This is a genomic window from Flavobacterium sp. U410 (assembly GCF_053570605.1).
The window spans coordinates 1-57,671 of sequence record NZ_JBSEFI010000010.1 but is presented as its reverse complement, the minus strand read 5'-3'; the positions used below and the strand labels follow the sequence as shown (position 1 = coordinate 57,671).

The window sequence follows — 57,671 nt, the reverse complement described above, 5'->3', positions numbered from 1 at the left end:
CATGGTAGACAAATAGACCAAGCCAACATACGACCCAAAAAGAGCAGATGCATTTTCTCTTGTCCATTCCCAACCTCCATCGGTAAATGACGCTGTCAAAAACAATATTAATAAAGAACGCATTCCGTAAAACGAGAAACGCTCCCACATTTCGGTAAAAAACAATACAAATAATCCCGCAGGATGTCCTAAAACTGGATTTTTAAAAAATTGGTCTGTTGAATTTTGGCTCATATATATTTTATTTAATTCCGTGCATCATTTTCTTTAATGTTGGTGTCAACATAAATAATATAACTGAAGCAACACCACATAAGATTACAAACACCATAAAAAATTCGAATAGATTATGAATTTCAAAACCTGCAAATACAGGATTAGCTGCAACGATAGTCTTTTCAGATTCAATTTTTGTAAGAGTATCTACTGAAGGAAAAGTCAATTTTTCTCTATCAAGTTTGAAGTTTTCATTTTCTTTTTTAGAGGTCTCAATCATCTTATTGTTTTGTTCAATAATTGGTTTCAACTCTTTTTCCAAAGATTCATTTTTAATTTTAGCAATATTGAATTGAGCTAACAAGAATAAATCCTTTCCTGTAGGCTCTACTGTTTTATCTAACACTGCTTGCAAATCAATTCCTGCTTCTTCAGCTCTAGTAAATTGTTCACCCGTTGCCGGTAAAATAGAGCCTAAAGTTCCTGCTAGTGCGTATCCTGATGCATTTGACAAAAAGAAAACACCAAACAATAATGAAGCAAAACGCTTAGGAGCTAATTTACCTACTAACGACAACCCAATTGGTGATAAACAAAGCTCTCCAAAAGTTTGAATTAAGTATAATAACACAAGCCATTTAACAGCTAACAAGCCTGAATTACCTAAATCTTTTACATTGTGTGCAATAATAAAATAACTCACCGCAATTAATAATAAACCTATAGCTTGTTTAAAAGGAGATGTCGGTTCTTTTCCTGCTGCTCTTAGTTTATCCCACAACATTGAAAACGGAACAGCGAATGCCACAACAAAGATTCCATTGAAAATTTGTACCATTGAAGGTGGCATATTCCATCCGAAGAAATTCCTGTCTGTTTGATTGTCTGCGATAAAAGTCAAAGAAGATCCCGCTTGTTCGAACGCAGCCCAGAAAAATATTACGAAGAATGAAACAATATAAATCACTAAGATTCTATCTCTTTCTATCTTAGTCAATGAAGTGTCTGATAAAATTAAACCTGCTAATGTTAAACCACTACCATAAATAATAGAATATATCCAGTTTTGTCCAAACAATTGATTGAAAACTGCTGTCAAAACTACAAATGCAACTACTGCAATACCGATTGATTTTGTTGAAAATTTAGCCGATGTTGCTTCTCCTTCTTCAAAGTCGGAAGCATCGTTATTTTTCGGCAAGCCTCCAATCGGTTTCCCTTCCGGAGTAATTACGTATTTATCTTTCAAAAGATAGAAAGTGATTGTTCCAATCATCATTGCTATTGAAGCTGCTAAAAATCCCCATTTAAAAGCAAAAATATCACGTGTCCCATCTGCATTTACAACATCTCCTACCATTGGACATATAAACTGCCCTAAAAATGCACCTACGTTAATCCCCATATAGAATATCGTAAATGCGGTATCTAATTTACTTTTTTCTTCTTTTGGATATAAGCTACCAACCATTGAAGAAATATTTGGTTTAAAGAAACCATTTCCTAAAATGATGATTCCTAAAGCTACATACAATAGTGTTTTTGCCAACTCAAGATTAGAACTAAAGATACTGGCACTAAAAAACAGCAACATTTGACCGATGGCCATTAATAGACCACCCAGCATTATACAGTAACGGTTACCTAGAAATCTATCGGCTATAAAACCACCTAACATTGGTGTTAAGTAACATAATCCTAAGAAACCTCCATAGATTAAGGAGGAATCTTCTTTACTCATCATTAATGAATTAACAATAAATAAAGTTAATAGTGTTCGCATTCCATAGAAATTGAAACGCTCCCACATTTCCGTCCCGAATAGTACCCAAAGTCCTTTTGGATGCTTTTGACTTGCTGTTACTTCGCTCATATTTTGATTAGTTTGTTAGGTTTTATAGTTTTTCTTTTATGAAATTAGTCATTTTGGTATACAATTGAAGACGTGTTTTTCCTCCGTAAATACCATGATTCTTATCCGGATAAATAGCCCAATCAAATTGTTTGTTGGCTTGAACTAAAGCCTCTATTATCTTCATAGAATTTTGCACGTGAACATTATCATCTGCTGTTCCATGAACTAATAGAAAGTTTCCTTTTAATTTTGCAACGTGGGTAATTGGTGAATTAGCATCATAACCTTCTGCATTTTCCTGAGGTGTCTGCATATAACGTTCGGTATAGATGCTGTCGTAATATCTCCAACTTGTAACTGGCGCTACAGCAATGGCTGTTTTGAAAATATCAGCCCCTTGAAAAATACAATTTGAGGCCATAAATCCTCCAAAACTCCATCCGAAAATCCCGATTCTTGAAGCGTCAACATAATTGTATTTGCCTAAAACTTTTGCTGCATCAATTTGGTCTTCTACTTCATATTTTCCTAATTCTTTATACGTGCATTTTTTAAATTCTGCACCTTTGAAACCTGTTCCTCTTCCGTCGACACAAACTACCAAATAGCCCTGTTGTGCCAACATCATGAACCAGTAATCATTGATTCCATTCCATCTGTTAGCTACTTCCTGAGAACCTGGTCCGGAATATTGGTACATAAAAACCGGATATTTTTTAGACGAATCAAAATCTTTGGGTTTGATGATCCAAGCATTTAATTCGTGTCCTTTTTCTGTAGTAAGTGTAAAAAATTCTTTTGGTGCTACATTATACGTAGCCAATTTTTCTTGAACAGCTTTATTTTCAACAATAGTTTTAATCGTTTTACCGTCCTTAGAACTATTTAACGTATAAACCGGTGCGGTAGTTACATTAGAAAAACTATTGATATAATATTGAAAGTTTGGGCTAAAGGTAGCATCATTTGTACCCGTTTGATTTGATAGTCTCTTTTTATTTTTTCCATCGATTTTAACCGCATAAATATCGCGATTGATAGAACCGTTTTCTACCGATTGATAGTAAACTGTTTTATTTTTTTCGTCATAACCATAATAAGAAGTTACTTCCCATTTTCCTTTGGTTACTTGATTTTTTAATTTTCCGCTTTTGTCGTAGTGGTAAATATGATTGAATCCGTCTTTTTCTGAAGTCCAAATAAAACTATTATCACTCAAGAACGTTAAATTATCCGTAACATCGACATACGCTTTGTCTTTTTCGTTCAAAATTACTTTGGATGCAGCGGTTTTTCCATCGATAAACAACAAATCCAAATTGTTTTGGTGACGATTTAAAACCTGAGCGCTTAATGTATTTGTTTCATTTGTCCATTCTAAACGCGCGATGTAAAAATCGTTATATTTCGACAGATCTACTTGTTTTGTTTCTTTTGCATTTACATCGTAAATATGAAGTGAAACATCTGAATTTTTTTCTCCGGCTTTTGGATACTTAAATACTTCTTGTGTTGGGTACAAACCTTGGTTATATATATCCATTGAGAATTCCGGAACTTGGGTTTCATCAAAACGAATATAAGCTACTTTGTCTCCTGCTGCATTCCAATCAAATGCTCTCACAAAAGCAAATTCTTCTTCATAAACCCAATCGGTAATTCCGTTAATGATGTGATTTTTTTTACCATCAGTTGTAATTTGTTGTTCACTTTCTGATGCTAAATCTTTGATATATAAGTTATTTTGAAAAGCAAACGCTATTTTGGTTCCATCAGGTGAAAAAGTAGGTTCTTGAATTTCTTTATCTGTTAGTTTTTGTATTTTTTGACTCGCAATGTCTAAAATGAAGTATTCAGCAGTAAAAGAATGTCTGAAAATAGGCTTTGAGTTGGTAGCAATTAAAATTTTAGTTTCCTTTGCATCAAAAGAATACGAGTCTACAAATTGAATTTCAGAAAAATTCTTAGTATCGAAAAGTGTTTTTACTTTATCGAGCGTTGCAAAATCGTAAAGATCAATTTGCATGGTTCTATTAGCTCTGTCAAAATTCAATACCGTATATTGGTTCGTATTTTTCATGGCATACAATTCATCCATCCCTTGGGATCTAAATGCACCAGACCAGATTTCCTCTAAAGTTAATTTTTGTTGAGCAACAACTGAAAAAGAAAGGAATAAAAATAGTATTGACAGAAATTTAAAAGTCTTCATTTTGTAAAATATGTAAAAAACGTTCAATTTTAGTGAAAATTTATGAAACAGCCATAAATTTTAACCTATTTTAAGGAAACAAATATTTTTTTTTTAACTTTAAATCATCAATTTTTTCATATCAATGTCATATTTTCACCACTTTATTTTTCGTGGGTTTGCAAATTTAGAGACGCATCATAAAAATGTCTCTTATTTCTCTTTTATGTCCATTGATTTTGCCGTTTTTTATAAATACTTCTTAGTTTATTTCTGTTCGTTTATTGTTATTTCTGTTTTTTTTATCAGAATCAGAAATAAGTCTAAACAGTTCAACATAAAGAATAATTTACTCTTAGAAACACATGAAGATTCAGAATTTAATACTTACTTCTTATATTTAGGTTTAATCTTCCCCGTTGCAGAAGTTTTCAGACTTCTTTTTGAAATTTATGAAGGTGGAAAAATCTTTTATTATATTGTTTGTAGTCTTATTTGTTTTTCTTTTTTTTATTTAACCTCATTACCGAAGTATAAAAAATATGCTTCAACTCTTTTTACTATTTGTTTCATCGGCTACTATATTTCAATAGTCTATGATCTTTCTTTTGAAAAAATGAACTATATTGTTTTTTCAGAGTTTTTATTGGCTCTTTTTTTCTCTTTCAACATATTTAAACGATTTAAGGCCTACTTTTTATTCATTTCCATCTCTTTTTTAATTTTAATGGGACTTCTTTATTTCAAAAAAGAAGACACAGGAGCTCTCATCTCTCTTATTAATTCAGTCTTTGTGATTCTCATCATCAATTTTGCAAGACGATTAAACATTATCCATTCCAATGAAAACCTCTTCTTTACTAATGAGATCATTAACAATGCTAATTCTTTAATTATTGCAATGGATGCCAAAGGGAATCTTATATATTGCAATGACTCTATTACAAAAATTTTAGGTTTTACCCCAGAAGAAGTGAAAGGTAAAAACTTTTGGAGACTAACTCAGGATCGTGAATTTGAGGATATTGATTATAATTTAAAATTTAAGCCTAATACTATTTATGACCGAAAATTAAAATGCAAAAATGGCGATTTTAAGCATATTCAATGGTCTGATTTCAAATACAACGACGACCTTTTTGTTGCCAGCGGTCAAGATATTACTTCTAAAATACTTATAGAAAATAAATATCATGATCTGATCAAAAATGCAAGAGACATTATCTATGAAACAGATCAGTCCGGTTACATAACGTATTGCAACAATTTTACTTTAGAACTATTAGGATATGATGAAAATGATCTGGTGGGTAAACATTATAGTGACTTTATCAGATATGATTACAAAGAATCTCTTACAGATTATTACAAAAAGAATGCTTTAGAGAACAATGAAATTGTCGTTTTGGATTTACCTATAGTGGATAAGAACAAAAATACTATTTGGGTTTCCCAAAAAATATCCGTTCATAGAAATAACGAAGGTAAAATAACCGGTTATTCTGCTATAATGAGAGACATTACTTCTACAAAATCAGCAGAGCTAGAAGAAAAAAATAGAATTGAAAGAATATCTTATCTCAATCAGATTTCAAATAATCTCTCCATTCTGAACTTTTTAAGTTTTGATAGCTTAGAATCTCTTTTAAAACACATCACAAAAGAAGCTGCAATTGGTTTAGGAATAGAAAGGGTAAGCCTTTGGGAAAATTTTGAAACCTATATTTGCCTTGACAATTTATATATCCAAAGTCAAAATGCTCACTCTCAAAAAAATGACTTAAAACTTTATAAGGAATTGTTTCCCAATTATTTTAATACGATAGCAACAACCCCTATTGTTATTGCTTCTGATGCGGCAAACAATCTGCTCACTCGAGAGTTTTATCAATCCTATTTCATAAAATACCATATAACTTCCATCCTTGATATTCCTATTTATATTTCAGGTAACTTAACCGCTATCTTGTGTTTTGAAGCTACCCATGAAATCAAGAATTGGACGAATGAAGACATCAACTTCGCTAAAACCGTTTCAGAGATAATTGCACTAGCTATTCAGACATTCAAAAGAAAAGACGCTGAAAATCAAATCATATATAAAAACGAGATACTTTCGGCTATTGCAGAAGTAACCAGTAGATTACTCATAAAAAAAGAATACAATCAAATTTTAGATTCTTCTATTGAAGTCATTGCCAAAGCAATCAAAGTTAATCGCCTCTATTACTTTGAAAACGATTTAAACACAAACCTGCTAAGTCAAAAATTCGAATGGGTTTCTGAACCTGAATTGAGCGAAATCAAAAATCCTGATTTACAAAATATTGCTCACGAAACATTTCCTGTTTTAATGGAAAGATTGTCTAAGAACGAAATTTTTGAAGCTATTGTCAATAAAATCCAACCTTCCAATCTTAAAACAATTCTTTTAAAACAGCATGTAAAATCCATTCTTATCATCCCTCTTTTTTACAAAGGAACATTCTTTGGCTTTATCGGTTTTGACGACTGCTATATGGAAAGAAAATGGTCTTTGGAAGAAATGAGCATCCTAAGAACCTTAGCTAATAATATTTCCAACACAATAGCACGCATTAACAACGAACGCACTATTCAGGAAAATGAAGAGAAATTTAAATTGTTAGCCAATAATATTCCTGCCGGGGTTTATTTAGTAAAATTTGATGAAAACCGATCGAAGATTTATTTGAATGATGAAATCGAAAAATTAACGGGTTATACCAAAGAAGACTTCTTTTACAACCGAATTAAATTGTCAGACTTATACCATCCGGAAGATCGGATAAAAGCATTAGCAGACATTAAGAAAAGTGTTCAAAATAAAAAACCGTTTCACATTACTAGCCGAATTATCCGAAAAGACGGCAGTATTATTTGGATTGAGGAATTCGGAGAAGGCATTCTTATAGAAGGTAACGTAGAATATTTAGAAGGCGTAATCTTAGACATTACAGAACGTAAAAATATAGAAGACGCCATTCTGGCAAAAGAGATAGCTGAAAAATCAAACAAAGCTAAATCTGAATTTTTAGCCAATATGAGCCACGAAATCAGAACGCCTTTGAATGGAATTATCGGATTCAGCAAGCTTCTTCTTAACACAAATGTGAATGAAACACAAAAACAATATTTGGAAACGGTAAATCAATCCGCAGAAACATTGCTTGATGTGGTAAATGACATTTTGGATATTTCTAAAATTGAAGCCGGAAAATTATTACTGGATGACCGCAAAGTGAACATACACACTATTGTCAATGAATCTGTTGATATGCTGAAATTTAATGCGCATCAAAAAGGATTAGAACTTCTAATCAATATTCACGATGATGTCAAATGCAATATTTGGACTGATGAAATCAGACTAAAACAGATTCTTCAAAATTTAATCAGTAATGCAATCAAATTCACGTTAGAAGGTGAAATAGAAATAGAAATCTATAACCTAGACAATAAAACAGATGCCGCCGGAAATTCAAAAATAAAATTTAGCATTAAAGATACAGGAATAGGTATAAAACCCGAAAATAAAGAACGAATACTCGAAGCCTTTTCTCAGGAAGATACTTCTACCACACGAAATTTCGGAGGAACCGGACTTGGACTTACTATTACCAACAATCTTCTAAAATTGATGGATAGTGAACTCCTCATTGATAGCGATGTTGGTCATGGAAGTACTTTTAGCTTCGAACTTAATGTTAAAGCAAAAAAATGTGAGACTCATTTTACTTTGGTTAATAACCAATTCAAAAAAGTATTGATCGTTGAAGATAATCCAAAAGCAGCAGCTATTATTCAGCGCATGTTTAATGCCTTCGGAATAGAAAACAATGTAGAAACAGATAAATACACTGTCCCGGAAATAATTACAGATTCGGAATACGATTTAGTGCTTTTAGATTTTGAATATCTTTCTGAAAATCTGACCGAAAGAATCATAAAAGACAATCCAAATGTTAAGTGTATTGTCATGCATAATGCAACCACTAACTTTCCGGCAATAAAGAATTACAAAAATGGTTCTTCTATTATAAAACCAATCAAAATACACATTTTACAAAACTATTTAAATAAGATCAATAATGAGGATGAAACCTTAATGCAGGTTCAGCCTGAAGAAAAAAATATGGCAAACGAAACACTTGATCTTTTAATTGTGGAAGACAATAAAATCAATCTTTTGCTAACTAAAACCCTTATTGGAAAAAGTTTTCCCAACATACAAATACACGAAGCTTACAACGGATTAGAAGCTGTTGAAAAATACAGACAAATCAATCCTAGAATAACTCTAATGGACATTCAAATGCCTGTAATGAACGGATACGATGCTGCAACCGAAATCTTAAAAACAAATCCTAATGCGCTAATCATTGCACTAACCGCCGGAATTATTGCCGGAGAAAAAGAAAAATGTATGGACATTGGCATGAAAGATTTTGTGGTAAAACCTATTGACAAAAAGATTTTTGAAAACACACTTCTCAAGTGGCTTCAAACCTTAGAAAACTAATATTTCCTATCTTTGCCAGTCTAAATGAAATGAGAAAATCATGACAAGCAACATAAAAGGCTTTTCTAAACTTACAAAAGAAGAAAAAATCAATTGGATTACACAGACGTATTTCAGCAATCCTACTGAAGCACAAGAAATTGTAACACAATATTGGAATTCAAGCGAAACATTACAAAAATTGCACGACGAATTTATTGAAAATACGTTAACCAATTTTTATTTACCTTACGGAGTAGCTCCCAATTTCACCATCAACGGGAAAAGCTATACTATTCCGATGGCAATTGAAGAAAGTTCTGTAGTGGCAGCAGCTTCAAAAGCCGCTAAATTTTGGAGCGAAAGAGGCGGATTCAAAACCACGATCATCGACACCGAAAAAATAGGTCAAGTTCACTTTTTATTCGATGGGAAACCAAGCGAATTAGAAACGTTTTTCGAGTGCATCAAACCTAAATTTTGGATTGATACCGATAATTTCACCAAAAACATGCAAAAACGCGGCGGTGGAATAGTTAATATCGAATTGGTCAACAAAACCAACGAATTAGAAAACTACTGTCAGCTTCATGCCTCTTTCAACACAAAAGACAGCATGGGTGCAAATTTTATCAATACATGTTTAGAGCAATTTGCTAAAACCTTAGAAAACGAAGCGCAAGAATATCCCTTTTTCCAGCAAAATAAACGCTCAGTTCAAGTTATCATGAGCATTTTGAGTAACTACGTCCCTAATTGCTTAGTTCGTGTAGAAGTTTCGGCTCCAGTAGAAGAGATGAGCGACGATAAAACCATTGACGGAAAGGAATTTGCCGAAAAGTTCGTTACCGCTGTTAAAATAGCTGAAATCGAACCCTACAGAGCCGTTACACACAACAAAGGTATCATGAACGGAATCGATGCAGTAGTTATCGCTACAGGAAACGATTTTAGAGCCATCGAAGCCGGTGTTCACGCCTTTGCTTCTAAAAATGGACAATATTCCAGCTTATCGCATGCTAAAATTGAAAACGGAATTTTCACCTTTTGGATGGATATCCCATTGGCTTTAGGAACCATTGGCGGTTTAACTTCGTTACATCCTTTAGTTAAGTTTTCCCTAGAAATGTTGGGTAAACCATCAGCCGAAGAGTTGATGCAAATTGTAGCAGCGGCGGGCTTGGCTCAAAACTTTGCTGCGGTTCGTTCTTTAACCACGACAGGAATTCAGAAAGGGCACATGAAAATGCACATCATGAATATCCTAAACCAACATCACGCTACAAAAGAAGAAAAACAACAAGTTCTAGATTATTTTAAAGATACTACTATTTCACACAGTTTAGTCGTTGATTATCTAGAAAACTTACGAAAATAATGAGAAGCTATTTCCCGCTATTCGCTGTATTTCCGCAATTCTGCGGAAGATGCCGCTACTATCGGGGCTAGAACATAACCTATGGAAACACAAAAGTTTTACAGCAACGGAAAACTGCTAATTACTGGCGAATATTTAGTTTTAGATGGCGCCAAAGCTTTAGCCGTTCCTACAAAATATGGTCAAACACTCGAAATCAGTAAAGGTCCGGAAAAACAAATTAAATGGATCAGTTTTGATTCCGATAAAAGTATCTGGTTTGAAGACATTTTGCCTTTTGAAGAAATCATTTCGAAGACAAAATCCGATATCAATTCGGGAGTAAAAAACAAACTGATCGAAATTTTACATCAAGCCTATCAGCAAAACACTTCTTTCCTTGAACAAACAGAAGGTTACACAGTAGAAACTCATTTGACTTTTCCTAGACTTTGGGGTTTGGGAACCTCTTCTACTTTGTTGAACAATATTGCACAATGGTTACAAATTGATGCTTTTGAACTACTCCGAAAAAGTTTTGGAGGCAGTGGTTATGACGTTGCTTGTGCACAATCGGACAGCCCTATAGTATATCATTTAGAGAACAACGAACCTCATTTCAAAAAGGTAAATTTCAATCCGCCTTTTAAAGAAAATATACACTTTGTATATCTCAACCAAAAACAAAGTAGTACCGCTGCAATTGCCCATTATTTTGCTAAAGAACATAGCACTGATAAAACCATCGCTAAGATTAATAAAATAACTTTTGACGCTTTAGATTGTCAAGGCGGACGTGATTTTGCTCATTTGATGGAAAAACACCAAGTATTAATGAGTGACATTCTGGAAACTGAAACGGTTAGAGAAAAACTCTTTCCGGATTTTAAAGGAGTTATTAAAAGTTTAGGCGCTTGGGGTGGCGATTTTGTAATGGTTATCAGTAAAGAAAACCCAACGGATTATTTCAAGTCAAAAGGATTTGAAACTATTTTAACTTATTCAGATATGGTTTTATAAAAAATAAAAAAGGGAAGATTAATTAATCTTCCCTTTTTTATTTTAGAATCTGTCTTGTTATTATTTCTTGATTACTTTTTGAGTATAACTCAAGTTCTCACCTTGAACTTTTAACATATAAATTCCAGCTTGTAAGCTTTGAATATTCACAGAGCTTTCTAAACTAAAATTATCCATTTTTTGTTCAAAAACAACTCTTCCGTTAATGTCATATAATTGAACATTTAATTTACCGGAATAATTCAAAATCGAAATATTTAAGTTGTTATTAGCCGGATTCGGATATACCTTAAACATATCTGTATTATCAAAATAGCTAGCTGCTAAAGTACAATTTGGTCCCGGAGCTGGTTCAGTAAAATCTTCCGTTTGATCATTAATACCTGCCACATAAGCTGTAGTATCAGTATTACTAACAGGTGTCGCATTAGTTCCTGAAGAAGCATTTACTCCTAATCCACGTCTGGCAAAAACTTCCCAAATCATACAATAGTCTTGTCCTCCAGTTGTTGCTTGATCTGCGGCAATAATAGCATCTCTACCTGATACAAAAGAAGGATTACATGATTGTAATTTCATTGCATCTAAAATTAACTGCATCACTTTATTATTTCCCCCGGTTCCATTATATTTATCAGGATCAAAACCGTATTTATTAATATATGCCCAAGTCAAATCCCAAAGCATAGTTGCCCAAACAGAACCTACAGAGTGTACATCAACAACTTGAACTCCTGAAGCATTTGTATACCACATTCCATTAGTATCCGCAAAAGTAAAAGGGTTAACACTCATATCCGTAGTATATGGATATTGTCTAATACCTACTCCATCAGTTGGTTCATCATAGCCAAAGGTTCCTACACCTCTGACATCTGTTGATTGATCCCCAGCCTTGATCTGCATCATCAATCCTGCCCAGTCAGACCATCCTTCTCCCATTTGCTCAGAACTTTCTAAACAAGAGGCGTTATTTCTCCCACCTATCAGACGAGTTGAAATCCCATGCGTATATTCGTGTGCTATTACTACATTGTCAAAATCTCCATCTGCATTTACAAAATCAGTTTTCAAAGTCACATTAACCGCACCACTCGTCATTTGAGCTATCAATGCCTCTCCTATATTGTATGTTAAAAAAACTGCAGGAATAGTAATTCCAGCTTCTGCGCCTGACATATTTACATATTGATCAGGATTAGCTGTATCATTATTTACAACGATTACCGCAACAGCCCCCGCATTTTGGGCATTTAAAACTTTTATCGTAAAATTACAAGTCCCTCTTCTAAGAATTACAATTTTACCCGCTATTTGAGATGCATTTACAGCTGTCTCACAGGCATCGGTTACATCAGAGGTAGCATCTTGATATAAAACCAAATCTGTTGTAAGACCTGGTGATCCAGGTATAACAACATGCCCTGGATTAAAAGCATTATCTGCCGCATAATACTCACCAGCAATGGATGATGGTGAATTTACAGTCAGATAATAGGGTGCACTTTGTTGAACATCCCATAAATACATTTGCATTCTTGGGCTATTACCATCTGTAGTACGAGAGAAATTGGCATTATTTCTTTTAGTAGGATCATCAGTTATATCATAAGAATCTTGAGAATCTGCAATTACGTAATCTCCTGCTCCTCCGCCAAAAATATTTCCTCTTCCATAATTATGCGACTGAAAATTACCATTTAGCTCATTAAAACCATAATGATACCATACATCATGCATAATATTATTCATATAGAACAAATTAGTAGTTGCAGCATCTGTATAAGTTGTAGGAGCAACACTTACCCCTCCATAAGGGAAATCAAATGTTAAACCAGATCCACCATTTGGACTGGCTCCAAATGTACTATTCTCACCATCATGATCTTCTTGTGCGTATACGTTATTTCCTCTCGTGATAGTGTATTCTGCTCCTTCAGCTGCATTCGTATCATGCCATCCATAAGGAGATGCAGTTAAATTATAAGGACTTGACAAAAGCTGTCTAGATCCATGATTTGGACTTTCTATTTCAAAAGGAACTACATTATAAGCACTTGATTCCGCTAAAACACTTGATGTTGATGCATTAAACAGTTTTTTATATGCAAAAAAACTATTAGAACTAGAATCATGATTATGAGAATGAGAAAGATTTTCACATTTACTAAAATTACAAGATAGCACCATATCAAATTTTTCCAACAAATCCCCATTTACTGCATCAATTCTTAGACTCCATAAATGTTTATAATCTTGAGTATAATATGTTAAATCCCAAGCTAATCTTACTTCTGATTTCATAGAAGACAAGACCAATTTAGCAGTTACAGGATCTCCTGATAAATCTCCATTTGAAAGCACAATTTTACCTTCTTTATAATCAATAACTTGATGGTTAACTGATTGTTCATTCAATTTTTGATGTGCATAACTTAATGCTCCAAGCACATCAATTACCGGAGATACAGTGTTTACTTTAGAACTCAAATTTGGAACAAACTGTACATCTGCATTTATAACTTCATCATTTTTAATCCAGAAATTAGATACCGAATTAAAAACTTCAACCCCTTGATAACTCTGCTTCACATAATAATTTGTTATCCCTGTTGCATCACTATTTGCAGTACTTTCAACAACCCAATTTGAAACATCAGCTTGAGTTAATTCTAATTTTTGTCTGTTTTTATCCAAATAATTTTGAATCTTCGAATTATAGTCTTGAGCAAAGCCCATCAGACCAATCGAAAACAAAACAAAAAATTGTAATGTTTTTTTCATTATTAATCTATAGTTAAGTTAAGTTAAACAAAATTAAAACATTACAACAGAATTCCAAATATTTTTAGCAATTTTAAGAATTAATCACAAATTACCCTGTATAAGTTTGAAAGATTGTATTACCTTTCCATCCGTTAATAAAGACACAAAATGACAAATATGTAGTAATTGTTCATACAAAGTTCTTTTTTCTACTTGAAATTTTTCGGGCAAAAGCTTTAAAACCAGTTTATCGTAGTTGGATTCACAACCATTCATTTTGTTATAATAAGCTCCGCAAAAAGCGGCTAATAATCCATTAATTACATTATACCCTACAATTTCTTTTTCGATCACCTCTTTGCTTTGGTACACATTTTTCACACTAATGGCAATAATATCATCCATTTGTGCTTTGTATTTACTCTTATCCATCAGAGATGTTGAAAATTCTCCTTTTAGAATCTTTTCTTCATTCATTAAAAAGACCTGAACCGCATCATTAATTAAACTTCCTATAGCTAGCGCTCTTAAATAACTAATTCTGTCTTCTTTAGTGGTAAGTTCGTTATATTTTTTCTTATCAATAGAGTTTTGAACCAGTTTAATCAAGAATTCCAAAGCATAATCTTCGTCAATTAGCCCTAAATTAATTCCGTCTTCAAAATCAATAATTGTATAACAAATGTCATCGGCAGCTTCAACCAAAAAAGCTAACGGATGTCTTTCATAGCCAATATCATCTCCTTCTTTATTAGGAATCAATCCTAATTCTTCAGCTACTTCTTTGAAGAATAATTTATCTTGCTGAAAAAAACCATATTTTTTATCACAAATTTTTGAAGTTGGCTTTTTAGGCAAACTTTCCTTCGGATATTTCATAAAAGCGCCTAAAGTAGCGTACGTTAAACGAATGGAACCTTCCACACCTTCTCTGGACGTTGAAACCACCGAAAAACCATTAGCATTCCCTTCAAAATCAACCAAATCCTGCCATTCTTTCGGTGTCATTTCGTTTTGAAATTTCTTTCCGGCTCCGGTTTTAAAATATTCACCAATTGCTTTTTCACCGGAATGTCCAAACGGAGGATTTCCAATATCGTGCATTAAAGCAGCAGCAGCCACAATAGCGCCAAAATCATTCATTTGATAGCCATGAACAGATTGCAAATGCGGATACTTTTCTATAATTTTTTTCCCTACCAAACGACCAAGCGATCGCCCCACAACCGAAACCTCCAAACTATGCGTTAGTCGGTTATGCACAAAATCAGTTTTAGATAATGGAATTACTTGTGTTTTATCTTGCAAACTTCTAAAAGCAGTTGAAAAAATAATTCGATCATAATCTACTTCAAAACCTAAACGCGTATCATCTTGTTCCGAACGTAATCTTTTGGTTGTATCGCCTTGTCTTTTTAACGAAAGTAATTGTTCCCACTGCATCATAAAACAGAAGTTTTTTATTTATTATTAGTTATTCAAAGGTACTTAAATTGAACCTATAAAAAATGTCATTTCAAACAGAAGTAAATCTTAAAAGATTTCTCGACTCCGCTCGAAATGACATTAATCTATTCTCTTTGTTCTTTACTCTATTTTCTCAAAAGATTAAGACCCACACATTTCACAATCTTCCGGTCCAGAATTTTGCGAACGTTGCAACATAGCTCTAAACTCTTCTGTACTTATCGCTTCCGCTTCCACATTTACGGTTTTAGCTTCCACTTCTGGTTTTGGCTGTGTTTTTTTCTCGTTATCTAATGTGAATTTGATAGCATCTACTGCTGACTTTGTTCTCAAATAATACATACCTGTTTTCAAACCGCTTTTCCAAGCGTAAAAATGCATCGACGTTAATTTTGCATAAGTAGCCCCTTCCATAAACAAGTTCAGCGACTGCGATTGATCAATGAAATATCCTCTTTGGCGAGACATATCAATGATATCTTTCATACTCATTTCCCAAACCGTTTTGTATAGTTCTTTGATCTCTTGTGGAATTCCGTCGATATCTTGAATTGAACCATTGTTGCGCATCACTTCTTGTTTCAAGTTTTCATTCCATAAACCTAAATCTACTAAATCTTTCAACAAGTGTTTGTTTACCACAATAAACTCACCCGACAATACTCGGCGTGTATAAATATTAGAAGTATATGGTTCAAAAGCCTCGTTGTTTCCTAAAATTTGAGAAGTCGAAGCTGTTGGCATTGGCGCCAATAACAATGAGTTACGCACTCCGTTTTCTATTACTTCTTTTCGCAATGAAGTCCAATCCCAACGACCTGATAAATCTGAATCGTCTAATCCCCAAAGATTATATTGAAACTCTCCTTGTGAAATTGGCGAACCTTCAAATGTAGAATAAGCCCCTTCTTCTTTTGCCAATTCCATGGAAGCAGTTACCGCTGCAAAATAAATGGTTTCGAAAATTTCTTGGTTTAGTTTTTTAGCTTCATCACTTGTAAAGGGCATTCTCAACAAAATGAACGCATCGGCTAAACCTTGCACCCCTAAACCAACCGGACGGTGACGCATGTTAGAATTGCGTGCTTCTTCTACCGGATAGTAATTTCTGTCAATTACTTTATTTAAATTGCGTGTAATACGTTTGGTTACATCAAACAGATATTGGTGGTTGAATTGTCCGTCTTCCACAAACATTGGCAACGAAATAGAAGCTAAATTACAAACTGCAATTTCATCTTCTGATGTATATTCTAAAATTTCTGTACATAAGTTAGACGAACGAATCGTTCCCAAATTCTTTTGGTTCGATTTTCTATTCGCTGCATCTTTATACAACATATATGGCGTACCTGTTTCAATTTGAGATTCTAATATTTTTTCCCAAAGTTCACGAGCTTTGATTGTTTTTCTACCTTTTCCGGCTGATTCATACGCTAAGTACATTTCCTCAAATTCCTCGCTATGAACATCGTACATTCCCGGACATTCATTTGGACACATTAACGTCCAATTCGCATCAGCTTCTACACGTTTCATAAATAAATCCGGAATCCACATAGCATAGAACAAATCACGAGCTCGCATCTCTTCTTTTCCGTGGTTTTTCTTTAAATCCAAGAATTCGAAAATATCAGCATGCCAAGGTTCTACATAAATAGCAAAACTTCCTTTGCGTTTTCCACCGCCTTGATCTACATAACGAGCGGTATCATTGAATACGCGCAACATCGGCACGATTCCGTTTGAAGTTCCGTTTGTTCCACGAATGTAAGAACCTGTAGCTCTTACGTTGTGAATAGACAACCCGATTCCTCCGGCAGATTGTGAAATTTTTGCCGTTTGTTTTAATGTATCATAAATTCCGTCAATACTATCATCCTGCATGGTCAACAAGAAACAAGAAGACATCTGCGGTTTTGGCGTACCCGCGTTGAACAATGTCGGTGTGGCGTGCGTAAAATATTTTTTAGACATTAACTCGTAAGTCTCAATAGCCGATTCAATATCGTCTAAGTGAATCCCTACTGAAACACGCATTAACATGTGTTGCGGACGTTCCGCAATTTTACCGTTTATCTTTAATAAGTATGAACGCTCTAATGTTTTGAAACCAAAATAATCGTAGTTAAAATCTCGGTTATAGATAATTGTAGAATCTAAACGTTCTGCGTTTTCCATGATTACTTGATGTACCTCATCGGAAATCATAGGTGCCTCTTTACCAGTACGCGGATTTACATACGTATACAAATCGGTCATTGTTTCAGAGAATGACTTTTTTGAATTTTTATGTAGGTTAGAAACTGCAATACGAGCTGCCAACTGTGCATAATCAGGATGTGAAACTGTCATTGATGCAGCTGTTTCTGCAGCAAGGTTATCCAATTCAGAAGTGGTTACACCATCATACAAACCTTCAATTACACGCATAGCGACCTTTACAGGGTCTACTAAGTCGTTTAATTCATAACACATCATTCTAATTCGGTCGGTAATCTTGTCGAACATTACCGGCTCTCTGCGGCCATCTCTTTTTACTACGTACATACTTATTGAATTATGAAGTTTGAACAGGAATAAGAAATCTTACTCTAATCCAAATTGGTTAATCGTTACAAAAGTGCTTTTATTTTTCTTCCTAGCCCTGGTGGAAGTGGCATCCTTTAGAAAATTGCGATGAGACAAAAATTTCCTTTGCGAAACACCAAAATGGGTATCGCATTTTCTAAAGATATAACGGACAACAGGAAAATAGATTGCCAGAATTCCTGAAGTTTCGCTACAAAAAATTAAAAATCGGCGTCGAAACTAATTTTGTTAGCGCTGGTATCGTTGTTTAACACTCCGGCTTTTTGATATTCAGACACTCGTTTTTCAAAGAAATTGGTTTTTCCTTGCAACGAAATCATGTCCATAAAATCAAACGGATTAGTTACATTGTAAACTTTTGCACAACCTAGTTCTACCAATAAACGATCGGTTACGAACTCAAGGTATTGCGTCATCAGTTTAGCATTCATACCGATCAAACTTACCGGTAAACTTTCGGTTATGAACTCGCGTTCTATGTCTAGGGCATTTGTTAAAATCTCTGTAATTCTTTCTTTTGATACTTTGTTTACCAAGTGGTTGTTATGCAAGTGTACTGCAAAATCGCAATGTAAACCTTCGTCACGCGAAATCAGTTCGTTTGAGAACGTCAAGCCCGGCATAACACCTCTTTTCTTTAACCAAAAGATAGAACAAAACGCACCTGAGAAGAAAATTCCTTCCACTGCTGCAAAAGCAATTAATCGTTCAGCAAAACTTGGCGACTCAACCCATTTAAGAGCCCATTGCGCTTTTTTAGCGATAGCCGGGAAATTTTCAAGTGCGGTAAAAAGTATATTTTTTTCTTTTTCGTCTTTTACATACGTATCAATTAATAACGAATAGGTTTCAGAATGGATGTTTTCCATCATTAACTGAAAACCGTAGAAAAATTTAGCTTCGGCATACTGCACTTCACTTACGAAGTTTTCTGCTAAATTTTCGTTCACAATACCATCTGATGCCGCGAAGAACGCTAAAATATGCTTGATAAAGTATTTTTCATCATCATTTAGCTTATTATTCCAATCGTTAAGATCTTGGTGTAAATCTATCTCTTCTGCTGTCCAAAAACACGCTTCTTGTTTCTTATATTGTTCCCAAATATCATGGTGTTTGATAGGAAAAATTACGAATCGATCTTTGTTTTCTTGCAAAATAGGTTCGACTACTGACATAGTGGTTTGATTTTTACTGTGTTATTAAATGATTAGTTTGAGTGATAAGGGGACTACAAAGTTTGTCATTTGAATTGAAAAATAAAAGTCAAACTTATTCACAATTAAGGGAAGTTTTTAACAACGTTTAAAAATAACAGTAATTTTGTTTTAACACATAAAAACTTGATTAACAATTAATTAAATTTATTAATTTTTTAACTAAATCGTTGTGAACAAGTGAAAAAATGCGGGTTCAGAGTGTTTTAAAATAAGCTTTCTTAAAACTTCACAGAAACAAAAAAACCGATAAAAATTTTTATCGGTTTTTGTTTTTAAATTTAGTTTCTATTTTGTAAAAGCGGATTTTTATTTTTTTAATTCTTTTGCCACTTTATCCAATTCGTCATACCATTGCTGACCGAATTTTCGAATCAGAGCTTCTTTTACAAATTGGTAAACCGGAACTCCTAGTTCTTCCCCTAAAGCACAAGCATCTGAACAAATATGCCATTTATGATAATTTACCGCAGCAAAATCAGAATATTCTTTGATACGAATGGGATACAAATGACAAGAAACCGGTTTTTTCCAATCTACCAATCCTTGATTGTAAGCTTGTTCGATTCCGCATAAGGCAGTTTTTCCATCAAAAATAACATACGCACAGTCTTTTCCGTCAATTAATGGTGTTTCCAACTCACCGAAATCTGAAACCACGTGCGTTCCTTGTTCCTCAATGGCTTTAATCCCTTCGGGACGTAAAAACGGTTTTACCTTCGGATAAATTTCGGCCATAATTTTTATCTCTTCTTCATCTAAAGGTGCTCCCGCATCTCCATCTACACAACATGCTCCGTGACAAGCATTCAAATTACATACAAATTCTTTCTCTAGAATTTCCTCTGAAATTATGGTTTTATTTAGCTGAAACATTTTCTAATCATTTTAAGTAAACAAAGATACTTTAAAATTTAGAATTCTGAATTTAGATTTAAAAATATGCTATTTTGATAAGGTATCGTTAAAGTTAAAGTTCAGTTTTTAAGTATTGTCTATATTTGCATAAAATTTTAACAATGTTTGACTGGAGAGAGACTTTTACAGTAACTATGATTTTGTTTGCAGTAATCGATATTATAGGAAGCATTCCTATTATTGTTGACTTGCGGAGTAAAATGGGGCACATTCAATCGGAAAAAGCAACTCTTGTTGCTGCGATTATTATGATTGCCTTTTTATTTGTAGGAGAAGAGATTCTGAATTTAATAGGTATTGATGCTAATTCATTTGCCGTAGCCGGTTCATTTGTTTTGTTCTTTCTGGCTTTAGAGATGATTCTAGGTATTCGCCTTTACAAAGAAGACAATCCAAGCACTGCTTCTATTGTCCCCATTGCCTTTCCGTTAATTGCTGGAGCCGGAACTATGACAACGTTACTTTCGTTACGTGCCGAATACGAAAAAATTAATATTATTGTAGCCATTTTAATCAACATTGTTTTGGTTTATGCTGTTCTAAAATTATCCGGAAAAATAGAAAAACTTTTAGGCACTAATGGTTTAGGGGTGATTCGCAAAGTTTTCGGAGTAATATTATTGGCCATTGCTGTAAAATTATTTGCAGCGAACGTTAAAGGATTATTCAATTAAAAAAATACTGAAATGAAAATTTTAAGCTATGTTATTATGGCTATAGCTACAGCCTTAATAATCTTTAACCTAACACAAGTGGATTTTTCAAATCCTTTTCAAGGCGATAGTACAATTGCTGTAATAGGCGTTGTTGCGGGCTTGTGCGCTATTATCGTTTTACTAATATTCAGAGCTTCAAAACAAATTGAAGAAAAAGTAAAATAACACATATATGTTTGATGTTTTAATTATTGGCGCAGGAGTATCGGGAGTTTCTTGTGCTTTGATTTTAGGTTCTGCAAAACATAAACCTTTTGCTGCTGATAAAAAAATCGGAGTAATTGCGCACCAAAAAGCTTCTTCGCTTCAAACAGCGGTATTTAATAATGCTTATGGAATTCCGGCCGGAAAATTGGGGTCAGAATTGTTAACAGAAAGTTTAGAACACTTGAGCCAAACGTATCCGCATGTGGAGCAAATCATAGGCGAAAAAGTAATGGAAATTAAAGACTTAAATGGCTTTTATAGTATTATAACCAATAAAGGGCAATACGAATCAAAACTTGTAGTTGTAGCAGTTGGTGCCGGTAATCCTATTTCGTTAGAAGGTTTAGACCCATATATTGAACCTCATCAAAAATTACCGATTCACAAAAACAGAATACAACTTAAAAACAACGACCATTTAGTCAAAGAAGGTTTGTATGTAGCCGGAATTTTAGCTGGTCACAGAAGTCAGCTTTCTATTGCTGCCGGAAGTGGAGCTGCAGTTGGCACTGATATTTTAACATTATGGAACGACGGCAATCCTGCGATGGTTCACGATGCAATCGACAAATAAAAAAAGGGTTCGTAATTGAACCCTTTTCTATTAATATTTCTTTTCTAAATCAATTACTTTTTGAATCATTTGATCTTCTTTGGACAGAATTTCATAATAATTCAAATCGGTTTTTAATTGGCGTACAAATTCGGCATATAAATAAGTTAGAATTTTATCCTTTTGATTAAAGCTTAACAAAATTCCGCTATCGGCAATATATTTTTTGAATTCATCTAAATATTTTTCTTTCGAAAAGATTTCTAACTTTAATTGGCTTAACGAAAGCTTTTGAAAATAAGTTCGGTCTTTATCAATTTGCTCGAAAACAAAATAATTCACTAAACCTGACTGCATAATCATAATGGTTGCTTCTTCCCCATGACTAGTTTCAAACGGTACAAAAACATCCGGAGAGATTCCGCCGCCGCCGTACACAATTTTTCCGGCTTTCGTCTTAAATTTTAAGCTATCGGCAACCTTAATACTATCAGCTTCATACAATTCGCCACTGGCAAAACGCTTTTCAAATTCGTTAAAATAATCATCGCCTTTATCGCCATACGGTTTTTGAATAGAACGTCCCGAAGGCGTATAATAACGTGCTACTGTTAAACGCACAGCCGAACCGTCGCCCAAAGGCATTTCGCGTTGCACTAAACCTTTCCCAAACGAACGACGCCCTACGATAGTTCCTCTATCATTATCTTGAATGGCGCCGGCTAAAATTTCACTTGCCGAAGCCGAATTTTCATCAATCAAGACAAAAACTTCACCTTTTTCAAAATCACCTTTTTCGGTAGCATAGGTAATATCTTCGTTACCTTTTTTATTTTTCACTTTCACAATAACATTGCCTTTTGGCAACAAATCATCAGCAATTGCCACCGCCATTTCCAGATAACCACCGCCGTTTCCACGCAAATCTATAATCAAGCGTTTCATTCCTTGGTTCTTTAATTTCAGCAAAGCCGAATGGAATTCTTTATACGTTGTTTCTGAAAAACGATTGGTTTTAATGTAGCCTGTAATGCTATCAACCATAAATGAAACATCTACACTTTTAAGAGGAATCAAATCACGAAAAACCTTGATTTTTATTTTTTTATTTTCCGTTTTGCGATAAATAGTCAAATTCACGGCCGAACCTTCTTCACCTTTTAAACGATTAAATAAAGAGTCATTAGGCAACTTTTTCCCAAACAAATCATAATTATCTGCTGATAGAATTCGGTCACCGGCTTTAATCCCCGCCTTTTCCGAAGGTCCATCTTTAACCGGTTTGATAACCGCTACCGTATCGTGATACATGTAAAAATTAACGCCAATACCCACAAAATCGCCACGCATACTTTCGTTTACAGCCACCATTTCTTTTGGATTGATATACACCGAATGCGGATCGAGATTTTCCAAAATTTTATCTACGGTCAAATCCACAATAGAATCGGTATTAATATCGTCTACATAATCACGATCGATTAGATCAATGAGTCGGTTGAGTTTTGCTTTTTTTCCGTTGGATTCAAAGTCGGAAAAAGTCGATAATTTACTTCCAAGCAACAACCCGAAAGCTACTGCAGCAGATAAAAATAGCGGAAAGTAAATTTTATTTTTTTTCAAAATATCTCTTTTAAGAAAGTTCTTCTATTAATTGCACCTCAACTCCGGCTTTTTTCAAGAAATCAATTCCTGAACAATCTTTGTATTCTTGGTGATAGACCACGCGTTTTATTCCCGATTGGTGAATCAACTTACTACAATCTTTACAAGGTGAAAGTGTAATGTAAAGTGTTGCTCCTTCGCACGATTGTGTAGAACGTGCAACTTTTAAAATAGCGTTAGCTTCGGCATGTAACACATACCATTTGGTTAGCCCTTCTTCGTCTTCGCAGCAATTCTCAAACCCAGAAGGTGTTCCGTTATAACCATCGGAAATAATCATTCGATCTTTTACAATGATGGCTCCTACTTGTTTTCTTTTGCAATAAGAAAGTTGCCCCCATTCTTTTGCAATGCGCAAATAGGCTTTATCATATTTTGATTGTTTGTGTGACATACTTATCGGTTCCAAATTTCACTTTCAATAATCATGGGTACTACTACTCCAATTATAAAGGCAGACATAACCAAAGCCCAATCTCTTTTTGAAAATCGAAAGAACGTTTGAACAACATAAGATAAAATTAGAATAACTAAAACTACGATAAGTTGAGCTGCTTCAATTCCTAAAGCGAATTCTAATAATGGTAATAATTTATCACTCGCACTGCCTGGTAAAATCGTCTTAAAATAATTAGAAAATCCTAATCCGTGAATGATCCCAAAGAATAAAGTAACTATGGCAACAAAAGAAATACTTTCGGTTTTAGATGATTTTCCCGCGGTAAATAAATGAAATGCTGCGGTAACCAAAATGGTAATTGGTATCAAAAATTCTACATAGGCAGGGTTAATATTCACCACGCCAAAAACGGCTAAAAATAAGGAAAGTGTGTGACCTAAAGTAAAAAGAGACACCAAGATCAAGACTCTCTTCCAATCTTTAAAAGCGTAAGGCACCATTAATGCAATTAAAAACAATACGTGATCGTAGGCATGGATGTCCAAAACATGATTAAGACCTACTTTAAAATACAACCAAAATTCTGACATATTACTTCTTATTGGAGATACTCAAAAAATTAAAGTCGTAAAGATACACAAACCCATTTAAAAATATCATCAGCTTTAACAGAAAGAAAACCTATACAAACATTATAAATTTAACGTTTTTCCTAAGATTATATTTTCCTCTACCAAAAGAATAGTAATTGTTTTATAAAAATCGTAAATTTACGTATGTTTGCGAAACTAAAAATTAAATACACATGTCAATTTCAGATTTATTTGATAGCGGATTCCGCAATAGAAATAAAGGTCATTTTTCCTCTATTGTCAGAGTAGCTTTAGCCGATGGAAAGATCACAGAAGAAGAGCAAAAATTCTTAGATAAACTTGCCATTAAATTAGAAATTAGCGAGCCTGAATATCAGGAGATTTTAGAGAACCCAACAAAATATCCTTTGAATCCTCCTTTACTTCATTCTAGAAGAATAGAGCGTTTGTATGATTTAGCCCGTATGGTTTATGCCGACCATGAGTTAGGTGAAACACAAAGAGAACTTCTAAAACGTTTTGGAATAGCTTTAGGATTTACACATGGAAACATTCAATACATTATTGACAAAGCGTTGTCATTAGTTGAAATGAATGTTGACTATGATACTTTTGTTTACGAAATGCAACACATGAATAGATAAAAAAATCCCGATTCAATGAATCGGGATTTTTTTATTGTTTAAATTGAATCATCCTATATTTAAAAACTATCAAAAACAAATTACATTTTTCACTATCCTTTAATATGATATCCTACTATTTTTGGAGATTCATCATTAATTTTTAAAAAATTAATGTTTTCAGAAAATGAATTATTCTCATTATATGATTTGATAAAAACGTGTATTTCTAATTTTTTACTTATAGAATCTTGATCTTTAACTTCTGTATAAAAAGTTTCAAGATTTTCAATTTCGTAATTTTTCGCTTTAAAACCCAAGCTATCTTTTATTAAAACGATTTTTTTAATAATACTTGTATCTAATTCCGAAGAAAGGTTTTTATATATTTCATCATATTTTTTTAAATCACAATTTTTATAAAAATCTTGAACTACCGATTTCCCGTAAATAATATCAACTTCTCTGTTTGTTTCTTTTTTAATTGATTTTTCGCAAGAAAATAGAATAAGAAAACAGATATACAGTATTGTCTTTTTCATAACTAAACTTCATTAGTTCATTTGTTAACTCTCTCAATATTCGCTTTATGCAAAACGTATTTTTATTACAATTGAGATAAGATTTAAAAGTACTTTTTTTACAAAGCATTCCGCATAAACTCTTCGGCCTTTTCCACCATATTTTTACTTCCGCAAAAGAACGGAGCTCTTTGATGTAATTCCGTAGGTTGAATTTCCATGATTCGTTTAAATCCGTCAGAAGCTCTTCCTCCGGCTTGTTCTGCCAAGAAAGCCATCGGATTACATTCATACAACAAACGCAATTTACCCTTTGGCGCCTTAGAACTTGTTGGATAAATATAAATCCCTCCCTTAATCATGTTTCTATGGAAATCAGAAACTAAACTTCCGATGTAACGAGAAGTGTACGGACGATCCCCTTCTTCTTCCTGACAATATTTTATATAATTTTTTACACCTTGAGGAAAGTGAACATAATTCCCTTCGTTTATCGAATAAATCTTTCCGTCTTCAGAAAATTGCATATCAGGATGTGAAAGATAAAACGTTCCTATTGCCGGATTCAACGTAAAACCGTTAACACCGTGTCCTGTAGTGTAAACCAACATTGTTGACGTTCCATAAACCACATAACCTGCCGCAACTTGATTTATTCCGGGCTGCAGAAAATCTTCTATTTGAACAGGCGTTCCTACAGGTGTTACTCTTCTGAATACTGAGAAAATAGTCCCCACAGAAACATTAACATCTATATTTGACGAACCGTCGAGCGGATCCATCAGCACTACATATTTGTTATTGTGGCTATTATCAGCTCCCGCTACGGTAATGAAATCATCGTTTTCTTCAGAAGCAATTCCGCAAACAATTTCGCGGTTAATTAATGTTTGAATAAATGTTTCGTTTGCAAAAACATCTAATTTTTGTTGATCTTCTCCTTGAATATTCTGTTCACCTGCTGCTCCTACAATATCAACTAATCCGGCTTTATTCACTTTATAATTTACCACTTTTGCGGCTAAACGGATAGAATTGATAATTCTTGACAATTCACCGGTTGAATATTGAAAAGAATTCTGATTTTCAATGATAAATTCGCCTAATGTAGTATTTCGTTCTTCCATATGAAATCGTTGTAGTTGTGTTAATGGCACAAATATCGCTTTTTTTGTGATATGATTAAAAAAATTACAAACTTGTTTTTCAACGTCTTATTTTTGCACTTCTATTTCCAAAAAAATAGAGATTTACGAAAAATGATTATACGAAAAGGAACAAAAGAAGACATGTCAGCTGCTTTAGATTTAATTAAAGAATTAGCAGTTTTTGAAAAAGAACCTGATGCTGTTATCGTAACGGTCGAAGATTTAGTGAGAGATGGTTTCTCAGAAAATCCATTGTTTCATACTTTCTTTGCTGAAATAAACGGGGAGATTATCGGGATGGCATTATATTATTACCGTTATTCTACTTGGAAAGGAAAAACCATTCATTTAGAAGATTTAATTGTAAAAGAAAATATGCGTGGAACCGGAGCGGGTTCTGCCTTGTATCAAAAAATTATGGAACAAGGAAAAGCTGAAGGTGTGAGAAGAATTGAATGGAATGTTTTAGACTGGAATATAAATGCTATTCATTTTTATGAAAAATCGGGAGCGACCATTTTACCCGACTGGCGTGTGGTTCAAATGGACGAAAATGGAATCAACACTTTTTTAAATAACAATTGATAAATTGCCTTTGGGTAATACTAGATTTAATCTATGAGAATATTCAAATTTGGAGGAGCATCAGTTAAAGATGCAGATGGGGTTAAAAATGTAGCCTCTGTATTGGAAAAAGTAGGACACCAAGATACACTTTTGGTTATTTCTGCTATGGGTAAAACGACAAATTCTCTTGAAACCGTAATAAAGAACTATTTCGAAAATTCCGGAGAACTTAATGCCTCTATTCAAGAAGTTCGAAAGTACCATAATCAAATTTTATTGGATTTATTTGAAGACGAAGAGCACGACGCATTCTTTGCTGTGAATAGTCTTTTTAACGATTTGGAATATTTCATCAGAAGCAATAAATCACCTAACTACAATTTCGTTTACGATCAAGTGGTGAGCTTTGGAGAAATTGTTTCTACAACCATTGTCAGTCATTATTTTAACCAAATCGGTTTTACAAACACATGGTTAGATGTTCGTAACTTTATTAAAACTGACACGACTTACCGTGACGCCAATGTGGACTGGGAGTCTACTCAAAAGTTAATTCAAACGGAAATTGATAAAAGCAATTTATATATTACTCAAGGTTTCTTAGGTTCTGATCCAAATCATTTCACGACTACTTTAGGTCGAGAAGGTTCTGACTACACGGCTGCTATTTTTGCGTATTGCCTAAATGCCGAAAGTGTAACGATTTGGAAAGATGTTCCGGGTGTTTTAAATGCTGATCCGCGTTATTTTGAAAATACTATTTTATTGAATCAAATTTCATATCGTGAAGCGATTGAGTTGGCATTCTACGGAGCAACCGTTATTCACCCTAAAACATTACAACCTTTGCAACGCAAAGAAATTCCTTTGCACGTAAAATCGTTCATCAATCCTTTGTTACCAGGAACAAGCGTTTCAAAAGGAGCTGATTTAGAACCTCAAACTTCTTGTTTTATCGTAAAAAAGAACCAACTGTTGCTTTCTTTATCTTCATTGGATTTTTCCTTTATGATGGAAGATAACATTAGCGAAATTTTTGGTTTGTTTCACCAATACAAAATCAAAGTGAACTTGATTCAGAATTCAGCGATTAGCTTCTCTGTTTGTATTGAAGATAAGTTCAACAATTTTGGTGAATTAAAAAATGCGTTGTCTAAAAAATTCAAAGTTTCTTTTAATGAGAATGTATCACTTTACACTATCAGACATTTTGATAACAAATCGGCTGCCGTTGTCGAAACCGGAAAAACAGTGCTTTTGAAACAAATTTCAAGAGAAACACTTCAAATTATTACCAAAGAATAATTTTATATTATTTGCCTTTGTTCAGAACTCTTTGTTTGAACAGAGGCTTTTCATTTTCCCGTTAAAACTTCATTTCCTTTTTTCCATTAATAAATACTACTTTTGAATTTTATGAGTTATAAGTAGTAATGGCAAAAAAAGGGTTCATAATAATGATGATACTTTGGTTTTCGGGACTTTGGTCTCAGGAAATCGAAACACCCTATAAGTCCAAAAAAATTGCTGTTAGCCAAGATACTATTTCCATTGAAAAAGTAAGTATTAATAAAGCCTTTTTTAAAGTAAAAGATTTATCAGGAAACGAAATCGACTCCACTTTATATCATGTTGATTTCCCAAAGGGAAAAATTGTTTTTAAATCCGATAGTATTCTATCAGACAGTTTAGAAATCAAATACTTAACTTTTCCTCAATATATTACTAAAGAATATGCTATTTACGATGACAGTAAAGTGGTTTCTAACGCGGCAGCCGGAAATTTATACAGCATCAAAAGAGAATCCATCTCTAAATTCAAACCTTTTGACGGACTAAACACGTCGGGAAGTATTTCCAGAGGAATTACTATTGGCAACAATCAAAACACCGTGGTGAATTCCAATCTGGATTTACAAATAACCGGAAAAATATCCGACAAAGTTAGTTTACGTGCTTCTATTCAAGACAGTAACATTCCATTGCAAGACGGAGGTTATTCACAGAAGCTAGACGAATTTGATCAAATTTTTATCGAACTTTTCTCGGATAAATGGAGCATTCGCGCCGGCGATTTATTTCTGGAAAACAGAACTTCCCAATTCCTGAATTTCAACAAAAAAGTCCAAGGTTTGTCGACTCGTTTTTCGCTTGGAAATTCAGACAGCAAAACGGAAATTTATGCCTCAGCAGCAATTGTTCGCGGACAATATGCCCGAAGTACTTTCACCGGACAAGAAGGAAACCAAGGCCCGTACAAATTAAAGGGCAATAATGACGAATTATATGTTTTGGTTATTTCGGGTTCAGAACGCGTTTATGTCAACGGAATTTTATTAGAACGAGGTGAAAACAATGATTATACAATTGACTACAACGCCGGAGAAATTGTTTTCACTTCACTGTTTCCGATTACTTCTGAAATGCGTATTAATGTAGAATATCAGTACACGGATAGAAATTTTACACGTTTGGTAACTTATGGAGGTGTTACACATGAAAGAGAGAAGTTCAAAATCGGAGCTTTTTTATATTCCGAAAACGACGTTAAAAACCAACCGTTGCAACAAAATTTATCGGAAGAGCAAGTTGATATTTTAAAAGAAGCAGGAGACAACCAAAGTTTAATGAGTGCTCCATCTGCCTATCAAGACACTTATTCTGAAAATAAAATTTTATATCGAAAAATTACAGTTGGAGCCGAAGATGTCTACGAATATTCAAATGATGAAAATGAAACACTATACAACGTCAGCTTCATTTACATAGGTGAAAACCAAGGAAACTATATCATTAGCAACAACAATGCTATTGGAAAAATCTATGAATATGTTGCTCCGACAAACGGTGTTTTACAAGGAAATTATGAACCTGTTGTTAAACTTATTGCTCCTACTAAAATCCAAATTGCGACAGTTCTAGGAAATTATTCACCTTCCGAAAAAACAAACATCGACTTTGAACTGGCTGTTAGTAACAACGACCAAAATTTATATTCTTCTATTGATGACAATAACAATAAAGGTGTCGCAGCCAAAATTAACGGAAAACAGCGTTTGTATACTGGAAAATTCAATTTGGATCTGATGACGAAATACGATTTTGTACAGCAAGATTTCAAAACTATCGAACGTTTGTATAACATTGAGTTCAACCGTGATTGGAACATCAGTACTGTTTTAGGAAACCAGTCTTTATTACAAAGCGGATTGAATTTCAATTTCTTACAAAAAGGATATGCGCGTTATCAATTTGAAAAACTAGACTTTTCTCAAAATTTTTCAGGAAATCGTCATCTGGTAGAATCAAATTTGAAGTTCAACAAAACTGCTTTGGTTACCAATTTTAGCGCTATGAACAGTCAAAACGAAGCATATGATTCTAAATTCATTCGCAATCAAACAAAAATTTTACAGCATTTGGATAAAAATTGGGTTGGAGCAACATTCAACATGGAAGACAACCAACAAGAAAACACAGAAACCAATGAATTCACCTCGTTAAGCCAACGTTATACAGAGTACGGTTTCTTTGCCGGAAGAGGAGATTCTACGAATGTTTATGTTGAAATTGGCTACAAAAACCGAACCAATGATAGTTTGGTCAACAATGCCGTTGAAAGAGTCAATCAATCCCATTCCTATTATCTGAAATCGCAGCTTATCAAAACAGAAAAAAGTAATCTAAGTATTTATGTAAATTATCGAAACTTAAAATATAAAGACGATCAAATTCCTGATGAAACTTCATTAAATTCCAGACTTTTGTATACCAATTCGTTTTTCAATAATTTAATACAAAGTTCAACGATTTACGAAACTACTTCGGGAACTATTGCTCAACAAGAATTTACATATTTAGAAGTAGATCCCGGACAAGGTGTTTATATGTGGAACGATTACAACAACAACGGAATTCAGGAAATTCAAGAGTTTGAAGTGGCTCCGTTTCCTGATCAGGCAACATTTGTTCGAGTGTATTTGCCCAATCAAACATATATTAAAACGCACCAAAACCGGTTTTCACAATCGCTTATTTTTAATGGTTTGGCTTGGCAAAACAAAACAGGAGTTCAGAAATTCTTATCCCATTTTTACAATCAGTTTTCTTTTTTAGTGGAGCGAAAAATTGAAAAAGAGAACAGTAATTTTGATTTAAATCCTTTTTCAAACAATGAAAATACCTTAGGATTGAACAACAACTTCAGGAATAGTTTGTTCTACAATAAAGGAAAACAAAACCATTCCGTAACCTATACTTATGTCAATAATCATTCTAAAAGTCTCTTGAATGTGGGCAGCCAAGAAGCTAAATCCTATATCCATCAAATACAATATGCGCATTTAGTTGCTAAAACTTGGTTATTCCAAATCAATTCGCAAACTGGCAATACTAAAAGTTATTCCGAAAATTACAGCAGTAAAGATTATGAGATCGATAATTATTCGGCAAGTCCAAAAATTTCTTATCTCTTTTCAAAAAATGCCAGTTGGGATATTTTTTACGAATACAAACATCAAAAGAACACTATTAACTCAATGGAAATGTTAAAACAAAATCAATTAGGAACCGGACTGACTTTAAACTCTGAAAAAGGTTTTACGTTAAATGGAACATATTCTTTTTATAACAACTCGCTTGTCGGAGAAGCTTCCTCTTCTGTTTCTTTTCAGATGTTACAAGGCTTGCAAGCTGGAAAAAATTCCGTTTGGCAACTTTTATTACAAAAAAATATAACACAATATCTTGATATAAACATTAATTATCAAGGAAGAAAATCAGAGACAAACAAAACTATTCATACCGGAAACATACAATTAAGAGCCTTTTTTTAGTTAAAATTTAAGAACTTTTAATCTAAAGTAAATAAATTTACCTTTTTATACATAAATCCATTCTATATCGATGAACCGATTAATTCTTTTATTAGCTTTTTTTTTAATAACTTTCAATTCTTTCTCTCAACTGAGTAATAAGCATTGGATACCTCCTTTGCATGCTAATGAAGACAACAGTTCTGGACTTATACAAGAACATTACATTTACCTTTCTACACCTGAGTCTACATCTTTTTCTGTTACTGTTACAGACGGCTCAGGAAATGCTATAAGTGGTTCTCCTTTCACTATTTCTCAAGGAAATCCTGTAGAAATTTTAATTGGAAATGGTCAACCTTCCTCAATGTTTATTAATAAATCTGATGTTGGAAAAGTTATTTCCGGAAAAGGATTAATTTTAGAAGGAATATACGATTTTTACGTAAGTTTCAGAGTTCGCTCTCAAGCTCATGCAGAATTTTTATCTTCAAAAGGAACAACTGGAGCAGGAACCATATTCAGATTAGGTAGTCTTCCTCAATATTATGCAAGTTCTATTCGTAATTTCGTTTCTGGCTTTATGGCTACAGAGGATAATACAACTGTTAATTTATCTGATTATGATCCAAACGTAAGATTTATAATAAACAGTAACAATACCATTACATCCGGAACCCAAACTTTCACGTTAAACAAAGGGCAAAGTGTTGTTGTTTCCGGAAATTGTGATTCTCAATCTCTTTCTGCAAACTTTACAGGATTTATAGGTGCTTTATTAACTTCTGATAAACCTATTGTTGTGAATACAGGAAATCTTGCTGGTGGTACAGAACCCTCTTTAACAGGTAATGCTTCTAAACAAGATTTTAATCTAGATCAGATTGTTCCTCTGGAACAGGTAGGAACAGAATATGTCATTATGAAAGGGAATGGATCAAACAATACAGAAATCCCTCTAGTTATTGCACATGAAGATAATACTGAGATTTATATCAATGGTAATAGCACTCCAATAGCTATTCTAAATGCTGGAGAATACTTTTTAATACCTTCATCTAATTTTCAAGGTATAGACGCTAATAAAAATATGTATATAAACAGTATTGATAAACCCTTTTTTTTATATCAAATTGTAGGAGGAGATTCTTCAAATGATGCTACAAATGGTTTTTTCTTTATACCTCCTTTAAATTGTTACTGGCAAAAAAGTGTAGATCTTATACCTAATGTGAATAAAATTGGTTGGGACACCTATAGTAGTGATTTAATCCTAGCTACAGAAATTAATGCAACAGTCACAATCAATGACGTTGTTACTAATGCTACTCCTTTAGTAGTTGCAGGAAATCCTAATTGGGAATCTTACCGAATTAGTGGTTTAACAGGAAATGTAAAAATTGAATCAACTGGACCTTTAGCTGTTGGTGTTTTTGGAGCAAGTGGTAATGCTGGTTTTGGAGGCTATTTCTCAGGTTTTGGAGCATCTCCAAAAGATGTCTCTTTAAATGTTTGCTCTAGTTCAATCATAGATCTGTTTGAAAAAATACCAGGAAATCCTGACACCGGTGGCACTTGGCACTTTAATGATCCTGATGCGCCTATAAGGGTTAATGAAGGTATTTTTGATCCAAGCTTAGATAACATAGGTGACTATTATTATAAATTCACAAAGAGTTGTCCCGGACAACCTAATTTAGATATTACAATTAAAGTTACTATCACCAGTATTGTTCCAGGTCCAAATGCAGGAACTTCTTCCTTACATTCTTTTTGTACTACTGATGCAATAATTGACTTAACTACCCTATTGGGAACAAGTATAACTCCTAATGGTCAGTGGACTTATAATGGATCTCCAAGATCCGACGGAATGTTTGATCCAAGCACTGATTCTTCAGGGAACTATACTTATACTTTAACTGATCCAAACGGAGTTTGTGATCCGGCAGTCGCCACTATAACCATCACATTAAACAATTCTCCTCATACCATTCCGCTTGCTCCTTATGAAATTTGCGACACTAATGATGATGGAGACGATACAAATGGTTTTGCCTCATTTACTTTAAGCTCAAACAACACCACCCTTATAGATAACCAAACAGATATTGCATCAATTCAATATTTTGAATTATTCCCTGATGCTGAAGCAAATACTGCTTCTGCTGTTCTTCCGAATTCATATTATTCAAACAGTAAAACTATTTATTACCGAATAGAGAACACAAGCGGATGCTATGCAACCGGAAGTCTGGACTTAATTGTAAACCCATTGCCAAACTCAATCCCTCAAGTAACTCTAAAACAGTGTGATACTGATACTGATGCAATAACTAATTTCAACTTAACAGAAGCTAATTCATTGATATCAACTGATTCTAATTTAATTTTTTCATATCATTATTCTTTATCTGGTGCTCAAAATAACACTAATTTCGTTCCGGATGATATAAATCACAGTGCTTCTAATGGAAGTGTAGTCTGGGCTCGTATTGAAACCAACAAGGGGTGTTACCGAACTGCAAAAGTCAACTTAGTGGTTTCCACTACAACTATTCCTCTCAATTTCAGTTTCCCATTATATGAGTGTGATGATTTTATCGATACAAATGATCCTGATGATGATGGAATTGACTATTTTGATTTAACTCAAATTGAAAGTACTCTTATAAATCAGTTTCCTACCACTCAATCGTATACTTTTTCATACTATTTAAATGAAACTGATGCTTTAACTGAACAAAATTCTATTACTGATATTTCTAGTTTTAGAAATACAATTCCAAATTATCAAGAAATTTGGGTTCGTATGGAAAGTAATCTTTATGAATGTGCTGCATTAGGTCCTTATTTAAAACTAACGGTAAATCCTCTTCCTGACACTGATTTAGGCTATGATTTCTTTTTATGCGTAAATCCTCAAACCGGACAAGGATCTCAAATTATTGATGCTACCCCTATAACTTCAGGAAGTTATACCTATCAATGGGACTCTAATGTCTCTGGATTAGATCTATCTGGTGAAACCGGATTTCAATATACAGTAACTCAACCCGGAACATATACTGTTACTGTAACGAATGTAAATACATCGTGTGTGAATACAGATGAAGTAAATGTTACTTATTCTTCTGAGCCTTTAAGCTTTACCGCTGAAATTACCATGCCTCCTTTTTCTTCTGGTACGACTACTATTGTAGGTAGTGCTTCAGGAGGCTATGGGATATATGAATACAGTTTAGATTTGACAAATTGGCAATCAAGTCCAACTTTCTCTGATTTACCAAATGGAAATTACACCATCTACGTGAGAGACATTCAAGGTTGTGGACTTCTTTCCGTGTCAAATTTATATGCCATAACCTATCCTAATTATTTTACACCAAATGGTGATGGCTACAATGATACATGGAATATCTCTAACCTTCCATCTGAATATGATGCTAAGATTCTAATATTTGACCGCTACGGAAAACTTATTAAACAGATTAGCTCTTATGGAGAAGGATGGGACGGAACTTATAATGGAAAACTTTTACCTTCAACTGATTATTGGTTTAAAGTTGAATATAAAATCAATGGTTCTGAGCAAGAATTTAAATCTCACTTTAGTTTAAAAAGATAATGGACGCATTTGTAAAAACCTCTATCAATAACAAGATAGCTACTATTAGTTTTTATAATAAAGCAGGGAACTCTCTACCCTCTCATTTACTAAATGAATTAGCTAATGCCTTTTATGATTTAGATAAAAATAAAATTATCCAGCTTATTATATTAAAAAGTGAAGGTGACACTACTTTTTGTGCCGGAGCTTCTTTCGACGAGCTTTTGAGTATTTCTAATTTTGAAGAAGGCTCTACGTTTTTTTCTGGTTTTGCTCACGTAATAAATAACATGAGAAAATGTAGCAAAATTATTATTGGAGAAGTTACTGGAAAGGCTGTTGGGGGCGGTGTAGGTTTAATTTCAGCTTGTGACTATGTATTTGCCACTACTAACTCATCGATTAAACTTTCGGAACTAGCTATAGGAATTGGTCCCTTTGTAATTGAACCTGCTGTAAGTCGAAAAATCGGTCAAATGGCTATGGGTGAAATGGCTTTAGAACCTACTCAATGGAAAACATCTGAATGGGCACATAAAAATGGGTTGTACAATAAAATTTTTGATAACTCTGATGATTTAAAAGCTTCTTTAAGCCAATATAGCCTTGAACTTTCAAGTTACAATTCTGAAGCTTTATCTGAGCTTAAAAAAGTATTATGGAATGGAATCGAAAACTGGGATCATCTCCTTTTTGAAAGAGCGGCAATTTCCGGTCGTTTAGTCCTATCTGATTTTACAAAAAATGCCTTATCCCAATTTAAAAATAAACAATAATGAAATGGTTTAGCTTAATTCAACAAGTTAATATAGAGGAAAAAATGAAAAATGCTCCAGACAAGAACTATGAGATAGGTGTTGTCATTGGTACGTTTTTACCTTTTTTAGTGTTAATCGGAATTGCCTATCTATTATATTACAGAGCCAAGAAAAAAGAAGAGAGCAATTAAGCTCTCTTTCTTATTATATTTTTCTGGTTTTAAGCCAACCCGTAATACTTAATCGTTCTCTTTTAACAGGTAGCACTTCGTGTTCCAAAACCTGACTTTCAAAAATTACTACACGTCCTTTTACAGGATAAATCTTAAGTTCAGTTTCTTCTTTATATATTACTAACTCTCCTCCGAATTCCGGTTGCCAATTTTCATCGTTTAAGTAACACACCACTGAAAGTTTCCGACTGTCGTCATTTTGAAAAGTATCCAGATGCTTTTTATAAAAAGTCCCTACAGGATATAATGCATAGTGAAATTCTCTATCTTGAATTCCCAAGAAACAAGTTCTGTTCAAATAGATTATAAAATCGTTTATCTTCTCAAAAAAAACGCCTTCTGCTTCATTTATCTGAGTTTCATCGATCCAAGAAATAAAATCTCCGCGAATTGATTTTATGACGTGTTCATTAAATTGGTCTCCTATCGCTGCTTTTTTAAATTCATCTTCTTCATATTTGTTCAAAAGATTATTTCTTAGACTGCTGACCTCTTCAATAGAAAAAAAATCGTCTACAATGCTATATTGTTGATTTAAAAGATCTTCAATGATCTTTTCGTATCTCGGATTTATGTTTAACCCATTCATATATGTCAAAAAAGTGAGCAAATATAGTATGAAAAACAATACGAAGATCACTAAGATTAATTTATTAATTTTGTAGCTTAAAATAGTATCAGATGAGTAAAATTAGAATTACCAAACAGTTCACATTCGAAACAGGACATGCACTTTATGGTTATGACGGAAAATGCAAAAATGTACACGGTCATAGTTATAAATTATCCGTAACTGTAATTGGAACACCTATTGACGATCAAACAAATGTAAAATATGGTATGGTAATAGATTTTGGTGATCTGAAAAAAATTGTAAAAGAAGATATTGTAGATGTTTTTGACCACGCAACGGTTTTCAATAAAAACACACCTCATATTGAATTAGCTGAAGAACTCAAAAAAAGAGGGCACCATGTTATTTTAGTTGATTATCAACCAACTAGTGAAAACATGGTCATTGATTTTGCTCAAAAAATCAAAAAAAGACTTCCTAATGACATCGCGCTTTTTTCACTTCGCCTTCAGGAAACAGAAACTTCTTTTGCCGAATGGTTTGCCAGCGATAATTTATAATACTTGTTCTTGAAAAGCTATTTTCGGATTTAAAATCTGTTCAATTAAAATTACGATTTCTTCTGAAAAGGCTTCCAAAATTTCATTAGTAATACTTGTTTCTTTTTCAAAAACAAAAGGCATAAATCCGGCTTTCATGTTCTTGAATGAAATAATTCCGGCTTCCATTTCTTCCGAAGGGAATCCAAATTGTTGTACATACATTAAAGCATAACAAAGTAATTGGATTGATTTTTCATTTTTTAAATCTTCTGTAAGCCGATCAAATTCTTTGATCTTTAGATTTCGGGCTTCTACTTTTCCTGTTTTATAATCTATAATGCGGAGCTTTCCATTGCAAAGCTCTATTCTATCTACTTTACCGGAAATTTTGACCGGAAATGGTAGCTTTTCGTGTTTTAATTCCCCTTTTAGTTCTGTTTCCAACATTAAAATTTTGATTGCTTCATCTTCTTCTATCCTAGCCTGTTCAATTTTTAAAAAATTAAAAACATTTCGCTTTGCCACTTCAAAAGCTAAAAAGTTTTTCCCTTTTTTAATTTCTCCTTCTTTATAGACTTTCTTGAACATTTCCAAAACGACATCATCAATTTTATCTGTCATTTCTTCAATGCCTTGAACAGTCAAAAATTTACCTGTAAAAGGTTGATACAGCAACTCCAGACTTTCATGCACAATAGTTCCCAATGTGTTGACTGCAATATCTTCTTCTACTTCATCTGCTTCTCTGACACCTAAAACACGTTGAAAATAAAACTGAATAGGATTTCGAATATAATTTGTCAAAGATGAAGGAGAAAAACCTTTTCCAAGAGCAATTTCTTTGAGCCTTTCTAATGCTTGTTCTGATTTTTCTACCTGTATTTTCTCATAAGGTTTGTCTGGCAATACCGCATTGTACAAAACATGTTCAATAGTATGATTTGGTAGTTTCTCTAACTCCAACTGAGTTATAAATCGGCTTTTTTCACCTGCATCAATACCTTCCTGATCGGCATTATATAACAAGAAAATATTTTTTGCTCTAAACAGTAAATGATAAAAGTGATAACTATAAATGGCATCCTTTTCTTTATATGTTGGCAAGCCTATCTCCTTTTTCACATCGTAAGGTATAAAAGATTGTTGGCTTTTTCCAGAAGGAAATTTACCTTCATTTACTGATGTTATGATAACATTTTCAAAGTCTAAGACACGGCTTTCCAAAACACCCATTACTTGCAAGCCCGTTAAAGGCTCACCTTCAAACGAAACTTCTGTCAAATCCACAATTTGTTTGTAGGTTACCTGAATGTCTTTTACAGAAATCATTTTCCCATACTTCTCCTGATAAACAATCATCTTGTTTAACATTTTATACACACTATACACAAAAGCCTGTGAAACTTTCTCTGAACTTCCTTCCTGTTTCAGAAAATCACGCAACATCAACGTAAGCGTTTTTAGTGATTCTAATATCTCTATTATGGAAATGGTGTCCCAACGTTTAAAAAGCAAAGAAAATAGAGCTTCATTAAGTGAACCTATCTGGTTTTTTAATCTAAGAAGTGTCTCTAAAGAGAAAAAAGTAAAATTATTGGAATTTATAATATGAACCAACTCATTAAAATTCCCAAAAGGCTCTATAAACGGATGGCTTAGAACCTCTAAAACTTCTTTGTAATACAACGTATAATGCTGTTCGTTTCTTGACAAGGAATTAGCATGTAACTTAATAATCTTTGCTATGAGTAATTGCGCAGGATTATTTTTACTGGGATACCCCATGGTTATATTAAGACTTGACACCTGTTCAGGCAAACTATTTAAAACCGGTAAAAGTAAATTCTCATCTCCTAAAACCAAAGCTGTTTTATTATGTCTCTGATCAACAATACTTAGATCTTCTACTATTTTACCCGCAATTCTGGCTTGACCTATAGATTTTGGCGTTCCTATGATCTTAATCTCTTTTTTTTCTGAAAAATGATTGAAAATCCAATCAAAAGATGTATTGCCAAAATAAGGTTTCCATTCTTTTTTAAATCTTCTTATAAACAAACCGGTATCGTGATGTGTATTGGCTAAAAAATACTCATCTATATCCCAATATACTCTTCCTTTTTGATTCGTAACAAAATGAAGCATGATTTTTTCTTCTGCAGAATTTAATGCATTAAAGCCTGCAAAAACATGGTACTCATTAGAATTAATTTCACTCAATTTAGCTACTGCTTCCCTATAAATAAGTCCTTGATAGCCAATTCTCTTGGATTTTAAATATGAGTAAAGTGCTTTATAATACTCCGGTAATTTATTCCAAAATAATAAATGATTATCAATTAACTTTGTTGTGTCTTTTTGTTCTAGATCCCATCGTTTTAATGCTTCAATATCGCTCAAATAGGAAAAAATATATTTAGGCTCAATCAAATAACGATCAATTTCATTAAAATCTTGAATAGCTGTTTTTGCCCAACCGGAGAATTGTTCAAAAGTTTGCTGATTTTCCTTTGGCGTTAACGAAAGGTATACCTCATAAAACTCAAACAAAAGCTCAATACTATCTACACTTCTAATCCCCGATATTTCCTGAATCAATTCCTCTACACTTGTAATTTTCGGTGCAAAATGTGTTTGACCAGACTTATTCTTCAAGATCTCTAATAAAAAGACACGTGCTCTTTTATTAGGTAATACAATCACTAAATTACTCAGATCTTCATTAAAGTCTCTTAATAGTTTATCAGCTAATGTTTCTAAAAAAGTATTTGCCATCATTATTTTATAAAAATAAAAAAACGCCCCGAATATCGGGGCGTTTTTAAGCTTTATTTTGGTAATAAATTATTTTACTAATTTAACTTCAACTCTACGGTTGTTAGCTCTACCTTTAGCAGTTTTGTTAGTGTCAATTGGTTTAGTTTCTCCGAAACCAACAGAAGTTAATCTTGAAGCATCAACACCGTTTTCAACTAAATAATTTTTAACTGCAGCAGCTCTATCTTCAGATAATTTTTGGTTTAATGCATCAGCACCTTGACTATCTGTATGTCCTTCGATAGAAAATTTAGAAGAAGGATATTCTTTTAAGATAGCTGTAATAGCTTGTAGAACTGGGTAAGTTTGTTTTTGGAAAGAAGATTTACCAGAGTTAAACAAGATTGTTTTAGCATACTCATTTAATTTTTTAATGTGCTCATCAGAGATTTCTGGACATCCGTGGTTAGCAACTGTACCAGCTACTGTAGGACATTGATCATCTTTATCAACTACACCATCACCATCTGTATCAGGCCAAGGACAACCACCGTTTTCTTTTGGACCTTTTACTTCAGGACAATTGTCATCTTTATCAGCTACACCGTCACCGTCTGTATCTGGACAACCTTTCATGATTTTAGTACCAGGAACATCTGGACAAGCATCTTCTGAATCAATGATTCCGTCACCGTCTGTATCAGGACAACCATTGAATTCTTTTAAACCAGCTACATCTGGACAAGAATCATCTTTATCAGCAATTCCGTCACCATCTGTATCTGGACATCCTTGGAATTCTTTTAAACCAGGAATTTCTGGACAAGCATCATCTCTATCATAGATACCATCATTATCTGTATCTTTACCTCCAAATTTGAAAGTAAGACCTGCAAAGTGTTGGAAATGAGTAGGAACATCTAAGTCCGGAGCTCTGTTGTCGTCAAATGAATGCTTGTAAGTACTTTGCAATTGTAAACCAACTTGCTCAGTAAACCAAAAAGTAATACCTACACCTCCATTAACTGTACCAGCAGAAGCATCACCTACGAATTGGTAACCACCACCTACTTGTAAAGATGGGTCTAACCATTTTGTACCGATTAATTCCATAAAGCTGTATTTAACAGCAGCATCGATACCATAATATGATAAATCACCAGGATTGTATACTAAATCTGTAGATTCAGTTCCCGGAACTCTGTCAATCCATTTATCAATTTTATTAACAGATCCTGTTAAACCAACTGAAAAACCATCTCCAACGTAACGAGATACGTTTAAGTAAGAAACTGATGGTAAGATATTCCAGTTGTCTTTAGCGTTAGCCAATTGTACAAACTGAGGCTTATCGTTTCCTTCAGCGCTAATTTTAGTATCAACAGCGTTAACACCAAATGATACTGCCCATGGGTTGTTACTGTCTTGTGCTTGGGTCGCTAAACCTGCAAACATAAAGGCAGCAGCAAATAATTTGTTTAAATGTTTCATACTTTACTATTTTAATTACAATGCGTTATAATTAGAACAAAAGTAATATTTTTTTTTAATTACAAAAAACTTTGTTAAAAAAAGTGAATATTAAAATTGTTTACTTTATGATACTTAATGACTTACCAACTTCCGTAAAAGCCGCAATAGCTTTATCTAAATGCTCTTTTTCGTGTGCTGCAGACAATTGCACTCTAATTCTAGCCTTATCTTTCGGAACAACCGGGTAAAAGAATCCGATTACATAAACTCCTTTTTTCAATAGTTCATCAGCCATAATTTGAGATAGTTTAGCATCATATAACATGACCGGAACAATAGCTGAATCTCCATCAATAATATCAAAACCGGCAGTTTTCATGCCTTGTTTGAAATAATTAGTATTCCATTCTAATTTATCACGAAGTGATGTGTCTTTTTCTAACAATTCAAAAACTTTTAAAGAAGCCCCGACAATAGAAGGTGCTAATGAGTTAGAAAATAAATACGGACGCGAACGCTGACGTAAGATTTCGATGATCTCTTTTTTAGCAGTAGTATATCCGCCCATGGCCCCTCCAAGTGCTTTACCTAAAGTCCCTGTAATGATATCCACTCTTCCCATTACTCCTTTAGCTTCTAAAGTACCTTTACCTGTTGCACCAATAAAACCGGCAGCGTGACATTCGTCAACCATCACCATAGCATCGTATTGCTCTGCTAAATCACAAATCTTATCTAATGGCGCTACTAATCCGTCCATAGAAAACACACCGTCAGTTACAATTAATTTGAAACGACGACCTTCTGCATTGGCTTTAATTAATTGTTGTTCCAAATCAGCCATGTTGTTGTTTTCGTAACGATAACGAGCCGCTTTACACAAACGCACTCCGTCAATAATAGAAGCATGATTTAAACTATCTGAAATAATACAATCTTCTTCACCTAACAAAGGTTCAAAAACCCCTCCGTTAGCATCAAAAGCCGCAGCGTATAAAATAGTATCTTCTGTTCCGTAGAAATCAGCAATTTTTTGTTCTAATTCTTTGTGAATATCTTGTGTTCCACAAATGAAACGAACAGAAGACATTCCGAATCCGTGAGAGTCCATAGCATCTTTAGCTGCCTGAATAACCGCCGGATGTGAAGAAAGTCCTAAATAATTATTGGCACAAAAATTCAAAACTGTTTCACCAGTTGAAATTGTAATTTCTGCTCCTTGAGGCGAAGTAATGATTCGCTCTTTTTTATAAAGACCATTTTCTTTAATGGTCTCAATTTCGTTTTGTAAGTGTTGTTTAATTTTACCGTACATTTTATTTAGTTTGGATATTTTTGATGGTTACAAAATTACGACTTCTACTTGATCTCCCGTGTAAACCAATGCTTTTTTTACCACTTCAAGATTCATTTTCTGTAAAGCCGAAGCATAGCCGAATACCTGTTTAATATGTTCTTCTTTTTTATCTCCGGTTTTATAATCTAGTAAATAGGCTTTATTTCCCATGACAACCACTCTATCGGGTTTTATATTTCCAAGCTGTTGATCAATAATCGTTCGTTCGTTATACACTTCGCCGTCTGAAACAAAAAACTCTTGCAGTTGCGTATGCGAAATGATATTTTGCAAAGTTTGACGAACTTGTTCTTGCTGAGACAAGGTAATTAATCCGTTTTCCAAAGCTTGTTCCAGAGCCAAATCTAAATCATCGGCTTTATGAATGAACGATAAAATTTCGTGCAACACATTTCCGAAATCAATAGCTTCTTGTTGATAACTTCCCCACATTAAAGCTTCGCGTTGTGCAATTTTAATATTTTGAAATAACAATTTATCCTTAACTACTTCTATTTGTTGTTGTTTATTTTCTGTAACATGACTTTCCGAAACTCTTTTAGCATTACCAAAAGAAATTTCCCGATCATCAGCATTGAAACCTTTTCTCAATTGTAAAAACTCCAAGAAATAAGACGACAAATTATTAGGCAAACCCGTTTTATTCACCAAATAATTAGACACAATATACAACTGTTCTCCTGCTCTCGTTAAAGCAACATACAGCACATTAATAGCGTCTAAAATTTCTTCCTGACTTCTATCTTGGTAAATTTCTTTGGCTTTTGCCCCATATTTTTCCACTTCACTTTTTTGGTTGACCAAAGCTTTCGGGAAATCAATTTGATCTTCCTCTTCAAAATCAATCCAAAGTTTATCTTTTATTCCTCGACTGAAATTTTCTTCGGCAAACGGATAAATCACCACCGGAAACTCCAATCCTTTTGACTTGTGAATCGTCATGATGCGCACCGCATCACTTTCTTCAGGTGAAGGAATGCTTTTCTGAAATCCGGTTTTATCCCAATATTCTAAAAAATCAGCAATACTCGATTGTGTTTTACTGTCGCGCTCCAAAACCAAATCTAAAAAATACTGAACATAAGACGTATTGGCTTTCTCTTTAATAAATGCCGTAACCAATAATTCAACCGCTTCGTACAACGATTTTTTGCGACAATGCGAAAAGGAAATTTGAATTCCCAACTCTTGCAAAGCCGCTTCAATTTTTTGTTCGCTTAACGATTTCAGTTTCACGATAAAATCATGAACCGGAAGTTCCGCTTGACGATATTTACCAATGTAATACAGCATAAAAACTTTCGACTCATCATCTTTTCCGTTGTTCAAATAGCGAAGCAAAGCAATCAACAACTTTACTTCAGTTGCGTTTTGAATCAACAACGTTTCTGACGAAAGAATGGGAATTCCGTTTTCTGTTAGATAATTGGCCAACAAAACGCCTTCCGATTTTCTTCGCGTAAGCAAAGCAATATCTTTATAACCAAAACCATTTTCCTTGACTTGTTCGATAATGGCTTTTGTTTTTTCCAAATACATTTTATCCTTCAATGAATAATCAGAATCCTCTTCAGGAGCATCAAAATCTGTTTTTTTAGGAACGTCAATAAATGAAAGCGAAACAAAACCGCCGGCTTTATTGTTTTTTTCTTGGAACGAAAGCTCTTTGTACAGTTTTATATAATCTTCGTTTTCAAATTTACCCGATAAAAAAGCAAAAAAGTCATTGTTAAAATCAATCACTTCGTCATAACTTCTGTAATTGACACCCAATCGTTCGACGTGTTTGGATTTATTTGAAAATGGATTTTCTTGATTGCTCAACGCGATAAATTGTTCTGCTTTTCCTCCGCGCCAACGATAAATAGCTTGTTTAGGATCGCCAACAATCATTAACGAACCTTGCGTTCCGTTTTCTTCCGACGAAAGTGCATTATCAATCAAAGGAATAAGATTGTTCCATTGTAAAACCGAAGTATCTTGAAATTCGTCAATAAAAAAATGTCGGTATTTGTCGCCTAGTTTCTCATAAATAAACGGAGCTGGCTGACCTTGAATTTCGTTAGAAATAATTTTATTAAAATCAGATATCGACAGTACATTTTGTTCTTCCTGAATTTTTTTGTACTCCAAATGAATGATATTCAACAACGACAACGGATTGATATTTTGTAAAAAAGCCGTGTAAAAAGCTATTTTAGAACAATTGTGATAACATTTTTGCAGCAAAGAAAGCAAATCTCCCGAAACAGCTTCAATCACTTCTCTGTCTTTTGCTGTTTTATTGATTGCAATATCATCGAAACTCGAATATTTATAAAAATCTTTACTATCTAATTTTCCTTCCTGAATTTTAGTAATATGATTAGGAAACGTTCCTCGGGAAAACGATTTTAGATCAATTCCGTTTTCTGTAAAAATCTGAAAACATCGTTGAGTCAAAGCCACATTCTGCTCCTGAAATTCATTGATCTTTTGTTTGAGAACCTTTTTAACGGCATTAAAATCTCCAAAATTTTTATTTTCAAAAGCCTGAATTTCGGTTGCATTATTTTCGTTGACCAACAATTTTGCTACTTCAAAAAGTTCGCGCGAAACGTCCCAGTTTTTATCTTCATCTGTTTTTGACTTCGTGAACTCTAGTAAAAACTGAGTAATTGCTTCATCTTCGCCTACTTTAGAAATCACAACATCAACGGCTTCCTGAAGCAAAGCATCTGTATCCAAAGCAATTTCGAAATTGGCGGGCAGATTCAGATCTTGCGCAAAAGAACGAATGACTTTATGAGTAAACTTATCAATGGTTGAAATTCCAAAAGCAGTATAGTTATGAATAATATGAGTAATTATCTCTTTTGATTTTTCCTTTATCGTTGTAATTGGCAAGGCGGTTTCTCGAGCCACATCTTTCAATAAAGAATCATATTTATCTGCCGTATTGTCTTTTGAAAACTCATACAAACTATTTACTACACGGCTTTTCATTTCTTCAACAGCCTTATTGGTAAAAGTTATTGCCAATACTTTTTTATACGTATCAGGAGTTTGAGAACGAAATAAAATTTTCAGATACTCTTTAGTTAGTGTATATGTCTTTCCCGAACCCGCCGAAGCATCATATATTGTAAAAGCTTGCTGTTTCAAAATGTTATATTTATCTTAATTATACCGCTATAAAAACTATCTATTTTACAAACCAAAGTTTATTTCGTAAATTTGGGAAAAATATTATTAATCTAAAAAATAAATATTATGGCATTCGAGTTACCAAAATTACCTTATGCATACGATGCATTAGAGCCACATATTGATGCTAGAACTATGGAAATCCACCATACAAAACATCACAATGCTTACACAACAAATCTTAATACTGCTATTGCCGGTACAGATTTAGAAGGCAAAACTATTGAAAACATTTTAATTAATTTGGATACAAACAATGCTGCTGTTAGAAATAACGGTGGTGGTTTCTACAATCACAACTTATTCTGGACTGTAATGAGTCCTAACGGTGGTGGGAAACCAACAGGTGAATTAGCAGAAGCTATTGATAAAGCTTTTGGTTCATTTGAAGAATTTAAAGCTCAGTTTGCTAAAGCTGCTGCAACACGCTTCGGTAGTGGATGGGCTTGGCTGTGTGTTCATAAAGGCGGGAAATTAGAAATTTGTTCTTCTGCTAACCAAGATAACCCATTAATGCCAGGAATCGGTTGTGACGGAGTTCCTGTTTTAGGATTAGACGTTTGGGAACACGCTTATTATTTACACTATCAAAACAAAAGACCTGATTATATTGAAGCTTTCTTTAATGTAATTAACTGGACTGAAGTAGCAAGACGTTACGCTACAGAAAAATAATCTATTGATTTTATTTTAATCCAAAAGCGGAGTTGATTTTAAAAAATCAACTCCGCTTTTTCTTTTCATACTTTTATAAAATAAAAAAGGTGAAATTTCTTTCACCCTTTTTGCCCCAAATCTACCATAAAACTTAACCTACTAATTTTCTGGTAGTGCTAAGATATGGCGACATTTAAATTATTTTGCAAAATAATTGTTGAACAACACAAAAAACCGATAAAGTGCATTTATTTGCTTTAAATTTAGAATTTCTTAATGTTAAAAATAAAAAAGGTGAAATTTCTTTCACCTTTTTGCCCCCAAATCTACCATAAAACTTAACCTACTAATTTTCTGGTAGCGCTAAGATATGAAGACTTTTTAATTATATTCTAAAAAAATTGTTGAATGCTTAAAATAATCGACAAAATGTTACAATCTAATAAGCTCTTGCATCTTTTCCTTCATAGAAATTCATAAACGCACGATTTACCACTCGATTTCCTCCTGGTGTTGGATATTCACCGGTAAAATACCAATCTCCTAAATTTTTAGGACATGATTTATGCAAATCTTCTACTTTTTGATAAATAATCTTCACTTGCGCACGGGTGTCTGCCGGAGTAAGCATTTCTGCAATTTTGTCTGAAATTTCTTCATCTGTAAAAGGTGCATAAATTTCATTTACATAATTTACCACCTCATCATCTTTGAAATTCTCTTGTGCCTTTGACTTTCGATACACTTCTTCTATAATGTGAGACAAGTTTCTTTCTTTCAACAATTCCATAGCAGCCCTAAAAGCAACTAAACCTTCTAATTTAGCCATATCAATACCATAACAATCCGGAAAACGGATTTGCGGCGCTGATGAAACGATTACAATACTTTTTGGTTGTAAACGATCCATCATCCTGATGATACTTTGTTTTAGTGTTGTACCTCTAACAATACTATCATCAATAATCACTAAATTATCTGTTGGTTTAACCACTCCGTAAGTCACATCATAAACATGAGCCACTAAATCATCTCTACTACTATCTTCTGTAATAAAGGTTCTTAATTTAGCATCTTTGATTGCAATTTTTTCCGTTCTGATTCTAACATTTAAGATCTCATGCAACTGTTCTGATGTTAATTTTTCTTTTTGGTCTAAGATAGCTTGTGCTTTTCTTTGGTTTAAGAAATCTTGTGCTGCTTCAGCCATACCAAAGAATGAAGTTTCAGCCGTATTAGGAATATAAGAGAAGACCGTGTTGTCTATATCGTTATTAATTGCTTTTAAGATTGCCGGAAAAACTCTTTTCCCTAAATCTTTACGCTCTTGATAAATTTCAGCATCACTTCCTCTTGAGAAATAAATTCGTTCAAAAGAACACGCTTTCTTAATTAATGGTTTTCTAATCTCACTAATTGTTACTTTACCACTTTTTTTAATAACAATTGCATTACCAGGATCTAATTCTTCTACTTTATCAAACGGAACGTTAAAAACGGTTTGAATCACTGGTCTTTCAGAAGCGACTACCACAATTTCATCATCTTGATAATAATACGCCGGACGAATTCCTGCCGGATCACGCATCACAAAAGAATCTCCATGACCCAATAACCCTGCCATTGCATAACCACCGTCCCAATTGCGAGATGCTCTTTCTAAAATTCTTTGGATATTTAAACGCTCAGCAATTATAGGCGAAGCTTCTTTTTTAGAATAGCCTTCTTTTTTACATTCTTTATATACATCGCTCACTTCGTCATCTAAAAAGTGACCGATTTTTTCCATTACCGTAACCGTATCGGCCATTTCTTTAGGATGCTGACCCAAATTCACTAAATCGTCAAATAACTCTTTTACATTAGTCATATTGAAATTACCTGCAACAATTAAGTTACGGTGCATCCAGTTATTTTGACGAAGAAACGGGTGAACACTTTCAATATTATTTTTACCAAAAGTTCCGTAACGAACGTGTCCTAAAAACAACTCTCCTATATAAGGAAGATTTTCTTTTTGAAGCTGAACATTTTCCTGATATTCAGGATGTTCTTCTAACTCAGCATTAATCCTTTCATTAATTTGCGCAAAAACATCTTTAATAGGCTGCGGATCATTAGAACGAACTCTACTAATGTAACGTTGTCCTGGCTGCATATCAAATTTAATACTCGCCAAACCTGCACCGTCTTGACCTCGGTTATGTTGCTTCTCTAACAGTAAGTACATTTTTTGTATACCATAAAAAGCTGAACCGTATTTTTCTTTATAATACTCTAATGGCTTCAATAATCGAAGCAAAGCAATACCGCATTCGTGTTTAATAGCGTCGCTCATAAAAAATTGTTGTTGTGTTGTTTAGGTTATTCTAGTTTGTTTTTTCATCAAAAGAAATGCCCCGAGAAAACGGGGCACACTTTTATTCGTCTAATTCTATTTCAAACTGAGTTAAAGCTTTAAATTGTTTCAATCGTTTATTCACTTCAGCTTTTTCTAATTTTTCCATACGTTGGGTTCCGAATTGTTCTACGCAGAAAGATGCGAGATTAGAACCATAAATAATTCCGTTTTTCAAATTGTCAAACGAAATGTTTTCACTTTGTGCGATGTATCCGGCAAAACCTCCGGCAAAAGTATCACCGGCACCTGTCGGATCAAAAACTTCTTCAAGTGGTAACGCCGGCGCAAAGAAAGCTTCTTTTCCTTGAAACAATAAAGCTCCGTGTTCTCCTTTTTTAATCACTACATATTTAGGCCCCATTTCACTGATCTTCTCAGCTGCTTTTACTAAAGAATATTCTCCTGAAAGCTGACGTGCTTCTTCATCATTAATTGTAATAACATCAACACGCTTAATAACTCCCATCAATTCATCCCAAGTATTATCCATCCAGAAGTTCATAGTATCTAACACCACTAATTTGGGTTTCTCTGTCAACTGATTTAAAACAGCCGTTTGTACCAAAGGATGTAGATTACCTAATAAAACTACGTCTGAATTTTTATATTGTTCAGGAACAATCGGATTAAAATCAGCTAAAACATTCAGTTCAGTTACTAAAGTATCTCTGGAATTTAAGTCGTTATGATATTTTCCGCTCCAAAAGAAAGTTTTCCCTCCTTTTACTACTTCAATTCCTTCAATATTTACCCCTTTATTTTGCAACAAGTCTAAATATTCGTTAGGAAAATCTTCACCAACAACTGACACAATTCCTGCATCTACTTTAAAAAAAGAAGAAGCCAACCCGATATATGTTGCTGCTCCACCTAAAATTTTATCTGTTTTCCCGAAAGGAGTTTCAATAGCATCAAAAGCTACTGTTCCTACAATCAATAATTTGTTCATTGAATTTCTATAAAAAATAAGGTGCAAAGATAATCTTTTCTCGTCAGAGTTGCAAAGAAATCAAATACACTTACAACAAGCTACTTTTTATAGTTTTTAAAAATGTAAATCCAAATAATACGAGACAATTTATAATTATAAAACGTTAACAGCAAAAGCCCCATTGCTATTACAGGAAACATTTTTAAGTCAAATGTTTCTTTAAAAAATGGTCTTATCAAAAAGTAAATAGCCAAACCTTCTGTTACTCCCAGTCCATAACTTACATACATTGCTCCATAAAAAAAGCCAGGTTCTTTTTCAAAAACAAAACCGCATTCTTTACAAGAATGATTCATCTTTGGAAATCGGAAACTCATCCAAGAATTATTTTTTTGAAATATACTTCCCTTTGAACAATTAGGACATTTATTTCCTAACACATTTTTAATATCTCCCATCTTCATTTTTTATGCAAATTTCAGACATTACTAATTAAAAAAAATGACATAAATTCGCTTTTTATACAACAAAAAGGACATTTATGAAAAAATATCCAACATACAATATTCAGCAATTCAGCAACGAGACACACACTTCTGATTTTTACATTAATGAATTAAATCAACATATTCAATCACACACATTCATTAATAAACCACATAGTCACGACTTTTATTTACTCGTTATTTTTAAAAAAGGAAAAGGATTTCATTTCATCGATTTTGAAACATATGAGATTGCAGATCAAACCTTATTTATTTTAACTCCCGGACAAGTTCACAATTGGAATTTCACCAGTCCTATTGAAGGATATATTGTATTTATTTCCAGAAATTTTTATAATCAATATTATAATGCAAAAAAAATAGAATCCTATCCGTTTTTCGACACTTTTCATCAAGTGCCACATTTGACTATTCAAGAAAACAATTTTAATGAAGTTTACAATTATTTCGAAAAGCTTTATTCAGAAAACCAATCTCACAAAATTCTAAAGAATGATAAAATTCTAAATTTGATAGACTTATTATTAATAGATTTGACCCGCTTTTTGGACACAGATACCAAATCAACTCCTTCTGTTTCTTCACAAAGAATTCAGCAATTCTTTCAATTAGTTGAACAACATTTTGCAACTCAAAAAAAGCCTTCTTTTTATGCAAATACTTTAAATATTTCTTTAAAGCAACTAAACAGAAACTGTAAAGAATTATTCAACAAGACCGCCACTAGCATAATTAAAGAAAGAATAATTTTAGAAAGCAAACGACTGTTATCGCAACAAAAGCATAGTGTTAAAGAAATCTCAAACGCTCTGGGTTTTGAGAACTATTCCTATTTTTCTAAAGTTTTTAAATCCGAAACAGGAGTCTCGCCAAAAGAATTTTCAGGTAAAAATTCCTAGAGCAGTTTCCCCTCTTCTCTTTCATAAAACACATCAATATTCAGCTTTTCTTGTTGAGAAGCCATAACTGCCAACTGATCACAACGCTCATTTTGCGGATGTGAATTGTGCCCTTTAATCCATCGGAAATCCACTTGATGCTTTCGATATACTTTTAAAAAGCGCATCCATAAATCAGGATTTTTTTTGTCTTTGAAGTTTTTCTTTTCCCACGAAAAAACCCAACCTTTTACTACTGCATCTACTACATATTTAGAATCTGATGTAACCAAAACCTTTGTATTGGCCTTTTTCAATTTCTCCAAACCAACAATAACCGCCAAAAGCTCCATTCTATTATTAGTTGACAATCGAAAGCCTTCAAAAAATTCCTTTTTATAAGCCGTTCCGGCTAATTCCATAATCACTCCATAACCCGCAGGTCCGGGGTTACCTTTAGCAGCGCCATCAGTATATATATAAACCTCGTAACTCAAGCAGTTGTTATTTAGAAATTAGTTTTTCGATAACTTCAGGGAAATATCGGTGTTCCAACTCGTGAACTTTTTGCGCAATCTCTTCCGGGGTTTTACAATTTTCAATAGCAACCGACTGCTGAAAAATATATTCTCCTTCATCATAATGTTCATTCACAAAATGAATTGTAATTCCCGTTTCTTTTTCTTGATTAGCCAAAACTGCTTCGTGTACAAAACGCCCATACATTCCTTTTCCACCATATTTAGGCAACAATGCCGGGTGAATATTAATAATCTTATTAGGGCAAAGCGCAATAATATCACTCGGAAACTTCCAAAGAAAGCCTGCCAGCACAATTAAATCAGGGTTAATTTCTTTAATTTGTTCCGTTACAAAGCCTTTTGACAAATCATCTTTATCAAAAACAATACTTTTTATACCGTTTTTTCTTGCAATTTCCAAAACTCCGGCACCAACTTTATTCGAAAAAACAGCCGAAACTTCGGCAAAATTTGATTTTTTAAAATGTAAAATAATTTTTTCAGCATTAGAGCCAGCTCCCGAAGCAAAAATTACAATTCGTCTCATAAACCCTTGATTTAACAGCACAAAAAAAAGAATAATAATTGGTAAAAAACAGAAAAAAGACCACTTTGTGAATTATTTTTTTTAAATTCGTAGTCACATTTAACGACAAAAATGTTGTTTTAAAATAAAGTTTTTTATTTTTGCCAACAAATTAAATTAAAATTAGAAAGATTATGTCAGACATTGCATCAAGAGTAAAAGCGATCATCGTGGACAAATTAGGTGTTGACGAAAACGAAGTTGTAGCTGAAGCAAGCTTCACTAACGATTTAGGAGCTGATTCATTAGACACTGTTGAGCTAATCATGGAATTCGAAAAAGAATTTGATATTCAAATTCCAGATGATCAAGCAGAAAACATTGCTACTGTTGGTCAAGCTATTTCTTACATCGAGGAAGCTAAGAAATAATATTAATACACACCCATGAGTTTATTTCTTGTGGGTGTTATTATTTTTTAGAGCTTATTCGGCTTTTATAATTTTTTTTCGCTGCTAATTCTCCGAGAAATTATTGTATTAAAAAACATTGATTGTATTACAATCATCAAATATAAAGCATTATGTAATACCCATTGTTTCTTTTAGATTCCATAAAAGCGCTATGGGTTTTTTTATATAACATAAAAATTAAGTTTATGCAATTAAAGCGTGTTGTAGTTACAGGTCTTGGAGCACTGACTCCTATTGGAAACAACCTTCAAGAATACTGGGATGGGTTAATAAACGGTAAAAGTGGTGCTGCACCTATTACCTATTATGACACCGAGAAACATAAAACAAAATTTGCCTGTGAAGTCAAAAACTTCAATGTAGAAGATTTTATTGACCGCAAAGAAGTTAGACGATTAGATAAATTTTCACAATATGCACTAGTTGCAAGTGATGAGGCCATTAAAGATGCCGGAATCACAGATGAAAACGTTCAAAAAAACCGCGTCGGTGTAATTTGGGGAGCAGGTATTGGCGGTCTTCAAACTTTTCAAGATGAAGTAATGAGCTACGCAGCAGGTGACGGAACGCCTCGTTTCAGTCCTTTCTTCATCCCAAAAATGATTGCTGATATTGCACCGGCTCATATTTCTATGAAAAACGGATTTATGGGACCAAACTATACTACGGTTTCTGCTTGCGCTTCTTCTGCTAATGCTTTGGTAGATGCTTTAAATTATATCCGTTTAGGCATGTGTGACGTAATTGTTTCAGGAGGTTCTGAGGCAGCAGTTACTATTGCCGGAATGGGAGGGTTTAACTCTATGCAAGCACTTTCAACAAGAAATGAATCTCCGGAAACAGCTTCAAGACCATTTGATGCTACTCGTGATGGTTTTGTTTTAGGTGAAGGTGCAGGAGCTTTGGTTTTAGAAGAATATGAGCATGCAAAAGCGCGTGGCGCTAAAATCTATTGCGAAGTAGGCGGTGGTGGTTTATCATCAGATGCGTATCACTTAACAGCTCCGCATCCGGAAGGAATTGGCGTTATTGCTGTAATGGAAAACTGTTTACGTGATGCAGGATTAAAACCAGAAGATGTAGACCACATCAACACACACGGAACATCTACACCTCTAGGTGACGTTGCGGAATTAAAAGCTATTTCTGCTGTTTTTGGAGATCATGCTAAAAACATCAACATCAACTCTACTAAGTCAATGACAGGTCACTTGTTAGGAGCTGCCGGAGCTATTGAAGCTATTGCTTCTATTTTAGCTATCAAAAACGGTATTGTTCCGCCAACAATTAACCATACTACTTATGATGAAAAAATTGACCCTTCTTTGAACTTGACTTTGAATAAAGCTCAAAAAAGAGAAGTAAAAGTAGCTATGAGTAACACTTTTGGCTTTGGAGGTCATAACGCATGTGTTTTATTCAAAAAATTTGAAGATTAATTTTCCATGCGAAAACTTTTCAGTAAAATATACAAAAATTCCCGTTCTCCAGAAGACGGGATTTTTTTTGATAAACTTCATCACATCTTAGGTTTTAAACCTCAAAACCTAACCTATTACAGAAAAGCATTTACTCATCGTTCTACAAACAAACAAGACGATAAAGGAAATCCTTTTAACTACGAACGTCTTGAATTTCTTGGTGACGCCATGCTGGGAAGTGTAATTGCAGCTCATCTTTACAATCAGGTTCCTACGGGAAACGAAGGATACTTAACCAAAATGCGTTCTAAAATTGTAAGTAGAGAGCATTTAAATGAATTGGGACGCGATTTTAAATTAATCGATTTTGTAGAAAGCAAAGTCAATCCTCAATTCTTTGGAGAAAACATTCACGGCAATATTTTCGAAGCTTTTATTGGTGCTATCTATTTAGACAAAGGATTTGCGTATTGCGAAAAATTCATTCAAAAAAAAGTCATTGAACCTTACGTTGACATCGCTCAATTAGAAGGCAAAATTATCAGCTACAAAAGTTTGATCATTGAATGGTGTCAAAAAGAAAAAAAATCATTCCTTTTTGAAGCTGTAGATGACACTACCGGAAACGAAGAGCAGCGTTATTTCAGCGTAAAACTAATGATTGATGAAAAAGTCATGGGAAAAGCCCGAGCTACTTCAAAGAAAAAAGCCGAAGAAAAAGCTTCTCAAAGAGCCTTTTTTGCTTTACAGGAAAAAATTCAAAAGAAATAATCGAACCTATATCGATTTCGTTTATAAAAAATCGTTAAGTCTTACCAAAAGTAGCATTTTTGTACCTAATTAATAGTATATTTACGGTTCAAATTTGAGCTAATGGCCATTCATAGAATTCAAATAAATGATTTTGACTCAACCGATTATGAGTTAATTGCCATTCATTCTAATTTGGAAGATTACCGATTGGCTTATTTTATCAATCAATTGTTAGACATTCAACTTCAAAAGAACAACAAAGCCATTGAAGTGAAAATGAAGGACGGCAAAAGTGCTTTTCAACATTTTATGTTTGACGATGAAATTCAGGATATTTGTTGGCATTTGGTTGAAAACCGAAGCGTTTTGAACACCAAACAACACGAAAGTAGCTTGTTTGATACTCTTGACACGACCGTACATTTGGTACCTGAATTTAAAAAAGCTGATTATGTTTTTAAAATTGACAATACCGATTCTTTTTTTGACTCGGATTTTGTTCTAAAACAACTAAGCCAAAATAAATTTATTACGCTGGCTTATACTATAAACCAAGACAAACTTAAATCAAAAAATAATCTAATTTTTTAATTAAAATGCCAACAACTAAAAAAACTAAAATTGTAGCAACACTAGGTCCTGCCTGTAGTGAAAAAACCATTTTAAGAGATATGATTGAGGCAGGTGTAAACGTTTTTAGAATTAACTTTTCACATGCTGACTATACCGATGTTAAAGAGCGAATTGACATGATTCGTGAGCTAAATGACGAAATGGGATATCACACTTCTATTTTAGCCGATTTACAAGGTCCTAAGCTTCGCGTAGGAGTAATGAAAGAAGATGTAGTAGTAAGCAAAGGCGATAAAATTACTTTTACTACTGCTGAAGATGTATTAGGAACTGCAGAACGCGTTTACATGAACTACAAAGAATTCCCAAGAGATGTTAACCCTGGAGAACGTATTTTACTTGACGATGGTAAACTGATTTTTGAAGTAACCAAAACGGATAAAAACACTGAAGTAGAAGCCGTTGTTATTCAAGGTGGTCCTTTAAAATCTAAAAAAGGAGTTAACTTACCAAATACTAAAGTTTCTTTACCTGCTTTAACAGAAAAAGACATTCGCGATGCTATTTTTGCTATCGAAAATAATGTGGATTGGATTGCTCTTTCTTTCGTTAGAACACCACAAGATTTAGAAGACCTACAAGATTTGATCGCGAAACATTCCAATCATAAAATTCCGATCGTAGCTAAAATTGAAAAACCGGAAGCCGTAGAAAACATCGATAAAATTGTTGCTTTTTGTGACGGATTAATGGTAGCTCGCGGTGACCTAGGTGTGGAAGTTCCTGCTCAGGAAGTTCCTTTGATTCAAAAGAAATTGATTAACCGTGCTAAAACAGCTCGTATTCCTGTAATTGTAGCGACTCAAATGATGGAAACTATGATTACAAGTTTAACGCCAACCAGAGCCGAAGTAAACGACGTAGCGAACTCGGTTATGGACGGTGCTGATGCAGTAATGCTTTCCGGAGAAACTTCAGTAGGTAATTATCCGGTACAGGTTATTGAAACCATGACTAAAATTATTGAAAGCGTTGAAGATTCTCCGCTAATCAAAGTTCCATTGAATCCGCCTCATATCCGTACAAAACGTTTTGTTACCAAATCGATTTGTTACCACGCGGCAATTATGGCTGATGATATCAATGCTAAAGCAATTACTACGTTAACAAACTCTGGTTATACCGCTTTCCAAATTTCAGCTTGGAGACCAAAATCCCATATTTTAGTATTTACTTCCAATAAACGTATTTTAACACAGTTAAATCTTTTATGGGGTGTAAGAGCATACTACTATGACAAATTTGTGAGTACAGACGATACTATTGATGATTTGAACCACATTTGTAAAGAAAAAGGATATGTGAAAGAAGGAGAAATGGTCATCAACCTTGCGGCTATGCCGATTATGAAAAAAGGAATGGTTAACACTTTGAGAGTTTCTGAAATTGAATAAACATAAATATTGTCAATCTGAAATAAATTCAGATTCCGAAACTAGTTCGGAATGACAAAATTCTTTAAAACCAGCTTAAAGCTGGTTTTTTTATTTTCTTTACTGTCGTGTCAGCACTAGATCTACTTTAGGTAAAAACATCGGAATATCTAATTGATCGGT

At 33.7% G+C, this 57,671-nt stretch carries 44 protein-coding genes (1 of these 44 running past the window's edge); 21 read left to right on the top strand and 23 right to left on the bottom strand.

Features of this window, described 5'->3' with window-relative positions; genetic code table 11:
• The 3 genes in view from ACUSJC_RS08330 to ACUSJC_RS08320 are tightly spaced (at most 22 nt apart) and all read right to left on the bottom strand, a layout consistent with a single transcriptional unit that may run on beyond the window.
• Positions 1-234 carry the 5' portion of a peptide MFS transporter gene (locus tag ACUSJC_RS08330; RefSeq protein WP_449269108.1) on the bottom strand. It extends 1,572 nt beyond the left edge of the window, so the window shows 234 of its 1,806 coding nt (coding positions 1-234); it begins with the start codon at positions 232-234; the stop codon falls past the left edge of the window.
• A 7-nt stretch (positions 235-241) separates the two neighbouring features.
• Positions 242-2,089: a peptide MFS transporter gene (locus ACUSJC_RS08325; RefSeq protein ID WP_449269107.1), complete on the bottom strand. Its 1,848-nt coding sequence runs from the start codon at positions 2,087-2,089 to the stop codon at positions 242-244.
• Between the two features lie 22 nt (positions 2,090-2,111).
• Positions 2,112-4,283, bottom strand: a complete 2,172-nt coding sequence (locus tag ACUSJC_RS08320) for a S9 family peptidase (RefSeq protein ID WP_449269106.1) — start codon at positions 4,281-4,283, stop codon at positions 2,112-2,114.
• 595 nt (positions 4,284-4,878) lie between these two features.
• Here ACUSJC_RS08320 and ACUSJC_RS08315 point away from each other — a divergent pair.
• From ACUSJC_RS08315 to ACUSJC_RS08305, 3 genes are all read left to right on the top strand, one after another.
• On the top strand, positions 4,879-8,802 hold the full coding sequence (locus ACUSJC_RS08315) for a PAS domain S-box protein (RefSeq protein WP_449269105.1): 3,924 nt from the start codon (positions 4,879-4,881) through the stop codon (positions 8,800-8,802).
• Positions 8,803-8,842: 40 nt separating this feature from the next.
• The gene (locus ACUSJC_RS08310; RefSeq protein WP_449269104.1) at positions 8,843-10,159 is read left to right on the top strand and encodes a hydroxymethylglutaryl-CoA reductase, degradative; all 1,317 of its coding nucleotides are present in this window, start codon (positions 8,843-8,845) and stop codon (positions 10,157-10,159) included.
• A gap of 81 nt (positions 10,160-10,240) precedes the next feature.
• Entirely contained in the window at positions 10,241-11,158 is a 918-nt protein-coding gene (locus ACUSJC_RS08305) for a GYDIA family GHMP kinase (protein ID WP_449269103.1), read from the top strand.
• Between the two features lie 60 nt (positions 11,159-11,218).
• Here ACUSJC_RS08305 and ACUSJC_RS08300 read toward each other — a convergent pair whose 3' ends face one another.
• From ACUSJC_RS08300 to ACUSJC_RS08280, 5 genes are all read right to left on the bottom strand, one after another.
• Positions 11,219-13,942, bottom strand: a complete 2,724-nt coding sequence (locus ACUSJC_RS08300) for a T9SS-dependent M36 family metallopeptidase (RefSeq protein WP_449269102.1) — start codon at positions 13,940-13,942, stop codon at positions 11,219-11,221.
• An 84-nt stretch (positions 13,943-14,026) separates the two neighbouring features.
• Positions 14,027-15,367, bottom strand: a complete 1,341-nt coding sequence (locus ACUSJC_RS08295; protein WP_449269156.1) for a deoxyguanosinetriphosphate triphosphohydrolase — start codon at positions 15,365-15,367, stop codon at positions 14,027-14,029.
• A 165-nt stretch (positions 15,368-15,532) separates the two neighbouring features.
• Positions 15,533-17,941: a ribonucleoside-diphosphate reductase subunit alpha gene (locus ACUSJC_RS08290; protein ID WP_449269101.1), complete on the bottom strand. Its 2,409-nt coding sequence runs from the start codon at positions 17,939-17,941 to the stop codon at positions 15,533-15,535.
• Positions 17,942-18,183: 242 nt separating this feature from the next.
• On the bottom strand, positions 18,184-19,161 hold the full coding sequence (locus tag ACUSJC_RS08285) for a ribonucleotide-diphosphate reductase subunit beta (RefSeq protein WP_449269100.1): 978 nt from the start codon (positions 19,159-19,161) through the stop codon (positions 18,184-18,186).
• A gap of 348 nt (positions 19,162-19,509) precedes the next feature.
• Positions 19,510-20,076: a DUF3109 family protein gene (locus tag ACUSJC_RS08280; protein ID WP_449269099.1), complete on the bottom strand. Its 567-nt coding sequence runs from the start codon at positions 20,074-20,076 to the stop codon at positions 19,510-19,512.
• Between the two features lie 143 nt (positions 20,077-20,219).
• On the opposite strand from ACUSJC_RS08280, the gene ACUSJC_RS08275 reads away from it, so the two are divergent.
• The 3 genes from ACUSJC_RS08275 to ACUSJC_RS08265 are packed head-to-tail and all read left to right on the top strand — an operon-like array spanning position 20,220 to position 21,615.
• Entirely contained in the window at positions 20,220-20,792 is a 573-nt protein-coding gene (locus ACUSJC_RS08275; RefSeq protein ID WP_449269098.1) for a MarC family protein, read from the top strand.
• Positions 20,793-20,804: 12 nt separating this feature from the next.
• Positions 20,805-20,999 (top strand): hypothetical protein, encoded by a 195-nt coding sequence (locus ACUSJC_RS08270; RefSeq protein ID WP_449269097.1) that lies wholly within the window; start codon positions 20,805-20,807, stop codon positions 20,997-20,999.
• Between the two features lie 7 nt (positions 21,000-21,006).
• Positions 21,007-21,615: an FAD-dependent oxidoreductase gene (locus ACUSJC_RS08265; RefSeq protein ID WP_449269096.1), complete on the top strand. Its 609-nt coding sequence runs from the start codon at positions 21,007-21,009 to the stop codon at positions 21,613-21,615.
• 30 nt (positions 21,616-21,645) lie between these two features.
• Here the strand turns inward: ACUSJC_RS08265 and ACUSJC_RS08260 are convergent, their stop codons facing one another.
• The 3 genes from ACUSJC_RS08260 to ACUSJC_RS08250 are packed head-to-tail and all read right to left on the bottom strand — an operon-like array spanning position 21,646 to position 24,249.
• Entirely contained in the window at positions 21,646-23,217 is a 1,572-nt protein-coding gene (locus ACUSJC_RS08260; protein ID WP_449269095.1) for a S41 family peptidase, read from the bottom strand.
• A gap of 10 nt (positions 23,218-23,227) precedes the next feature.
• Positions 23,228-23,653, bottom strand: a complete 426-nt coding sequence (locus ACUSJC_RS08255; protein WP_449269094.1) for a deoxycytidylate deaminase — start codon at positions 23,651-23,653, stop codon at positions 23,228-23,230.
• Between the two features lie 2 nt (positions 23,654-23,655).
• Positions 23,656-24,249 (bottom strand): HupE/UreJ family protein, encoded by a 594-nt coding sequence (locus tag ACUSJC_RS08250; protein ID WP_449269093.1) that lies wholly within the window; start codon positions 24,247-24,249, stop codon positions 23,656-23,658.
• A 215-nt stretch (positions 24,250-24,464) separates the two neighbouring features.
• On the opposite strand from ACUSJC_RS08250, the gene ACUSJC_RS08245 reads away from it, so the two are divergent.
• Positions 24,465-24,896, top strand: a complete 432-nt coding sequence (locus ACUSJC_RS08245) for a tellurite resistance TerB family protein (RefSeq protein WP_449269092.1) — start codon at positions 24,465-24,467, stop codon at positions 24,894-24,896.
• Positions 24,897-24,988: 92 nt separating this feature from the next.
• On the opposite strand, the gene ACUSJC_RS08240 is transcribed toward ACUSJC_RS08245, so the two are convergent.
• Positions 24,989-25,417, bottom strand: coding sequence for a hypothetical protein (locus ACUSJC_RS08240; RefSeq protein WP_449269091.1), 429 nt, complete (start codon positions 25,415-25,417; stop codon positions 24,989-24,991).
• 98 nt (positions 25,418-25,515) lie between these two features.
• The gene (fbp, locus tag ACUSJC_RS08235) at positions 25,516-26,523 is read right to left on the bottom strand and encodes a class 1 fructose-bisphosphatase (protein WP_449269090.1); all 1,008 of its coding nucleotides are present in this window, start codon (positions 26,521-26,523) and stop codon (positions 25,516-25,518) included.
• 132 nt (positions 26,524-26,655) lie between these two features.
• Between fbp and ACUSJC_RS08230 the strand changes: the two genes are divergently transcribed.
• From ACUSJC_RS08230 to ACUSJC_RS08205, 6 genes are all read left to right on the top strand, one after another.
• Positions 26,656-27,129 carry an N-acetyltransferase family protein gene (locus ACUSJC_RS08230; protein ID WP_449269089.1) on the top strand — a complete coding sequence of 158 codons (474 nt, stop codon included), beginning with the start codon at positions 26,656-26,658 and terminating at the stop codon, positions 27,127-27,129.
• A 33-nt stretch (positions 27,130-27,162) separates the two neighbouring features.
• Positions 27,163-28,416, top strand: coding sequence for an aspartate kinase (locus tag ACUSJC_RS08225; RefSeq protein WP_449269088.1), 1,254 nt, complete (start codon positions 27,163-27,165; stop codon positions 28,414-28,416).
• A 128-nt stretch (positions 28,417-28,544) separates the two neighbouring features.
• On the top strand, positions 28,545-31,946 hold the full coding sequence (locus ACUSJC_RS08220) for a hypothetical protein (protein WP_449269087.1): 3,402 nt from the start codon (positions 28,545-28,547) through the stop codon (positions 31,944-31,946).
• Positions 31,947-32,016: 70 nt separating this feature from the next.
• Entirely contained in the window at positions 32,017-35,553 is a 3,537-nt protein-coding gene (locus ACUSJC_RS08215) for a T9SS type B sorting domain-containing protein (protein WP_449269086.1), read from the top strand.
• Positions 35,553-36,311 (top strand): enoyl-CoA hydratase/isomerase family protein, encoded by a 759-nt coding sequence (locus tag ACUSJC_RS08210; protein ID WP_449269085.1) that lies wholly within the window; start codon positions 35,553-35,555, stop codon positions 36,309-36,311. The genes ACUSJC_RS08215 and ACUSJC_RS08210 overlap by 1 nt, the downstream gene beginning before the upstream one ends.
• Positions 36,311-36,484, top strand: a complete 174-nt coding sequence (locus ACUSJC_RS08205; RefSeq protein WP_449269084.1) for a hypothetical protein — start codon at positions 36,311-36,313, stop codon at positions 36,482-36,484. The genes ACUSJC_RS08210 and ACUSJC_RS08205 overlap by 1 nt, the downstream gene beginning before the upstream one ends.
• Before the next feature lie 13 nt (positions 36,485-36,497).
• Here ACUSJC_RS08205 and ACUSJC_RS08200 read toward each other — a convergent pair whose 3' ends face one another.
• Positions 36,498-37,115, bottom strand: coding sequence for a 2OG-Fe(II) oxygenase (locus tag ACUSJC_RS08200; protein ID WP_449269083.1), 618 nt, complete (start codon positions 37,113-37,115; stop codon positions 36,498-36,500).
• A gap of 92 nt (positions 37,116-37,207) precedes the next feature.
• Here ACUSJC_RS08200 and ACUSJC_RS08195 point away from each other — a divergent pair, with 92 nt between their 5' ends.
• The gene (locus ACUSJC_RS08195; RefSeq protein WP_449269082.1) at positions 37,208-37,660 is read left to right on the top strand and encodes a 6-pyruvoyl trahydropterin synthase family protein; all 453 of its coding nucleotides are present in this window, start codon (positions 37,208-37,210) and stop codon (positions 37,658-37,660) included.
• Here the strand turns inward: ACUSJC_RS08195 and ACUSJC_RS08190 are convergent.
• The 4 genes from ACUSJC_RS08190 to ACUSJC_RS08175 form a co-directional block, all read right to left on the bottom strand.
• Complete coding sequence (locus ACUSJC_RS08190) at positions 37,655-40,420, bottom strand: PD-(D/E)XK nuclease family protein (RefSeq protein WP_449269081.1); 2,766 nt, start codon at positions 40,418-40,420, stop codon at positions 37,655-37,657. The genes ACUSJC_RS08195 and ACUSJC_RS08190 overlap by 6 nt on opposite strands.
• 66 nt (positions 40,421-40,486) lie before the next feature.
• Positions 40,487-41,890 (bottom strand): OmpA family protein, encoded by a 1,404-nt coding sequence (locus tag ACUSJC_RS08185; protein ID WP_449269080.1) that lies wholly within the window; start codon positions 41,888-41,890, stop codon positions 40,487-40,489.
• Between the two features lie 100 nt (positions 41,891-41,990).
• A complete protein-coding gene (gene kbl / locus ACUSJC_RS08180; RefSeq protein WP_449269079.1) occupies positions 41,991-43,187 on the bottom strand; it encodes a glycine C-acetyltransferase in 1,197 nt (398 codons plus the stop codon).
• Positions 43,188-43,214: 27 nt separating this feature from the next.
• Positions 43,215-46,373, bottom strand: coding sequence for a UvrD-helicase domain-containing protein (locus ACUSJC_RS08175; protein ID WP_449269078.1), 3,159 nt, complete (start codon positions 46,371-46,373; stop codon positions 43,215-43,217).
• 108 nt (positions 46,374-46,481) lie between these two features.
• Here ACUSJC_RS08175 and ACUSJC_RS08170 point away from each other — a divergent pair, with 108 nt between their 5' ends.
• A complete protein-coding gene (locus tag ACUSJC_RS08170; RefSeq protein ID WP_449269077.1) occupies positions 46,482-47,090 on the top strand; it encodes a superoxide dismutase in 609 nt (202 codons plus the stop codon).
• 421 nt (positions 47,091-47,511) lie between these two features.
• On the opposite strand, the gene ACUSJC_RS08165 is transcribed toward ACUSJC_RS08170, so the two are convergent.
• From ACUSJC_RS08165 to ACUSJC_RS08155, 3 genes are all read right to left on the bottom strand, one after another.
• A complete protein-coding gene (locus ACUSJC_RS08165; RefSeq protein ID WP_449269076.1) occupies positions 47,512-49,410 on the bottom strand; it encodes an amidophosphoribosyltransferase in 1,899 nt (632 codons plus the stop codon).
• Positions 49,411-49,492: 82 nt separating this feature from the next.
• A complete protein-coding gene (locus tag ACUSJC_RS08160; protein WP_449269075.1) occupies positions 49,493-50,422 on the bottom strand; it encodes a PfkB family carbohydrate kinase in 930 nt (309 codons plus the stop codon).
• Between the two features lie 80 nt (positions 50,423-50,502).
• Positions 50,503-50,868: a DUF983 domain-containing protein gene (locus ACUSJC_RS08155; protein WP_449269074.1), complete on the bottom strand. Its 366-nt coding sequence runs from the start codon at positions 50,866-50,868 to the stop codon at positions 50,503-50,505.
• A gap of 77 nt (positions 50,869-50,945) precedes the next feature.
• Here ACUSJC_RS08155 and ACUSJC_RS08150 point away from each other — a divergent pair, with 77 nt between their 5' ends.
• On the top strand, positions 50,946-51,809 hold the full coding sequence (locus tag ACUSJC_RS08150) for an AraC family transcriptional regulator (RefSeq protein ID WP_449269073.1): 864 nt from the start codon (positions 50,946-50,948) through the stop codon (positions 51,807-51,809).
• On the opposite strand, the gene rnhA is transcribed toward ACUSJC_RS08150, so the two are convergent.
• Positions 51,806-52,285, bottom strand: a complete 480-nt coding sequence (gene rnhA / locus ACUSJC_RS08145; RefSeq protein ID WP_449269072.1) for a ribonuclease HI — start codon at positions 52,283-52,285, stop codon at positions 51,806-51,808. The genes ACUSJC_RS08150 and rnhA overlap by 4 nt on opposite strands.
• A 7-nt stretch (positions 52,286-52,292) precedes the next feature.
• Complete coding sequence (gene purN, locus ACUSJC_RS08140; RefSeq protein WP_449269071.1) at positions 52,293-52,856, bottom strand: phosphoribosylglycinamide formyltransferase; 564 nt, start codon at positions 52,854-52,856, stop codon at positions 52,293-52,295.
• A gap of 173 nt (positions 52,857-53,029) precedes the next feature.
• Between purN and ACUSJC_RS08135 the strand changes: the two genes are divergently transcribed.
• The 5 genes from ACUSJC_RS08135 (at position 53,030) to pyk (ending at position 57,509) form a co-directional block, all read left to right on the top strand.
• Positions 53,030-53,266 carry an acyl carrier protein gene (locus tag ACUSJC_RS08135; protein ID WP_002988156.1) on the top strand — a complete coding sequence of 79 codons (237 nt, stop codon included), beginning with the start codon at positions 53,030-53,032 and terminating at the stop codon, positions 53,264-53,266.
• Positions 53,267-53,493: 227 nt separating this feature from the next.
• A complete protein-coding gene (fabF, locus tag ACUSJC_RS08130; RefSeq protein WP_449269070.1) occupies positions 53,494-54,747 on the top strand; it encodes a beta-ketoacyl-ACP synthase II in 1,254 nt (417 codons plus the stop codon).
• Between the two features lie 6 nt (positions 54,748-54,753).
• Entirely contained in the window at positions 54,754-55,500 is a 747-nt protein-coding gene (gene rnc, locus ACUSJC_RS08125) for a ribonuclease III (protein ID WP_449269069.1), read from the top strand.
• Between the two features lie 102 nt (positions 55,501-55,602).
• A complete protein-coding gene (locus ACUSJC_RS08120) occupies positions 55,603-56,073 on the top strand; it encodes an IPExxxVDY family protein (protein ID WP_449269068.1) in 471 nt (156 codons plus the stop codon).
• A 5-nt stretch (positions 56,074-56,078) separates the two neighbouring features.
• Positions 56,079-57,509, top strand: a complete 1,431-nt coding sequence (gene pyk / locus ACUSJC_RS08115) for a pyruvate kinase (RefSeq protein ID WP_449269067.1) — start codon at positions 56,079-56,081, stop codon at positions 57,507-57,509.
• Positions 57,510-57,671 lie beyond the last annotated feature (162 nt).

What these genes read in the sequence shown, in the direction of transcription:
- ACUSJC_RS08150 (WP_449269073.1), top strand. Translation starts at nt 50,946, where the DNA reads ATGAAAAAATATCCAACATACAATATTCAGCAATTCAGCAACGAGACA.
- ACUSJC_RS08290 (WP_449269101.1), bottom strand. Translation starts at nt 17,941, where the DNA reads ATGTACGTAGTAAAAAGAGATGGCCGCAGAGAGCCGGTAATGTTCGAC.
- ACUSJC_RS08300 (WP_449269102.1), bottom strand. Translation starts at nt 13,942, where the DNA reads ATGAAAAAAACATTACAATTTTTTGTTTTGTTTTCGATTGGTCTGATG.
- ACUSJC_RS08270 (WP_449269097.1), top strand. Translation starts at nt 20,805, where the DNA reads ATGAAAATTTTAAGCTATGTTATTATGGCTATAGCTACAGCCTTAATA.
- ACUSJC_RS08190 (WP_449269081.1), bottom strand. Translation starts at nt 40,420, where the DNA reads ATGATGGCAAATACTTTTTTAGAAACATTAGCTGATAAACTATTAAGA.
- ACUSJC_RS08265 (WP_449269096.1), top strand. Translation starts at nt 21,007, where the DNA reads ATGTTTGATGTTTTAATTATTGGCGCAGGAGTATCGGGAGTTTCTTGT.
- ACUSJC_RS08205 (WP_449269084.1), top strand. Translation starts at nt 36,311, where the DNA reads ATGAAATGGTTTAGCTTAATTCAACAAGTTAATATAGAGGAAAAAATG.
- ACUSJC_RS08245 (WP_449269092.1), top strand. Translation starts at nt 24,465, where the DNA reads ATGTCAATTTCAGATTTATTTGATAGCGGATTCCGCAATAGAAATAAA.
- ACUSJC_RS08215 (WP_449269086.1), top strand. Translation starts at nt 32,017, where the DNA reads ATGAACCGATTAATTCTTTTATTAGCTTTTTTTTTAATAACTTTCAAT.
- ACUSJC_RS08280 (WP_449269099.1), bottom strand. Translation starts at nt 20,076, where the DNA reads ATGTTTCAGCTAAATAAAACCATAATTTCAGAGGAAATTCTAGAGAAA.
- ACUSJC_RS08250 (WP_449269093.1), bottom strand. Translation starts at nt 24,249, where the DNA reads ATGTCAGAATTTTGGTTGTATTTTAAAGTAGGTCTTAATCATGTTTTG.
- purN (WP_449269071.1), bottom strand. Translation starts at nt 52,856, where the DNA reads ATGAGACGAATTGTAATTTTTGCTTCGGGAGCTGGCTCTAATGCTGAA.
- kbl (WP_449269079.1), bottom strand. Translation starts at nt 43,187, where the DNA reads ATGTACGGTAAAATTAAACAACACTTACAAAACGAAATTGAGACCATT.
- ACUSJC_RS08160 (WP_449269075.1), bottom strand. Translation starts at nt 50,422, where the DNA reads ATGAACAAATTATTGATTGTAGGAACAGTAGCTTTTGATGCTATTGAA.
- ACUSJC_RS08135 (WP_002988156.1), top strand. Translation starts at nt 53,030, where the DNA reads ATGTCAGACATTGCATCAAGAGTAAAAGCGATCATCGTGGACAAATTA.
- ACUSJC_RS08210 (WP_449269085.1), top strand. Translation starts at nt 35,553, where the DNA reads ATGGACGCATTTGTAAAAACCTCTATCAATAACAAGATAGCTACTATT.
- fbp (WP_449269090.1), bottom strand. Translation starts at nt 26,523, where the DNA reads ATGGAAGAACGAAATACTACATTAGGCGAATTTATCATTGAAAATCAG.
- ACUSJC_RS08220 (WP_449269087.1), top strand. Translation starts at nt 28,545, where the DNA reads ATGGCAAAAAAAGGGTTCATAATAATGATGATACTTTGGTTTTCGGGA.
- ACUSJC_RS08305 (WP_449269103.1), top strand. Translation starts at nt 10,241, where the DNA reads ATGGAAACACAAAAGTTTTACAGCAACGGAAAACTGCTAATTACTGGC.
- ACUSJC_RS08275 (WP_449269098.1), top strand. Translation starts at nt 20,220, where the DNA reads ATGTTTGACTGGAGAGAGACTTTTACAGTAACTATGATTTTGTTTGCA.
- ACUSJC_RS08200 (WP_449269083.1), bottom strand. Translation starts at nt 37,115, where the DNA reads ATGAATGGGTTAAACATAAATCCGAGATACGAAAAGATCATTGAAGAT.
- ACUSJC_RS08320 (WP_449269106.1), bottom strand. Translation starts at nt 4,283, where the DNA reads ATGAAGACTTTTAAATTTCTGTCAATACTATTTTTATTCCTTTCTTTT.
- ACUSJC_RS08230 (WP_449269089.1), top strand. Translation starts at nt 26,656, where the DNA reads ATGATTATACGAAAAGGAACAAAAGAAGACATGTCAGCTGCTTTAGAT.
- rnc (WP_449269069.1), top strand. Translation starts at nt 54,754, where the DNA reads ATGCGAAAACTTTTCAGTAAAATATACAAAAATTCCCGTTCTCCAGAA.
- ACUSJC_RS08315 (WP_449269105.1), top strand. Translation starts at nt 4,879, where the DNA reads ATGAACTATATTGTTTTTTCAGAGTTTTTATTGGCTCTTTTTTTCTCT.
- ACUSJC_RS08225 (WP_449269088.1), top strand. Translation starts at nt 27,163, where the DNA reads ATGAGAATATTCAAATTTGGAGGAGCATCAGTTAAAGATGCAGATGGG.
- ACUSJC_RS08195 (WP_449269082.1), top strand. Translation starts at nt 37,208, where the DNA reads ATGAGTAAAATTAGAATTACCAAACAGTTCACATTCGAAACAGGACAT.
- ACUSJC_RS08240 (WP_449269091.1), bottom strand. Translation starts at nt 25,417, where the DNA reads ATGAAAAAGACAATACTGTATATCTGTTTTCTTATTCTATTTTCTTGC.
- ACUSJC_RS08185 (WP_449269080.1), bottom strand. Translation starts at nt 41,890, where the DNA reads ATGAAACATTTAAACAAATTATTTGCTGCTGCCTTTATGTTTGCAGGT.
- pyk (WP_449269067.1), top strand. Translation starts at nt 56,079, where the DNA reads ATGCCAACAACTAAAAAAACTAAAATTGTAGCAACACTAGGTCCTGCC.
- ACUSJC_RS08285 (WP_449269100.1), bottom strand. Translation starts at nt 19,161, where the DNA reads ATGTCAGTAGTCGAACCTATTTTGCAAGAAAACAAAGATCGATTCGTA.
- ACUSJC_RS08310 (WP_449269104.1), top strand. Translation starts at nt 8,843, where the DNA reads ATGACAAGCAACATAAAAGGCTTTTCTAAACTTACAAAAGAAGAAAAA.
- ACUSJC_RS08295 (WP_449269156.1), bottom strand. Translation starts at nt 15,367, where the DNA reads ATGCAGTGGGAACAATTACTTTCGTTAAAAAGACAAGGCGATACAACC.
- fabF (WP_449269070.1), top strand. Translation starts at nt 53,494, where the DNA reads ATGCAATTAAAGCGTGTTGTAGTTACAGGTCTTGGAGCACTGACTCCT.
- ACUSJC_RS08120 (WP_449269068.1), top strand. Translation starts at nt 55,603, where the DNA reads ATGGCCATTCATAGAATTCAAATAAATGATTTTGACTCAACCGATTAT.
- ACUSJC_RS08255 (WP_449269094.1), bottom strand. Translation starts at nt 23,653, where the DNA reads ATGTCACACAAACAATCAAAATATGATAAAGCCTATTTGCGCATTGCA.
- ACUSJC_RS08165 (WP_449269076.1), bottom strand. Translation starts at nt 49,410, where the DNA reads ATGAGCGACGCTATTAAACACGAATGCGGTATTGCTTTGCTTCGATTA.
- ACUSJC_RS08170 (WP_449269077.1), top strand. Translation starts at nt 46,482, where the DNA reads ATGGCATTCGAGTTACCAAAATTACCTTATGCATACGATGCATTAGAG.
- ACUSJC_RS08325 (WP_449269107.1), bottom strand. Translation starts at nt 2,089, where the DNA reads ATGAGCGAAGTAACAGCAAGTCAAAAGCATCCAAAAGGACTTTGGGTA.
- ACUSJC_RS08155 (WP_449269074.1), bottom strand. Translation starts at nt 50,868, where the DNA reads ATGAAGATGGGAGATATTAAAAATGTGTTAGGAAATAAATGTCCTAAT.